The organism is Bradyrhizobium sp. AUGA SZCCT0283 (assembly GCF_018130385.1).
In the GTDB taxonomy this organism is placed as follows: Bacteria; Pseudomonadota; Alphaproteobacteria; order Rhizobiales; family Xanthobacteraceae; genus Bradyrhizobium.
The window spans coordinates 1-57,671 of record NZ_JAFCLU010000007.1; the positions used below are offsets into that span (position 1 = coordinate 1).

The following is a 57,671-nucleotide window of genomic DNA, read 5'->3' on the forward strand; positions in this document are numbered from 1 at the left end:
ACAAAAGTGCACACGAGCATACAGGGCAGCGGGAGCATTCCGGCCTTCCCTGCGCAATGGCTTTACGGCTTACTTCGAGCTCTCCCCGGTGAACGGCTTTCTTGCCACCGTCGTCCTCAAGAAGCTTGCTTCTCAAGAACTTGACGCCAGCACCGCGGCGTCAGGACCACACGACTTCGCCGTACGCTCGAGCCACACACGTCAGTCGCAGCTCTCGCGTCCATCGCATCTCACCGCACGTTCGTGACGATGGCCAACGCCCCTCATCTGCCGTGAGACAAGCGGAGTTATGCAAATGATTTGCCCGACAAGTTAAGCGGAATATTTTTGCAAAAGGGGCTGGACAGGTTTTGACTGATTTGCCCATCGTGCCAATTTGTCGCGGGCCGCTGTGTGAAATTGCGGTTGCTCGGGAGGCAAATCAGTTCGCAGCGAGTAGATAAAATTGTAGCCCGCATGAGCGCAAGCGATATGCGGGTCTCCTCTCGACACAGTCCCGCGTGTCGCTGCACTCAGCCGGGTTACGCTCTTCGTCATTGCGAGCGCAGCGAAGCAATCTATAGCGCGGCTTGCGGAAACGTGGATTGCTTCGCTGCGCTCGCAATGACGGCATCGTGTGGCGTTGGACCGTTGCCACTACGCCTCCCGCGCATAGCGCGGCAAATCGGCTTTCAGCATCTCCAGCACGTCATCGCGCACGGGATCGCGCGTACCGCGGGTGAAGGCCGCCGCCAGCGGCAACTTGTTCATGTCCGTCGCCGCAAGGCGGATGAAGCGGACGCCGCGCGTGGCCATTCGCGAGGTCCAGCGCGGGACGATGGCGACGCCCAATCCTGCCGAGACCAGATTGACGATGGTCTGCTTCTCGTCGGCGATCTGGGCGACGCGGGCCTCACAGCCGGCTTCGGCGAACAGCTTCATGGTGAGATCATGGCTGTGCGGCCGCGAGCGGCGTTCGGGCACAATCAACGGCTCGTTCTCGAGATCGGCGATGGACACCCGCTTCCGCGACGCCAGCGGATGCCGCTCGGCGACCGCGACGACGGCGGTCTCGTGCAGCAGAAACAGAAACTCCAGCCGCTTGTCAGGCCGCTCCGGCGGACGCACGAAAGCGAGATCGAGCCGGCCGGACAGCAGGCGCGGCAGCAGGCGCACTGTCTTGTCCTCGACCAGTTGCACGGTGACGTCAGGCCGAAGCTGACGGAAATCGTGCAAGAGCCGCGGCAGCAGTCCTGCGGCGGCGCTGTCGATGGCGCCGACGCGAATGATCGCAGTCCGCTTCCGGCCACGCGTGCGAAACCGGCCGGCCAGCGCATCGGCCTGCGCCAATAGCGTCCGCGCTTCCTTCAGCAGCACGGCGCCATCGTCCGTCAATGCGACGCTTCGCGTCGTGCGCGTCATCAGCCGCGTGCCGAGATCGTCTTCGAGCAACCGGATGAACCGGCCGAGCGCCGACGGCAGCATGTCGAGCCGCTGCGCCGCCCTGCCGAAATGCAACTCTTCGGCCGCCGCCACGAAGCAGCGCAGTTGATGCAGATCCATCTGGCCTCCCGGACGGGATTATATCAATTTTTTGTATAAACGCGAGGCAATTGCCCATCAACGGGAGGGGCCACAGGATGACCTGAGAGCAAGGCTGAAGTCGCCGTCATTGCCTGCGACAAACGCGAAGCGTTTGCGCAAGGGAGCGAAGCGACGAAGCAATCCATGTCTCGGCTTGCGGCACTATGGATTGCTTCGCTGCGCTCGCAATGACGGGCTTACGGACCAAGGCCGTTCCCAAGGAGATTTCAATGCGTGAATATTCAATCGCGGCAATTCCCGCCGATGGGATCGGCCCCGAGGTCATCGCCGCTGGCGTTCAGGCGCTCGAAAGCCTGCAGAAGCGCCTGGGCGACGTGAAGTTCAACGTTGAAACCTTCGATTGGGGCTCCGACTATTACCGCAAGCACGGCGTGATGATGCCCGCCGACGGTCTCGCCACGCTGAAGAAATTCGACGCGATCTATTTCGGCGCGGTCGGCGCGCCCGATGTTCCCGACCACATCACGCTGTGGGGCCTGCGCCTGCCGATCTGCCAGGGCTTTGACCAATACGCCAATGTCCGGCCGACCCGGATCCTGCCCGGCATCACCTCGCCGCTGCGCCATGTCGGTCCCGGCGACCTCGACTGGGTGATCGTGCGCGAAAACTCCGAAGGCGAATATGCCGGCTGCGGCGGGCGGGTGCATCGCGGGCTGCCGGAGGAAGTCGGCACGGAAGTCGCTATCTTCACCCGCGTCGGCGTCCAGCGCATCATGCGCTACGCGTTCAGGCTGGCGCAGTCGCGGCCGCGAAAATTCCTCACCGTGGTCACCAAATCGAATGCGCAGCGGCACGGCATGGTGATGTGGGACGAAATCGCCGACGAGGTCTCGAAGGAATTCCCTGATGTCACCTGGGACAAGATGCTGGTCGATGCGATGACGGTGCGGATGACGCTGAAGCCGCAGAGCCTCGATACCATCGTGGCAACCAACCTCCACGCCGATATCCTGTCCGACCTCGCCGGTGCGCTGGCCGGCAGCCTCGGCGTGGCCCCGACCGCGAACATCGATCCCGAGCGGCGCTTTCCCTCGATGTTCGAGCCGATCCATGGCTCGGCCTTCGATATCACCGGCAAGGGCATCGCCAACCCCGTCGCCAGCTTCTGGACCGCATCGCAGATGCTCGATCATCTCGGCGAAGCCGAGGCCTCGGCCCGGCTGATGCGCGCCGTGGAGAAGGTCACGGGTGCCGGCATCACGACGCCCGACGTCGGCGGCACCGCGACGACGAAGGACGTCACCGAGGCCGTCGTGGAGGCGATCCATAGCTCCAACGTGTGACGCCTGGTCACCGGCCACAACGGATCGATCGCTAGGCGAAAAGGCCCGCGAGACAAATCAGAACAAGACCCAGGAAAGCCCCAATGCAGATGAAGAAGACAGCCACCATTGCGCTCGCGTTCGCCATGGTCAGTTCAGGAGGCTTCGCGCAAAACTATCCGAACCGGCCGATCACGCTGCTGGTCCCCTTCGCCGCCGGCGGCGCGACCGACACGGTGGCGCGGGTGACCGCGCAGACGATGTCGAAACTGCTGGGCCAGACGATCGTGATCGAGAATGCAACGGGCGCCGGCGGCACGATCGCAGCCACGCGGGCCTCGCGCGCCGAGCCCGACGGCTACACGCTGCTGATCCACCATATCGGCATCTCCACGGCGGCCACGCTGTACCGCAAGCTGCCCTACGACACCAAGACAGCGTTCGCGCCGATCGGTCTCGTCACCAACGCGCCGATGACGATCATCGGCCGTCCCGATCTGCCGCCGAACACGCTGGCCGAGCTCGTCACCTACATCAAGGCCAATGGCGACAAGATGACCTTTGGCAATGCGGGCCTCGGCGCCGCGTCGCACCTCTGCGGCATGCTGTTCATGACCGCCGTCGGTAAGGAAATCCTCGCCGTGCCCTACAAGGGTAATGCCCCCGTGATGAACGATTTGATCGCCAAACAGATCGACCTTTCCTGCGACCAGACCACCAACACCACGGCGCCGATCGCCTCAAAGCTGATCAAGAGCTACGCCATCACGACCAAGAGTCGGCTTGGATCGATGCCTGATCTGCCGACCGCCGACGAAGCGGGATTGAAGGGTTTTGAGGTCGGCGCCTGGCACGGCATCTACGCGCCGAAGGGAACGCCCGAGGACATTATTCAGAAACTGTCCAAAACGTTGCAGGAGGCGCTGCGCGACCCGGACCTCGTGAAGCGCTTCAACGACATCAACACCGAACCCGTCCCACAGGACCAAGCCACGCCCGCAGCGCTGAAAGCACAATTGATCAGCGAGGTCGATCGCTGGGCGCCGATCATCAAGGCGGCCAACCAGTTCGCGGATTGAGGCTTCTCAGCGTTCGCTACCGAACAGCGCCCGCGCATTGCCATTGGCAATCTGCGCTGCGATCTTCGGCGGCAACTGCGCCAGCCAGGCGCGGTAGCCGGCCATGATGTCGCCGTAGCTCTGCCAGCGCTCGTTGATCCAGGTGTCGGAGCCGAGCAGGAAGCGATCGGGATAGCGCTCGAACAAGGCGCGCCATTCAGCCGTCAGCTTGCCGCTGCCGTCGACAATGCCGCCGCGGTAGGACAATTCGCCCCACAGCTTCGGATATTTCGACAGCATTACTGCAACGCGGTCGGTTGAGAGCCCGAAGCCGGTATGAGCCCAGATGATGCGGGCGCGCGGATTGTGCCGCATCAGGATTTCGACGGCGATGTCGTCGGCATGGGCATGCAGATAAAGGTCGTGCTCCACCGCAAAATCGACGGTCTTTTTCACCCACTCGGTATCGGCCGCCTTGCCCGAGATGTGGAATTCGCCAATGCCACGGTAGTAGCCGCGTTTGAATTCGTCCTGCACGAGGTCGAAGATGAAGGGATCGCCGAACCAGGTCTGGATGTCGGCGCGCACGCGATACGGCCGGATGAACGGGACGATCTGCAGGTCCTGCGGTTTGGCGTCCATCAGGGCGTGCGTGCCGGTGTTGGGGCGGCTGGTCGCGAGGATACCGGTGACGCGGTGTTTTTTGAACAGCGCCAGCACCTCGTCGACGCCGTAATAGGGCTTCGGCTCCCAATTGTAGTGCATATGGGCGTCGAAGATTTCGATCGGCTCGTCGGCGCGGGCCGGGCCGGCGATGATCGCCAGCGCGATCAGGACAGCGGCGCGACGCGCAGCCGACCGCATCACGCGCCCGAAGGCCGTCATTCGGCGGCGACCACGTGCGGCCGTTCGTCCTCGCCGGTCTCGGCCAGTTGCGGCTCGAGCTTGCGCCGCAGGCGGCGGTCAATGCGGTCGAGATAGATGTAGACGACCGGCGTGATGTAGAGCGTCAGCAGTTGCGACAGGCAGAGACCGCCGACCACGGCGATGCCGAGCGGCTGCCGCAATTCGGCGCCGGCACCCGCGCCGAGCGCAATCGGCAGTGTGCCGAAGATCGCGGCAAACGTCGTCATCATGATCGGGCGGAATCGCAGCAACGCCGCTTCCCGGATCGCGTGCTCGGCGCTCAAGCCCACGCGGCGGCGCTCCAGCGCGAAGTCGACCATCATGATCGCGTTCTTCTTGACGATGCCGACCAGCATCACGATGCCGATCATGGCGATGACAGACATTTCCATTCCGAACAGCATCAGGGTGAGGATCGCGCCGATGCCGGCCGACGGCAGGCCCGAGATGATGGTGATCGGGTGGATGAAGCTCTCGTAGAGAATGCCGAGAATGACGAAGGCGGCGAACACCGCGGCGAGGATCAGGACGCCCTGCCCGCGCAGCGAATCCTGGAACACCTGCGCCGTGCCCGAGAAGCCGGTGGCGATCGTCGCCGGCAGGTTCGAGGCCTGCTCGAGCTCGGTGATCTTGTCGACCGCATAGCCCAGCGAAAAACCCGGCGCGAGGTTGAAGGAGATCGTCACCGCCGGCTGCTGCGCCTGATGGTTGATCTGCAGCGGACCGACCGTCGGAACCAGTTTTGCCACCGCCGACAGCGGGATGGTCTGGTTGTTCTGGGTCTTCATGTAGAGCTTGGAGAGGTCAGACGGATCGACCCGGAACTGCGGCTGCACTTCCAGGATGATCTGGTAATCGTTCGACGGCATGTAGATGGTGCCGACCTGGCGCGAGCCATAGGCGTTGTAGAGCTGGTTGCGCACCTGATCGACGGTGATGCCGTAGACGGCAGCCTTCTCGCGGTCGATGTCGACCGTCATCTGCGGGTTCTTGATGTAGAGGTCGGTGGTGACGTCGAGCAGGCCCGGCAGCTTCTCGATCTTCTCGCGCATCTCCGGCGCCAAACGATACAGCGACTCGGTGTCGCCGCTCTGCATCACGTACTGATACTGACTCTTGGAAATCCGTCCGCCGATATTGAGGTTCTGGATCGGCTGGAAGAACGCCTGCATACCCGGGATCTGGCGCGCCTTGGTGCGCAGCCGGCCGATGATCAGGTTGAGGCTGTCGCGCTCCTTCTTCGGCTTCAGCGCGATGAACAGACGGCCGTAATTCGCCGTGGTGTTGGGTCCGCCGGCGCCGACGGTGGAGTTGATGTATTCGATCGCGGGGTCGGACTTCAGAACGTCGACCAGCGCCTGCTGCCGCTCCCTCATCGCCTCGAAGGAGGTATCGGTGGCGGCTTCCGTCACTCCGATCAGGAAGCCGGTGTCCTCCTGCGGGAAGAAGCCCTTCGGCACGATCATGTAGAGATAGACGGTGCCGCCCAGCGTCGCCAGCGTCACGAGCAGCATCAGCGCCTTGCGCGCCAGCACCCAATCGAGCGTCCATTCATAGGCGCGCAGCCAGGACTCGAACATCGCCTCGAAGACGCGAAGCACGACATTCGGCTTTTTGGTCGCATCGTGGGCCCGCAGCACGCGCGCGCATAGCATCGGCGTCAGCGTCAGCGAAACGAATCCGGACACGATGATCGCGACCGATACCGTGACCGCGAATTCGCGGAACACGCGGCCGACGATGCCGCCCATCAACAGCACCGGAATGAACACGGCGATCAGCGAAAACGTGATCGAGATGATGGTAAAGCCGATCTCGCGGGCGCCCTTCAGCGCCGCCTCGAACGGCCGCATGCCGTGCTCGATGTGGCGGACGATATTTTCCAGCATGACGATAGCGTCGTCGACCACGAAGCCGACCGACAGCGTCAGCGCCAGCAGCGTCATGTTGTTGATGGAATAGTCGAGCGCGTACATCACCGCGCAGGTGCCGAACAGCGAGATCGGAACCGCCAGCGCCGGAATGAAGGTGGCGGAGGCCGAACGCAGGAACAGGAAGATCACCAGGATCACCAGCCCGATCGCGATCAGCAGCGTCTCCTCGACGTCGGCCACCGCCTGGCGGATCGAGATCGAGCGGTCCATCAGCACGTTGATCGAGACCGATGGCGGAATCTGCGCCCGCAGCGTCGGCAGCTTGGCTAGAATGGAATCGACCACGGCCACCGTGTTGGCGTCGGGCTGCTTCTGGATGCCGAGCACGATGGAACGATCGCCATTCAGCCAGCTTGCGATCTTGTCGTTCTCGACGCTGTCGTAGATGCGCGCGACTTCGTCGAGCTTGACCGGGGAGCCATTGCGCCAGGCCACCACGATCTGGCGATAATCCATCGCCTTGTCCATCTGGCCCGAGGCCTGCAACGCGACGTCCTGCTTCGGCCCGTTCAGCGTGCCGACCGGCGTCGAGGAATTGGCAGCCGAAACCGCATTGCGGATATCCTCCAGCGACAGTCCGCGGGCCGCGGCGGCTTCGGGATCGGCCTGGACGCGAATGGCGAATTTCTGCGCGCCGTAGACGCTGACCTGGGCGACGCCCGGAATCTGCGACACCGTCTGGCCGATGGTGATCTCGGCATATTCGTTGACGGTCGACAGCGGCAAGGTGGACGAACCCAGCACCACGAACAGCACCGGAAACTCGGCCGGGTTCACCTTGCGGAAACTCGGCGGAATCTTCATCTCGATCGGCAACCGGCGCTGCGCGATCGTCAGCGCGGTCTGCACGTCCAGCGCTGCGGCGTCGATGCTGCGGTTGAGATCGAACTGAATGGTGATGACGCTGGTGCCCTGGGACGAGTTCGACGACATCGACGAGATGCCGGCAATCGTCGAGAGCTGACGTTCGATCACGCCGGCGACCGAGGCCGCCATGGTGTCGGCGCTGGCGCCCGGCAGGGTCGCGGTGACGGCTATGGTCGGGAAATCGACCCGCGGCAGCGCCGAAACCGGCAGCAGGCGGAAGCCGAAGATGCCGAACGCGATGATCGACGCCGTGATCAGCGTCGTCATGACCGGCCGGCGGATGCAGAGTTCGGACAGCGTCATCGGCTATGCCCCGGCCTTCTTGGCCCGTGGCTCGACCCGCGATCCGTCCGACAGCAGCAATTGCCCGTCGGTCACCACGGTTTCGCCGCCGGCGAGCCCTTCCGAAATCACCGACATGCCCTGCGAGGTGCGGTCGACCTTGACCGGCTGGACCTTGGCAACGCCGTCCTTGACGACGAAGACGAAATTGCCGCTCTGGCTGCGCTGCACGGCAATCGTTGGCACGACGATCGAATCCTCGCTGCGGATGATCAGCTTGGTCGCGACCAGCGTCCCCGGCCATAAGCTCTCGTTCTCGTTATTCATGATGCCGCGCACGGTGACCATCCCGGTGGCCATATCCACGGTGTTTTCGACCATCGCGACCTTGCCGCTCTCGGAGCGCTGGTGGCCCGGGATGGTGGCGGTGACGCCGGAGACGCCCTTGGCCATGGCCTCGCGCAGATCGACCAGCACGCGCTGCGGAACCGAAAATGTCACGTAGACCGGGGCCATCTGGTTGATGACCGCGAGCGGGGCGGTATCGGCCGGGCGGACGAAATTGCCGACCTTCACATTGGCGACGCCGATGCGCCCCGAGAACGGCGCGCGAATCGTGGTGTAGCTTTTCTGGACCTTCAGATTGTCGAGCGCGGCCTGATCGGCCTTGATGGCGCCGGTCAGGATGTCGGACTGGGTCCTCGCGTTGTCGACATTGACCTGCGTGGTCGCGCCTTTGCCGACGAGATCGTTGTAGCGGCGCAGGTCGCGCTGCGCGCCCTCGAGCTGCGCCTGGTCCTTGGCGAGCACGCCCTCGGCCTGCTCGATCTGGGCGTCGATCTGGCGGCTGTCCAGCGTGAACAGCAGATCGCCCTCGCTGACCTTGGCGCCGTCCTCGAAATGAACCGCGATGATGGTGGTCTCCAGCCGCGACTTCAGCGCCACGCTGGAGATCGGCGTCACCATTCCGATTGCATCGACATCGACGGGCATGGCTTTGCGCTCCGCCTTTGCCAGCTCGACGGACACCATCCGCGGCCGCTGCGGTCCCTGAGCGTTGCTGCTGCCCCCCATCCACGAGGAGCGGGTGATAACGCCGGCCGCCGTGGCAATGGCGACGGCGCCGACAAGAAATATCAAGGTACGCTTTTTCATAATTTTTCACGCCCGCCAGTCCTAAAGGACGGGACGGTTCTTCTTGTGCCCCTTGACGGCGATTGTTGCGCCTTATTTCTAAACGGTTATCACAGCCTTCCTGCACATGGTATGCCACTGCCGAAAAATGTGTAGTTACTACTTCCTGATCGAGCACGAAAAACCGGGATTTCCCGGATATGCTCCAGCCCGGACCCCCTTCATGCGTATTGCCACGTGGAACGTCAATTCGATCCGGCAGCGGCTCGACCATCTCCTGACCTGGCTCAAGGAGTGCTCGCCGGACATCGTCTGCCTGCAGGAAATCAAATGCGTCGACGAGGCGTTCCCGCGGCTGGAGATCGAGGCGCTCGGCTATAACGTCGTCACCCACGGCCAGAAGACGTTCAATGGGGTCGCGCTCTTGTCGAAGCTGCCGTTCGACGAGACCAAATCGGGCCTGGCCGGCGATGACGAGGACGCCCACGCCCGGTTCCTGGAAGGCGTGGTGACGCTGAAGACCGGCGTGATGCGGATCGCCTGCCTCTATCTGCCCAACGGCAACCCGCCGGATACGGACAAATACCCCTATAAACTCAAATGGATGTCCCGACTTCTTGAGTATTCGAGGGAGCGGCTCAAGGCGGAAGAGCCGCTGGTGCTCGCAGGCGACTTCAACGTCATTCCGGCGGCGGCGGATGTCTATAACCCGGCAGCCTGGACCAACGACGCGCTGTTCCGCCCCCAAACCCGCGAGGCCTTCCAGTCCCTGCTCGGTCTCGGGCTGACGGATGCGCTGCGCGCGGTAACCGACGAACCGGGCCTCTACACCTTCTGGGACTACCAGGCGGGCGCCTGGCAGAAGAACTGGGGCCTTCGAATCGACCACCTCCTGCTGTCGCCACAGGCCAGCGACCGCCTGACCAATGTCGGCATCGACAGCTATGTGCGCGCCTGGGAGAAGCCGTCCGACCATGTGCCGGTATGGGCGGATTTCGACCTGGCGACGGCTTGAGCGCGACCGGCGCGGCGAACGTGGCGATTCGGGATGCTGCGCCCGACGATGCCGTCGCGGCCTGCCGCGTCCTGAGGGAATCGATCTCCTGCTTATGCGTTGCCGATCACCGCAACGATCCGGCGATCCTGAATGCGTGGCTGGCCAACAAGACGCCGGAAATTGTGGCCGCATGGGCTGCGCAGAAGGGAAACTCGCTGCTGCTCGCCGTCGGGGGCGATGCCGTCCTCGCGGTGGGATCCGTGACGGACGCGGGCGAAATCACGCTGAACTACGTGGCGCCCGCTGCACGATTTCGCGGCGTCAGCCGGGCCTTGCTGAGGGCGCTCGAAGCCAGAGCGGTGGAGCGAGGCAACAAGCGTTGCACGCTCACCAGCACCGAGACGGCGCATCGCTTCTATCAGTCGGCTGGTTATGTTGACGACGGAGTGCCGACAGGCAAGTTCGGCACGAGCTCTGGCTATCCGATGTCGAAGCAGGTTGTCGCTTCGCGGTAGTTTGTCGTCCGTAGAGAGGGCAAAGCGCAGCGTGCCCACCATTTGACGCCAACGAATTCAGAGAGATGGTGGGCATGGCGCAAGAGCGCTTTGCCCACCCTACGGCAGTTCGACAAAACCGCGACGGCTCAGTCCTTCTTGCCCTGCACCCAGTGCTCGAGCATCTGCAACGCCACGGCGCGGTCCTCGTCGGAGGCCTTGGTGAAAGCGCGGTTATAGCTTTCCCGGATCCAGCTCTCGTCGGGGGCGGCGTTGTCGCGCGCCAGCGTCAGCCACATCAGGCCGCGGGCGGCCTGCCGCGGCAACCGGTCGCCGTTGAACAGCATCTGGCCGAGCATGGCCTGGGCCTGATGCTGGCCCTTCTGGGCCGCCAGACCAAGCCAGCGCGCGCCATAGCGGAAATCGTCCCGCGAGGCATCCGGCGTCTTCAGGTAAAGCCGCGCCAGATCGTATTGCGCGTCGGCGTTGCCGAAATAGGACGCGGCATAGGAGAACATCTCCCGGGCGCGATCGGTGTCCGGCTTGATCTTAGAATTCGGGATGCCGTTGAGGTAGTAGCGCCCCAGCGCCACGAAGGCGTTGGCGACGATCGTCGCCTGCGGCGCCGACGGGCTGTCCTCGGCATGCGCGTTAGCGATGCGGCTGAAATATTCGAAGGCGCGCAGGTCGTCCTGGATGACGCCATCGCCATCGGCATACATCCGGCCGAGCTTCCACTGCGCGACGGGATGGCCGCCCTCGGCGGCGTATTGCAGCGAGTTCAGGGACGGCGCGGCAACCGTAGTCGCCGTCGGCGCTGCGGGCGGGGCCTTCTTCAGGGCCTGGGCCGTGACCGCTTGCGCAGCGGCGGGCTGGCCCTCCACGGACAGCGTGGCGTCCGGCTTCACCGGCGCGCCATCAAATGCGAATCCGGGAGCCGCCACCGGCGTGGCCCCTAGCATCAACGCAAGAATGATACGCCTAGATGTCCGCATAACACTGTTTCTCGTGCGCACCGCCAGGATGGGTTACAGCCCCGTCCACCGCCGGCCCAACCTGTTGGGCATATTTCCACAGCGCACCCGACGTATGGTTAGTCTGTCGAGGCGCCCATTTGGTTTTACGATCGGCGAGTTCGGCGTCGGTCAATTTTACGTTAAGGATTCCGGCCTCGGCGTCGATCTCGATAATGTCACCATTCTGCAACAGGGCGATCGGACCGCCCACGGCTGCCTCCGGCCCGACATGGCCAATGCAGAACCCACGGGTGGCGCCGGAAAACCGGCCGTCGGTGATCAAGGCGACCTTGCCGCCCATCCCCTGCCCGGTCAGCGCCGCCGTGGTCGAGAGCATCTCCCGCATGCCGGGACCGCCACGCGGGCCCTCGTAGCGGATCACGATGACCTCGCCCTCCTTGTAGGTCTTCTTCTGGACTGACTCGAAAGCGTCCTCTTCGCGATCGAAGCAGCGCGCCGGACCGGTAAATTTCAGCTTCGACATGCCCGCGACCTTCACGATCGCACCCTCCGGCGCGAGATTACCCTTCAGGCCGACCACGCCGCCCGTGACGGTGATCGGCTTGTCGGCTGACCGCACGACATCCTGGTGCGGATTCCATTTCACGCTCTTGAGGTTTTCGGCGATCGTCCGGCCCGTGACGGTGAGGCAATCTCCGTGCAGGTGGCCATTGTCGAGCAGCGTCTTCATCAGAAGCGGTATGCCGCCAACCTCGAACATGTCTTTGGCAACATAACGGCCCCCCGGCTTCAAATCCGCGACATACGGTGTCTTTTTGAAGATTTCGGCGACGTCGAATAAGTCAAACTTAATCCCGCACTCATGCGCGATGGCCGGCAGGTGCAGCGCAGCATTGGTCGACCCGCCGGAGGCGGCGACGACCGCCGCGGCGTTTTCCAGCGAGCGGCGGGTGACAATGTCGCGCGGCCGGATATTGGCTGCGATCAGCTCCATAACCTTCTCGCCGGCGGCGGAGCAAAACGCGTCGCGAATTTCGTAAGGCGCTGGCGCCCCGGCCGAATACGGCAGCGCCAGGCCGATCGCCTCGGATACCGTCGCCATGGTGTTGGCGGTGAATTGTGCGCCGCACGCCCCTGCCGAGGGGCAGGCCACCCGCTCGATTTCATCGAGGTCAGCGTCCGACATTTCGCCGACGGAATGCTTGCCGACGGCCTCGAACATGTCCTGCACCGTGACCTGCTGGCCACGGAAATTGCCCGGCAGAATCGAGCCGCCATAGATGAAGATCGAGGGCACGTTGAGCCGGACCATCGCCATCATCATGCCCGGCAGCGACTTGTCGCAGCCGGCAAGCCCGACCAGGGCGTCATAGGCATGGCCGCGGACGGTCAGTTCGACCGAGTCGGCGATGCATTCGCGGGACGGCAGCGACGAGCGCATGCCGTCATGGCCCATGGCGATGCCGTCGGTCACGGTGATGGTGCAGAATTCGCGCGGGGTGCCGCCGGCGGCGGCGACGCCCTTCTTGACCGCCTGCGCCTGGCGCATCAGCGAGATATTGCAGGGCGCGGCCTCGTTCCAGCAGGACGCGACGCCGACGAAGGGCTGGTGGATCTGCTGGGTGGTCAGCCCCATCGCGTAGAGATAGGACCGATGGGGGGCGCGCTCCGGCCCCTCCGTCACGTGACGGCTCGGCAACCTCTTCTTGATGTCGGTCTTGGCGTCCATCCGCGAAACCTGCTTCCCCAGCCATCTCCTTGTCGGTCTCGGGAGCAATTTCCCGTCGCCTTCGCCGGCCCTGTGGCTAACCAGCTTATGAAAGAAATGGTTTCATGGAGGGGTGTGGCTAAAAAGCGGCGCAAGCAAGAGACAGGCGGGACGGTTAACCAAATGTTCGATCACTGTTGCGGTCACGCAACAATCGTGGCCCGGCGGCAACCTTTATTTGGGTGTATCGAATCCGTCCCGGCCGCCCGCTCCGACAGGCCTCATCTCGAGAGCCCGCGCCGCGCGCGGGTCACAACCTGAAGGCGATCGATAGAGAAGTTTCTCCAACGCGAAATTGGCCGCGCGCCATCACGCGACCAACCCGGATTTGGCGACCGCCCACGCGTCGCCGAGAATCGCAAAGCGCAATTCGAACCATTCGATCTCGCTGCGCGCGATGCGAGCGCCGAAAGTTACAGCGCCTGACATCAATCGTGTTCGAAGCGATCGCGTCATTTTTGTGCGGCCGGCACTTTTTGCACCTGTTTTCGTCACGCGGGGACGCGGTCCACCACGCGCGCGCAGTCGGCGGAGCAATCGTTCAGACGCCAGACGAAACAACGTCGTGCGCAATTTGTCGCAGAGGTTTGATCGCCGGTCGAATCGACGGATGCGCTGAAGCAGCCGTCGCAGAGATGCCTTTCGCGTCACCATATTGCCCCTACCGAGCGCAAATCCGCCGCGTGCAGGTCCAGTCACGGGCCCGTTTTGCTGTTTCTCCTTCGATGCGGGTGAGGAGTCACGCCTCACGTCTTGCCCGCGCGCATCACTTCACGATTCCCAACATCCGTGGTGGTCGTTTGTAGTTCGTGAGGCCTCTGAGTAAGAGGTTTGAATAATGGCACGCTTCAATCTGAACGGCTTCCTCGACAACAGCCGATTCGAGGATTTCTTTGCTAGGTTTACGGGCGGCAGTGCCGGCCATGATCATCTGAACGGGACGACGAGCAACAACACCCTGTTCGGCGGCGCCAGCGCCGACACGCTCGCCGGCATGGCCGGCAACGACATACTCAACGCTGGCTCCGGCGACGACAAGGTGTGGGGCGGCTCGGGTAACGATAACCTGGCCGGCGGCTCCGGCGCCGATCTTCTGGTCGGCGGCTTCGGCGCCGACCGGATGGACGGCGGCAGCGGCAACGACGTCCTGCTCAGCCGGTCGGATGCGGGCGAGATGGTCGCGGCCCAGGACGGCACGACGCAGATCTTCGCTGAAGAAACCGCGGCGTTCAAGGCGGTCAACGATACGCTGACCGGCGGCGCCGGCGGCGACACCTTCCGCTTCGAAGGTAATGTCAATGCCAAGGACGAGATCGTTGCCAAGCACGTCAATGCCGACGGCACCATCGACTGGGTCGGCGTCACCGGCGAGAACGGCGCGGTTCACGATCACTGGGTCGACGGCTTCGGCAACGACGTGATCCGCGACTTCAATCGCGCCCAGGGCGACAAGATCGAAATCTCGGCGCACACCGCCGAGGTCAAATCAATCGAGTACAAGGACAGCAATGGCGACGGCAAGAACGACTACAGCGTGATCACCGTCATCAGCCAGCAAGGCAACGCCGGCGCGCATGACGAGGATCTCCTCGGCACCATCACCGTCTATGGCAACCTGGTGAAGCAAAGCGATATCACCGTTACCCAGACGGTGTATGGCGCTTACGAGAAGGTCGGCGAACTTGGCGGCGCGCACTTCGAACTGGAGGACGACGGCGTGCTGGCCAATGGCGGCACCGACGGCGGCCACCACAACGAAGCGACGGCGATGGCCAACATGTACATGTAACCCAGAACAATAAGACACGATCACGGACAAGGGCCGCCTCCCGGCCCTTGTCCTCCAGCGTCCGGCCTCGATTCACTCGTCACCGGGCGCTGGAGTTCGTGGATGGGTCTCCCTGCTCGCGCTCTGCTTCGCTCATCCGGGCTGCGGTTGCTCTGCAGTCAATCCACCTCCACATTGGCGGCCTTGATCATCGGCCACCATTTTGCAATTTCGGCCTTCTGCCCGGCGCCCAGCGCTTCCGGAGCATCTGCAAACTACGATTTTCGAGCTGCTTGCGCGCCGCCGGATCGTTCAGCGCGTCAACCGCGGCGGCATTGAACCCGGCAGGGCCGCTTCGTCCGCCGTCGAAGCGATGCTACGCGTGCACAGAAACTCTTTGGGTTCCATTCGCCTCATTTACGCGCGTTTGTTGCGCTGATGTGACAATTGCGCTCGGGCGTTGTGGTAACCTTCGAACAGGTCAGGGCCACGCGCATCATGCGATCTCTTGGTTTTGACGGCGTTTGTGACGTGGGTTTCGCAGGGGGACCATGGAATGAACCGGTGCTTACGCTCGTTGTCTTGTTTTTTCACGGTAGCTGGGCTCGCTTTCTTCTCGACGGCTGCGATCGCGGGAGCCGGCCATAAACCCCATGCCCAGAAGGCGCACGAAACGGCCAAGAAGTCGCACGTGGCAAAGGAAGCCCGCTCCCACCGCAACGCTGCGTCCGGAAAAAATCGGCACGCCAAGCACGCCTCCGCACAACGCAAGGCGAAGCGGTCGAAGGCTTCGCCTGCTCCCAAGGAGGCGGTCAAGGTGACCGTCGCTCCGCTGACGGGCGATCTTGCACTGGTGAAGGAAGCCATCGAGCTCGCGCGCAAGGTAAAGACCCAGGAGGCGACGGACGTCAGGAACAGGATCGCGGATCCGACGGCGCAGAAGCTCGTCGAGTGGTACATCCTGCGCCACCCGGAGACGATAGCACCTTTCAGCCGCTACGCAGCGTTCATCGCCGCTAATTCGCAATGGCCGAGCGCGCCGTTGCTGCGCCGGCGCGCCGAGGCGCGGCTGTGGGAGCAGCGCAGCGATGCGGCGACGGTTCGCAGCTTCATTGGCGATCGGCCCGCCAGCGCCAAGGGCAAGCTGACACTGGCGCGCGTGCTGCTCGCAGAGGGGGATCGGGACGGCGCGGCCAGGCTGGCGCGCGACGCATGGCGATCGGACGAATTGTCGGAGCGCCTGGAGACCGACGCGTTCGAGACGTTCCGCGACCTTCTCACTCGCGACGACCACCGTGCACGCATGGACAAGCGCATCGGGGCCAAGGATCTCGCCGGCGCGAAGCGCGCCGCGCAGCGCCTCGGCAGCGACGAGCTTGCGATCGTGAAAGCCTGTGCCGCGGTCAGGGGAAAAGCGAACAAGGCGATGGATGCGCTCGACGATGTCGCCGTCGAGGCGCGGCAGAATCTCGGCTACACCCTGTGCCGTATCCAGTGGATGCTCGCCAAGGACCGGATCGACGACGCAGCCCGCCTGATGGTGGCGGCCTCGCCGGAGACGATGGCGCTGCAGGACACCGACCAATGGTGGCGCGAGCGGCGCTCGCTCGCCCGCAAGCTGCTCGACCAGGGCAAGTTTCAGACGGCCTATGATGTGATCCGCCCCGCCGCAGCGCCGGCCAACGAATATTACCGGGCCGACGTCCACTTCATGTGCGGCTGGATCGCGCTGCGCTACCTCGACAATCCCAAAACCGCGGCCATGCATTTTGCCCGCATCGACGACGGCGCGACCAATCCGATCGTGCTGGCGCGGGCGAATTACTGGCGCGGACGCGCGGCCGAAGCCCTTGGCCAGGCGGATGCGATGCGTGCGAGCTATGAAGCGGCCGCCCGCTACCCGACCGCCTATTACGGCCAGCTCGCGCGCGCCCGGCTTGGCCGTAACCAGATCGAACTGCGCGCCCCCCTGCCCGATCTCGCCTCCGCCGATGCGCCGGCCGCCGACGAACGCGTGCGCGCCGCCGACATGCTCTACGAGATCGGCGAGCACGATGTCGCGCTCTATTTTGCCGCCGATCTCGGCGAACAAAGCGCCAATGTTGTCCTGCTCGAAGCGCTCGGCGAGCTCGCCGGCCGTCGCAACGACGCTCGCGCGATGCTGCAGGTCGGAAAGCCCTCGCTCGGCCGCGGGCTGCCGCTCGACCATTACGCCTTTCCCACCATCGGGATTCCACCGCACCGGCAGTTCGCCCCCGAAATCGAGCACAGCATGATCTATTCGGTGGCGCGCACCGAGAGCGCCTTCGACCAGCGCGACAAGTCCGCGGCAAATGCGGTCGGCCTGATGCAGGTGACGCCGGAAGCGGGACGCGATACCGCGAAGCGCTTCAAGGTCGACTTCGACTGGGACCGGATGGTTTCCGACCCGGTCTACAACACGCAAATCGGCGCCGCCGAGCTCAGCGCGCTGCTCTCGGAATACAAAGGCAATCACATCATGACCTTTGCCGGCTACAATGCCGGCAGGGGCCGTGTGCGGGACTGGGTTAAGGCGTATGGCGATCCGCGCGATCCCAAAGTCGACCCGGTCGACTGGGTCGAGCGCATTCCGTTTTCCGAAACGCGGAACTACGTCCAGCGGGTGATCGAAAATCTGGCGGTCTACCGCGTCCGTTTCAACAGCAGTACGGCGGTGGCGGCGAAGACCGGCGGGCGCGTTGTTGCGCAGGAGACCAACGCGGCGCCGGGCCCGTCAGCGAGCGCGGACTTCACCGCATCGACAGGCCATGTGCAGCCTGCCGAATAGCCGATGCGCCGGCCTATGCGAACCGGTATCCACTTCATCTAGCGGACTGCAACCTCACGCATCCCGGTTTCCTTTATCGTTGGCATCCACAATCTTGCCAACACCGGGATGACCAGCAGGCTGCAGATCGGGGAAAGCAGCATCCCGCCGACGATGACGCACGCCAGTGGCTGCTGAACCTGCGAACCGATCCCTGTCGAGATGGCCGCCGGGACCAGGCCGATACACGCCGACAGCCCGGTCATGAAGATTTGCCGCATCCTGGTTTCGGAAGCGCGGATGATGGCGTCCTCCGTCCCCATGCCCTCCTCGATGTCGCGGCGGATATAGGACATCAGCAGGATGCCATCCATCGCCGAGACGCCGAACAGCGAGATGAAGCCAACCGCGGCCGAGACGCTGAAATTCAGGCCGCCGATATAGAGTCCGAGAATTCCGCCGGCCACCGCGAACGGAATGCCCGACAGCGCCAGCAGGCTGTCCCGTATCGAATTGAAAAGGCTGTAAAGCAGCATCAGGATCAGAAGCAGGCTCAACGGCACAATCAGCGCGAGCCGATTCTTTGCGTCGACCAGAGCGCCATATTCGCCCGACCATTCGAGCGAATAGCCCTGGGGGAGCGGAACGTTCTTCTGAACCCGCTCCTGGGCCTCGACCACGGTCGAACCGAGATCGCGGTCGCGGACGCTGTACTTCAGCGGGATAAAACGCTGGCTGTTCTCGCGGTAGATATAGGCCGCGCCGCTGACGAGCTTGATCACGCCAAGATCGCCGAGCCGGATATAGGCGGTCGGCATCTTGGGATCCGAGTTTGGAAGCGCTACCGGAATCGCGCGAATGGCGTCGACATCCCTGCGGTATTCGGGTGCCAGGCGGACCGTCAGCGCGAAGATCATCTCTCCTTCATAGACCTTGGAAACTTCCTGGCCGCCGATCGCGGCCTGGACCACGGAATTAATGTCGCTGATCGAGAAGCCGTAGCGCGCGGCCTTGGCGCGATCGATCTGGACGATCAAATTCGGCTGGCCGAGCAGGTTGAAACTGGCGGGGTCGGCGACGCCGCGGACGCCCGAGAGTTCGGTCTTCACCGATTTGGACAGCCGCTCCAATTCATTGAGGTCCCTGCCGAAGATCTTGATCGAGTTCTCGCCTTTCACGCCGGAGACGGCCTCCTCGATATTGTCCTGGATGTACTGCGAGAAATTGAAATCGACGCCGACGAATTCGCGATTGAGCTTCTCGCTCATCTGCTTGACCATCTGCTCCTTGGTCAGCCCAGATGGCCACGTGCCGGCCGGCTTGAGCGGAACGAAGAACTCGGCGAGAAACGAGCCGTCGGGATCGGTGCCTTCGTCACCGCGTCCCTGCTCGGAAAACACAGTCTGGACCGGCGGATAGCTCGATATGATGGCGCGGATCTTGGCCACCGTTTCCATCCCGGCCTCGAGCGTGATGGTGGGCGGCATCACGGCGCGGATCCAGAGGTTGCCCTCTTCCAGCTTGGGCAGGAACTCGGTGCCGAGTCGGAACCCCAGACTGAGGCACAGCACGAGAAACACCGCTGCGATAACAGCGGCGCGGCGATAGTTGCGGACCGCGCGCACCAGAACGGCCTGATAGAGCTTGCGGATATGGCGGACCACGAAGGTTTCGACTTCCTGGACATCGGCCGGCAGCAGCAATGAGGCCAGCACCGGTGTTACCGTGAAGGTCGCGATCACGGCGCCGAGCAATGCATAGGCGTAGGTCCGCGCCATCGGCCCGAAGATCTGGCCTTCCACACCCTGCATCGTGAAAAGCGGCAGAAACGCTGCGATGGTGATGATGACCGAAAAGAAGATCGCCTTGTCGACCTCGACCGCGCCGGTCAGGATCCAGCCAAGTTTGTCGCTGAGCCTGGCGCTGCGTCCCGGCGGCAGCCGTGGCGCGTGATGGGCGATCTGGCGGAAGATATTTTCCACCATGATGACGGTGCCGTCGACGATGATGCCGAGATCGATAGCACCGACCGACAACAGGTTCGCGGACTCGCCCCGCATCACCGTGATCATCACTGCAAGCAATAGCGCCACCGGAATTGTGGCAGCGACGATCAACGCGCAGCGGAGGTCGCCCAGAAACACCCACTGGATAAGAAAGATGAGCGCTACTCCGAACAGCAAATTATGCAGAACGGTCTGCACCGTGATCGCAACGAGATCGCCGCGGTCATAGAATGGCACGATCTTGACGCCGGCCGGCAGCGATCCGTCGGAGTTGATACGCTCCACCGCAGCGCGTACGCGCTTGACCACGTCCATGGTGCGTTCGAGTTTCTGCATCAGGACGATGCCGGTGACGACGTCGGTCCTGTCGTCACGGCCGGCGAGACCGAGCCGGGGCGCGTAGCCGATCTGGACCTTGGCTACGTCGGACACCAGGACCGGCACGCCGCCCTGTTGGGTCAACACGATATTGCCGATATCGTCCAGCGAGGTGACGACGCCGATGCTGCGGACATTGACCGATTGTTCGCCGATCGCGATGGTGCGGCCGCCCACATTGGAATTGCTGGCCGAAATCGCGGTCATGATCTGCGGCAGCGTCAGCCCATAGGCCATCATGCGGTCGAGATTGATCTCGGCCTGGAACTCCCTGGTCTTTCCGCCGAGCACGGCGACGTCGGCGACACCGGGCACAATGCGCAGCTTGCGTTCGACCACCCAGTCCTGCAGCGTCTTGAGCTTCATGACGTCCATGCCCGGTGGCCCGGTAAGCTCGTAGCGAAAGATTTCGCTGATGCCTCCGGCGGGCGAGATCACCGGCAGGACGCCGGCCGGCAGAACCGCATCCTTCAGCCGGTTGATGGTCTGCTGACGAACGAAATGATAGTCGCGGCCGTATTCGAACTGCAGACGGATAAAACCGAGCCCGTAGACGGTGTTGGAGCGGATGAACTTCAGGCCGGGCGTGCTGGCGACCGCGATCTCGATCGGAATCGTGATGTAGCGCTCCACTTCCTCCGGCGACTGGCCTGCCTGCTGGGCGATGATCTCGATGATCGGCGGCGCCGGATCGGGATAGGCCTCGATGTTCAGGGCCAGGAAAGCAACGCTGCCGAGACCGAGAAAGGCCACGTACGCGACCATCACCAGGAGCCGCCGCGAGAGGCAGAATGCGATCAGACTACGCAGCATCGATGGCCCCATACCGCCTGGTCACTGGCGCCACTCGTTGTCAACGAAGATCGCTCCCCGCGCGACCACCATTTCTCCGAAATCGAGACCGCTGCGAATCTGCGTCAAACCGTCCTGCTGGATACCGATGTCGACCACGCGGCGTTTGAACAGCCTCGGCTCGGTCTCGACCCAGACGGTGGCAACATTCCCCTCGCGGATCACCGCGTCCGTCGGCACCGCCGGGCTCGTCGATCCATCGTCGATACTGATCTTGAACATCGCGAACATCTCGGCCTTGAGCAATCCATCGGCATTCTCGATTTCGGATCGGACGACAACACGGCGCGTCGTCAGGTCCGACGCCGAGTTGATGGCGTTGATGCGGGCCTTGAAGATCCGGTCCGGCACCGCGGAAACCCTGGCCTCGATCTCCTGTCCGATACGCACCTGGGCGATATCCTGCTCGAAGATCTGGGCCTTCAACCACATCGTCGAGAGATCGGCGATCGTATACAGCGCGTCCCCTGAATCGGCTTTGACATGTTGCCCGGGCCCTACCTTGCGTGAAACGACGGTGCCGCCGATCGGCGCCGTGATCGTGGTCACGCGGCTGAGCATACCGGTCTGCTCGAGTTTCTGGATTTCCGCATCGGTACGGCCGAGAATCCGCAGCCGGACGCGCGCAGCTTCGAACGCCGTGTCAGCCGACCGCAGGTCATTTTCGGCGCTGGCGAGTTGCGCCTCGGCCTGCTGCAAATCCTTGGACGGCGCAGCCTTGCCCTCATGAAGATCGCGAACGCGCTTCTCGACGATCTGTGCCAGATTGTATTGGGAGGCTGCTTTTCTTTTTGCAGCCTGTGCCGCGATGAAATCGTTCTGTGGGACCAATTGCTCGGGGCTGTCGATTTCCAGCAGCGGATCGCCTCTCTTGACCTCGTCACCGGGCTTGGCAATCAGGCGGGTAACCCGGCCGGAGAATGGCGTCAGAACGATCGTGCTGGCATCTTCATTGTATCCGATCAGACCGATTGCCGACCTTTGCGCGCGGAACGAATAGGTCCCGACCTTCACGATCTGCAGCTGATGCATTTGATCCGGGACGACACGCAAAAAGTCCGCCCCCTTCATGGGGCCTTCCGCCACGGCGAACGATGCCATCAACGTCCCACCGAACAGCGGGGCAAGCAGTCCAAGCAAAAGCGCTTTCGCGGTCATTGACATGTCCTAGAGCGCGATGACTTTTCTTCGAATCGTCATCCCGCTCCATCTCTTTGATTTGAGCATGATCTTTTCGGAAAACCGGTACCCACTTTTCCGGATCATGCTCTAGACGATACCTCTGCCGCGCAACCCAAGACAAAGAAAATCGCGCGGGCCGCGCCCCGCAGCTCTACGCGTTCGCCGGCCAAGAAGCCGCCTGCAAGCCGGTGTCATGCAAGGGGGATCAAAACATGCGGTCGTCCGGTTTCCGCCGGTCAATCCACCTTGACGTTGGCGGCCTTGATCATCGGCCACCATTTTGCAATTTCGGCCTTCTGCCAGGTGCCGAGCGCTTCGGGCGTGAGCTTGTCCCTGGGCGGCATCTGCAAGCCGAGATTTTCGAGCTGCTTGCGTACCGCCGGATCGTTCAGGGCGTCAACCGCCGCGGCATTCAGCTTTGCGACGACATCCTTTGGCGTGTCCTTGGGCACCCAAAGGCCGGACCACAGCGTCATGTGGAATCCGGGCAACCCCGCCTCGTCGACGGTCGGAATGTCGGAAGCCGATTCCACACGCTTACTATCGGTGATGGCATAGGCGCGGATGTTGCCGGCGCGCACCTGTCCGATCGAGTTCGAAGTCTGGTCGACGATCAGATCGATCTGGCCGGCGACGAGATCGTTCATCGCGGGGCCGGTGCCGCGATACGGCACGTATTGCAGCTTGACGCCGGCGAGGTTCTCAAAATAGAGCCCGGCGATGTGGCTTCCGGAGCCCGCGCCTGCGGTCCCGGCCGTCGGCGGCGACGGCTGCGCCTTCAGCCACGCCAGAAATTCCTTCAGCGACGTTGCCGGGACCGCCTTCTTGCTGACGATGATCATCGGATTGCTCGGCAGCAAGGCAACCGGTTCAAGATCGGTGACGAGGTCGTAGCCGAGCTTGTAGATCGCGCCGTTGGCGACGTGGGTACCGAGATGGCCGAAGCTGACCGTGTAGCCGTCGGGCGGCGAACGCACCGCGCGGCCGACGCCGACCGAACCGCCCGCCCCCGTCACGTTCTCGACCAACACCGTTTCGCCGAGCGTGACCTTCATGCGCTCGGCGAGGATTCGCGCCATCGCATCCGACGGTCCGCCGGCGGCGAACGGCACGATGATGGTGACGGGACGCGTGGGAAAGTTCTGGGCCAACGCCTGACCGCCCAACGTCAGCACGGCCAACGCGGCCCAAATTGCCTTGCGCATCACACCCTCCCTGAAGCAACTCGCCTCGTCATTGCCTGCAACAAACGCATAGCGTTTGTGCAAGGGAGCGAAGCGACGAGGCAATCCATGCTTCCGATGCCGCCCTTATGGATTGCTTCGCTTCGCTCGCAATGACGGCCTAGAGTTTTGCATAGTCGATCGGCTGATGTCGATCGAGTGTACGCGTGACTGGCGGCAGCGGATATTTAAGCCCTGTGGCGCAATTGAACAGCATCACGCGATCGTTTTTCGTCACGCGCCCGTCGGCAAGGCTTTGCTGGTAGGCAGCATAGGTCGCAGCCCCTTCCGGACAAAGCAACAGCCCCTCCTCGCGCGCCACTTCGTTGAGCGCGGCAGAAATCCTCTCATCCGGCACCGCGATCGCAAATCCCTTGCTCTCGCGGACCGCGCGCAGGATCAGAAAATCTCCGACCGCCTGCGGCACGCGGATGCCGGACGCGATGGTGTGGGCGTCTTCCCAGCGCGGCGCGTGCTCGGTGCCGTTCTCGAAGGCTCGCACCATCGGCGCGCAGCCGGAGGCCTGCACCGCCACCATCCGCGGGCGCTTCGCGCCGATGAAGCCGATGGCTTCCAGTTCGGCAAACGCCTTCCACATCCCGATCAGGCCGGTGCCGCCGCCGGTCGGATAGAAGATCACGTCAGGCACCTCCCAGCCGAGCTGTTCGGCGAGCTCCAGCCCCATCGTCTTCTTGCCCTCGATCCGGTACGGCTCCTTCAGCGTCGAGGTGTCGAACCAGCCGGCTTTTGCCTTACCCTCGCCGACGATCTTGCCGCAATCGTCGATCAGGCCATTGACGCGATAGACGGTGGCGCCCTGCAGCTCGATCTCGCTGACGTTCACCTCCGGCGTATCGGCGGGGCAGAAGATCGTGGTCCTGATGCCGCAGGAGGTGGCGTAGGCCGCGAGCGCCGCGCCGGCATTGCCGTTGGTCGGCATCGCCATGTGCTTGATGCCGAGCGCCTTGCCCATCGACACCGCCATCACGAGGCCGCGGGCCTTGAACGAGCCGGTGGGAAGGCGGCCTTCGTCCTTGACGACGATCTCGCCGCCGCCGAGTTTTTTCGCTAGCTTCGGCAACCGGATCAGCGGCGTCGTGACTTCGCCGAGGCTGACGATGTCGGAGACCTTTCGGACCGGCAGCAATTCGCGGTAGCGCCACATGTCGGCGGGACGCCCCGCCAGCGCGTCCTTGGTCAGCGCCTTCTTCACGCCGGCGAGGTCGTAGCGCACCAATAGCGGCTTGCCGGCCTTGGAGAGGTTGTGGATCTGGTCGGCAGGATAATGATCGCCCTCCATCGCGCATTCGAGATGGGTCACGAACGTCGGACGTTCGATGGTCAGATTATCGTTGTCTTTCACTGATTGCTCTTTCGTTTCTTGTTGGGCGCGACCGGTGGGACACGCCTTACATATTCAGCACACGCCCATAAGCATCCAGCACGGCTTCCTTCATCATCTCCGACAGCGTCGGATGCGGGAATACCGTATGCATCAGTTCTTCTTCGGTGGTCTCCAGGTTCATAGCGACCACGTAGCCCTGGATCAGCTCGGTCACCTCGGCGCCGATCATGTGCGCGCCAAGCAGTTGTCCGGTCTTCTTGTCGAAGATCACCTTGATCAGGCCCTGGTCCTCGCCGAGCGCGATCGCCTTGCCGTTGCCGACGAAGGGGAAACGGCCGACGCGGATCTCGCGGCCCCCCTCTTTCGCCCTGGCTTCGGTCAGACCGACGGAGGCAATCTGCGGGTGGCAATAGGTGCAGCCGGGAATGAGGTTCTTGTCCATGGCATGCGGGTGCAGGCCCTTGATCGCCTCGATGCAGACCACGCCTTCATGCTCGGCCTTGTGGGCCAGCATCGGGGGACCCGCGACGTCGCCGATGGCGTAGATACCGGGCACGTTGGTCTTGCCGTAGCCGTCGATCACCACGCAGCCGCGGTCGGTCTTGACGCCAAGTTTTTCCAGCCCAAGGCCTTCGATGTTGCCGACCACGCCGACCGCCGAGATCACCCGCTCGAATTCGACCGTTTGCGGCTTCTTGCCGTCGTCGATGGTGGCAACGACGCTGTCGGCCTTCTTCTCGAGTTTTGTGACTTTGGTGTTGCTGAGGATCTTGATGCCCTGCTTTTCAAACTGCTTGCGCGCCAGGCCCGCGATTTCAGCGTCCTCGACGGGGAGAATCTGCGGCAGCACCTCGACCACGGTAACGTCGGCGCCCATGGTGTGGAAGAACGAGGCGAACTCGATGCCGATCGCGCCGGAACCCACCACCAGCAGCGATTTCGGCATCCGCTCCGGCACCATCGCCTCGAAATAGGTCCAGACCAGTTTCTTGTCGGGCTCGAGTCCCGGCAGCACGCGCGGCCGGGCGCCGGTCGCGATGATGATGTGCTTGGCCTGATAGGCGCCCTCGCCCAGCGCGCCCTTTGGCGCCTCGACGGCGGACTTCTTCACGGTGATCTTGCCGGGGGCGTCGATCGAGGCGTCACCCCAGATCACCGTGACCTTGTTCTTCTTCATCAGAAAACCGACGCCGTCATTGAGGCGTTTTGAAACCCCGCGCGAGCGCGCCACGACCGCCTTGGGGTCGAACGACACCTTCTCGGCAGAGAGCCCGTAATCCTTGGCGTGCTGCATGTAATGGTAGATCTCGGCGGAGCGTAAGAGCGCCTTGGTCGGGATGCAACCCCAGTTCAGGCAGATGCCGCCGAGATAGGACTTTTCGATGATCGCCGTCTTGAAGCCGAGCTGGGCTGAGCGGATCGCGGTGACATAGCCGCCCGGGCCGGAGCCGATGATGATGACGTCGAAGGATGTATCGGCCATGGCGGCTCCCGTTCAACTCAAGCAGTTGTTTCGCCGCGAGCGCGGCGATTGATAATAAGCACCCTGACCAGCCATTCGAGCGCGCCAATCAGACCAAGGATCGCCATCGCGGTCAGGACGATCGGTTGGGCGATGTTCCGCGCCAATTGCTCCCCGGCAAAGAACGCGGAGCGAAGAAATTCGAGCCCGACGGGGTTGAGCGCGACAACGGTGGCGAGCAGCATTGATATCCATGGCCAGCGTGTCCGGACATTCAACGTTGCCCCCTTTAATTGGCGCCGCTTACACCATCATCATCACGGGGTTTTCGATCAGCTGCTTGAAGGCGCCGATCAGCTCGGCCCCGAGCGCGCCGTCGATGGCGCGGTGATCGCAGGAAAGCGTGACGCTCATCATCTGCGCGATCTCGATCTTGCCGGCGCGCACCACGGGGCGCTCCTCGCTGGTGCCGACCGCCAGGATCGTGGCATGCGGCGGATTGATCACGGCGGTGAAGTGGTTGATGCCGTACATGCCGAGGTTCGACACCGCCGTGGTGCCGCCCTGATATTCTTCCGGCTTCAGCTTGCGTGCCCGCGCCCGCGCCGCATAATCCTTCATCTCGGCCGAAATCGCCGACAGCGTCTTGGTTTCGGCCTTGCGGATGATCGGCGTGATCAGACCGCCCGGCATCGCAACGGCCACGCCGATGTCGGAATGCTTGTGCTTGAGCATGCCGGCTTCGGTCCAGCTCACGTTGCAATTGGGAATCTTCTGCAGCGCGATCGCCATCGCCTTGATGACGAAATCGTTGACCGAAAGCTTGTAGAGCGGCTTCTTTTCCTTGTCCTTGGGCGCGGCGGCGTTGATCTCCTCGCGGGCGACCAGCAGCTTGCCGATGTCGCAGTCCATGGTCAGGTAGAAGACCGGCACGGTCTGCACCGATGCGGTGAGGCGCTGCGCAATCGTGCGGCGCATGCCGTCATGCGGCACGACCTCGTAGGAGCCATCTTCGAACAGCGCCAGAATCTGCTTGTCGGACATCCCGGGCGCAAACGCGCCCATAGGCGCGAGGCCCGGACCTGCCGCAGGCGCGGCAGCCGGGGCTTTCAAGCCCTTGCCGGATTTCGCGCCCTCGACGTCGCGCGCGACGACGCGGCCATGCGGGCCCGAGCCGGTGATACGTCCAAGTTCGATGCCTGCTTCCTTGGCGAGGCGGCGGGCGAGCGGCGACGAGAAGATGCGAGCGTGACCGTTTGCTTGCGGAGCCGCGGTCGCTTGCGGCGCGGGCGCCGCTGCGGGCGCCGGTGTTGGAGCCGGTGCGGTTGCAGCGGCAGCAGCAGGCTTGGGCGCCTCGGCGGGCTTTGGTGCGGGCGCAGCCCCCGCTCCGGCGCTTGCTGCCTTCACGTCCTCGCCGTCGCCGGCCAAAACCGCGATGATGTCGTTGACGGGCACATCCTGGGTACCCTCGGGCACCAGAATCTTCGCAATCGTGCCCTCGTCGACCGCCTCGACCTCCATGGTCGCCTTGTCGGTCTCGATCTCCGCGATTACGTCGCCGGACTTGACCTTGTCGCCCTCTTTCTTGAGCCATTTGGCAAGGTTGCCCTTTTCCATCGTGGGCGACAGCGCGGGCATCAAAATGTTGATCGGCATTGTCAGTGACCCTGTTGCGACCGGGACGTGGTTGAGCCCACATCGGTCGGCCGATTGATTTCGGCTTCGAACATGTCGACGATACGCGTCAGCGCCTCGTCCTCGGTGTAGCCGCTCTCGCGCGCATAGGCGCGGGAAGCGTGGCGGGCGATATCGACCAGCAGCAGGCCCCACATGTCAGGCTCCTCGAACGCGCGCTGGAACGCGATCGAGAGCCCGCCGTCGACCACGAAGGCGCGCAGCACTTCGACGGCATCCTCGCGGCCGATGACGTCGGGCGGCAACGGCTGTTCGTTGGGACCGGCCATGACCTTACCGATAGGCAACGGCCTTGGCGGCCGCGACCACCTCGGCCACGTTGGGCAATGCGAGCTTTTCGAGATTGGCGGCATAGGGCATCGGCACGTCCTTGCCGGACACCCGCGCCACCGGGGCGTCGAGATAGTCGAAGGCGTGTTCCATGATGCGGGCGGCGATCTCGGCGCCGACGCCGGATTGCTGCCAGCCCTCTTCCACCGTCACCGCGCGGCCGGTCTTCTTCACGGAGGCAACGATGGTCTCGGTATCCATCGGGCGCAGCGTGCGCAGGTCGATCACCTCGGCCTCGATGCCTTCCTTGGCCAGTTCATCGGCGGCCTTCAGCGCGTAGGTCATGCCGTTCGACCACGAGATCAGCGTCACGTCCTTGCCCGACCGCACGATCCGCGCCTTGCCGATCGGGATCACGTAATCGTCGAGTTTCGGTACCTCGCCGGTGTGGCCGTACAAGACTTCGTTTTCGAGGAAGATGACCGGGTTGGGATCGCGGATCGCGGCCTTCAGCAGCCCCTTGTAATCGGCGGCCGAGAACGGCGCGATCACCTTGAGGCCGGGAATCTGCGAGTACCAGGCCGAGTAATCCTGGCTGTGCTGGGCGGCGACGCGGGCAGCGGCGCCGTTCGGGCCGCGGAACACGATCGAACAGCCCATCTGGCCGCCCGACATGTACAGCGTCTTGGCCGCGGAATTGATGATCTGGTCGATCGCCTGCATGGCGAAGTTGAAGGTCATGAATTCGACGATCGGCTTCAACCCCGACATCGCCGCACCAACGCCGACGCCGGCAAAGCCGTGCTCGGTGATCGGGGTATCGATCACGCGCCGGGCGCCGAATTCCTGCAGCAGGCCCTGCGTGACCTTGTAGGCGCCCTGATATTCCGCGACCTCTTCGCCCATCACGAACACATCGGCGTCGCGCCGCATCTCCTCGGCCATCGCATCGCGCAGCGCTTCGCGGATGGTCTGAGTGATCATCTCGGTGCCGGCAGGGACTTCCGGATCGGGTTCGACGACGGCTGCCGGCGGCGCCTTTGCCTCGGCCTTCGGCTGGGGCGCCTCCGCCTTGGCTTCGGCGGGCGGTGCTGATTCCGCGGCCTTCGCCGCTGGCGCGCTCACCTTGCCCAGATCGGCGGCGCTCTCGCCATCGGCCAGAATGGTCGCGATCGGCGTGTTGACGGCGACATCGGCGGTGCCTTCCGGAATCAGGATCTTGCCGAGCGTGCCCTCATCGGTCGCCTCGACTTCCATCGTCGCCTTGTCGGTCTCGATCTCGGCGATAACATCGCCCGACTTGATCGTCTCGCCTTCCTTCTTCAGCCACTTCGCAAGGTTGCCCTTTTCCATGGTGGGCGACAACGCAGGCATCAGCACTTGAATGGGCATATCGGCTCCCGGAAATCACTCGTCAGTTGGTTCTGCGCTGGTTTGGTCTGCACGTAGCCAGAATCGCAAAACCGGTCCCACTTTTGCGGAATAATTGTTGAATTACCTGTAGACGTCGGTCCAGAGTTCGGAAGGATCGGGCTCGGGATCGCGCTGGGCGAAATCCGCCGACGCATTGACGATCTCGCGCACCTCGGCGTCGATGGCCTTCAATTCCTGCTCGCTGACCTTGGCCGCCAGCAGGCGATTGCGAACCTGCTCGATCGGGTCCTGATCGGTGCGGATCTTCTCGACCTCTTCGCGGGTCCGGTATTTGGCCGGGTCCGACATCGAGTGGCCGCGGTAGCGATAGGTCTGCATTTCCAGGATGAACGGCCCCTTGCCGGCGCGGCACCAGGCGACCGCCTCGTCGCCCGCGGCCTTCACGGCGCGGACGTCCATGCCATCGACCTGCTGGCCCGGAATGTTGAAGGAAATGCCGCGCTTGGAAAAATCGGTCTGGGCGGAAGAGCGCGTCACCGACGTGCCCATGGCGTAGCGGTTGTTCTCGATCACATAGATCACCGGGAGCTTCCACAGCTCCGCCATGTTGAAGCTCTCGTAGACCTGGCCCTGGTTGGAGGCGCCGTCGCCGAAGTAAGCGACACTGACGAGATCATTGCCGCGGTAGCGGTTGGCGAAGGCAAGACCCGTTCCGAGCGAGACCTGGGCGCCGACGATGCCGTGACCGCCGTAGAAATTCTTTTCCATGCTGAACATGTGCATGGAGCCGCCCTTGCCCTTGGAATAGCCGCCGCGGCGTCCGGTGAGTTCGGCCATCACGCCGTTGGCTTCCATCCCGCAGGCCAGCATGTGGCCATGGTCGCGGTATCCGGTTATGACCTGATCGCCCTGCTTCAGCGCCATCTGCATTCCGACCACGACGGCTTCCTGGCCGATATAGAGATGGCAGAAACCGCCGATCGCGCCCATGCCGTAGAGCTGGCCGGCCTTTTCCTCGAAGCGGCGGATCAACAGCATGTCCCGCAGCGCCGCCAGCTCCTGCGCCTTGGTGAATTCCGGTGGGGATCCGTTTGCCTTCTCCTGCCCTGATTCCTTCGCGACGACGCTTTTCTTGGGTGCAGCCATGGCAATTCCGGATGAGAGAGACGATCAGCCCTCTCTAACCCAACTCAAACCGCCGTGAAAGGATTGCGTGTGCTGGAGAAAATAATGCTATGCCGCACTGCAGCGCAGCGCGACATTTTCGAAATCGATTTTGTGGTTTTTTGAAATTTGCGGACTGCCACTTCGACGTCAATTCGATGACGGCTGCGTTCGTGACGTCGGTTTGAAAATCAGTTCGGCTTGATGGTCCGGACCAGGTCGCGCGGATTGGCGTAGTCGAGCTGGAAGCGCGCGCGCTCGTCGAGCATATCAGGGTCGACCCGGTCGGACCGCAACAGCGACACCCGCTGCTCGCCCTGCGCCCGCTCCCGCTTCAGGCGCGCCAGTTCCGAGGTCAGCGCGATGATCTCCTGATCGAGTTCCTGGCGCGCGTTCAGCCCGTATTTGCCGGTATAGGCGTTGACGCCGAAATAGCCGACCATCAGCGCCGCCATCGTGTAGAGGGCGAGGCCGGTCAGAATAGACTTCAATCGGGTGCGGGAGACCATGGGCCCAAGATGCGACGGCCGGGTTAATGGAATCCTAAGACGGCGGACGCGAGGCAACCACAGCGCTCCGCCGCCGTCATTGCGAGGAGCGAAGCGACGAAGCAATCCATCTATCCGTTATGCCGCGGCATGGATTGCTTCGCTACGCTCGCAATGACGGGGATAGAGCGGTTACTTGTTCTGCTTCTCGATGAACGCCGCGAAGGCGTCGACATATTGCTGCAGCACCTTCTGCACCGCCTCCTTCGTGAGCTGGCCCTTGTCGTCGAAGGCCTCGCCGACGCCGTTCAGATAGATTTCGGGCTGGCCGAGGATCGGGCCGGCGATACCGGGCAGGATGTTCTGCAGATGCTTGGCCGCGCTGACGCCGCCGAGCGCGCCGGGGGAATTGCTGACGATGCCGACCGGCTTGCCAAGGAACGAGCTCTTGCCGTAGGGGCGCGAGGCGACGTCGATGGCGTTCTTCAACACGCCGGGAATCGAGCGGTTGTATTCCGGCGTGATGAACAGCACGCCGTTCGACTTCTGCAGCTTTTCGCGGAACGCCAGCCAGTCGGCCGGAGGATTGGCTTCCAGATCCTGGTTGAAGAAGGAAATGCTTTCGAGCGTCGTCACGTCGAGCTTCAGCGAGGCCGGCGCCAGTTTTGCGAGCGCATTGGCGATCTTGAGCGAAAAGCTCTCCTTGCGGAGCGAGCCGACGATCGTGACGATGGTATGGGTGGCCATTGGATATCCCTCTTGAAGCTGAAGCGCCTGCCCTCCCTTACGCCAGATCGACGGAAAGATGCAAGTGCATGAATTGGCGTTTGTGCCAGCTTTGCGAGAAAATTCTTATCCCTCCGCATCGTGGCTGACATCAAACGGAACAAGCCGCCTCTTTCGGGCGGCTTGTCGGGTTCGTGACGTAATAAACGTGGCTGCCGAACTTCTCAGCCCTTGTTCGGGTTGATCAGGAATTTCTCGCCGGTTGAGCGCTTGTTGTAGATCGCGATGTTGGAGAGCTGCAGCGTCTCCTGCAGCGACACCACCTGCGTGTAGTGGCTGGCAAACGTCGTCTTGAGTTCGGAAGCGACGCGTTGGCGTAAGCGGCCAATTTCGGCGGGGCCGATCTTCTGCAGGAACGGCGTCAAGAGCCAGCCGCCGACCCCCCAGGTCAGCCCGAACGCCCGGCTCAATTCGGTCGGACGGTTATCGAGGCTGCCGTAGATGTAGACCTGCTTATACACGTTGGAGCCGTAACGGCTGTATTCCTTGGCGGTCTTGTTGGCCGCGATTTCCATGCAGGTGAGGATCTGCCCTGCGAGCTTGCCGCCGCCGATGGCGTCGAACGCGATCGTTGCGCCGGTTTCCACCAGCGCGTTGGTCAGATCGTCCATGAAGCTGTCTGCGGTGGAATCGACGACATATTTGGCGCCGATCTTGTGCAGGATGTCCGCCTGCTCCTTGCTGCGCACGATGTTGACGAGGCCGATGCCATCCTTGATGCAGATCTTGTTGAGCATCTGGCCGAGGTTGGAGGCGGCCGCGGTATGCACCAGCGCCTTGTGATTTTCGCGCCGCATGGTCTCGGTCATGCCGAGCGCGGTCAGCGGATTGACGAACCACGACGCGCCGTCGGCAGGCGTGGTGCCTGATGGCAGCTCCATGACGTCCCTCACCTTCATGGTGCGATACTGCGAGTACATCGCGCCGCCGATCATCGAGACATTCTTGCCCATCAGCGCTTTCGCAGCGTCCGACGATCCGGTCCTGATCACGACGCCGGCGCCTTCATTGCCGACGGGCAACGACTGATCGAGCCGGCCCCCCATCATCCGCATGGCGGCTTCGGGCATCTTCGCCGTCACCACGGGAGCATCCTTGGTGCCGGAAACCTTAGCGGTCGACATGTCGGCCGGGCCGATCAGCAGCCCGAGATCGGACGGGTTGATCGGCGAGGCCTCGACCCGGACCACGACTTCGTCGTCGGCCGGTTCGGGCGTCGGGACATCCACCAGCGACAGTTCGAGTTCGCCGCTCTTCTTGAGCAGCGAACGCAGTTGAAGCCCGCTTTTGCCGTCGCTCATCGCACGTCTCCCCAATTGTGTTGGTTATATCTGGATAGGCCGAAGCGTTACGCCAGAGCCTTCAACGCCGATTTGCCGGCATATATTGCCTGCGCGCCGAGTTGCTGTTCGATACGCAGGAGCTGGTTGTACTTGGCGGTGCGGTCGGAGCGCGCCAGGGAGCCGGTTTTGATCTGGCCGCAATTGGTGGCGACCGCGAGGTCGGCGATGGTGGAATCCTCCGTCTCGCCGGAGCGGTGCGACATCACGGAGGTGTAGCCGTACTTGTGGGCCAGTTCGACCGCGGCGAGCGTTTCCGTCAGCGTGCCGATCTGGTTGACCTTGATCAGGATCGAGTTGGCACGGCCGTTCTTGATGCCGTCGGCGAGCCGTGTGACGTTGGTGACGAACAGATCGTCGCCGACGAGCTGGCACTTCTTGCCGATCAAATCGGTCAATTCCTTCCAGCCGTCCATGTCGTCTTCGGACATGCCGTCCTCGATGGTGACGATCGGATAACGCGAGACGAGATCGGCGAGATATTTTGCCTGCTCGGAGCGCGAGCGGGTCTTGTTCTCGCCGCCATAGACATAGGCGCCGTCCTTGAAGAACTCGGTCGCTGCGCAATCGAGGCCGAGCATCACATCACTGCCCGCCTTGTAGCCGGCCTTGCCGATCGCGCTCACCACGAAATCAAGGGCTGCGTCCGCCGACGGCAGGTTCGGCGCAAAGCCGCCCTCGTCGCCGACATTGGTATTGTGGCCGGCCTTTTTCAATTCGCCGCGCAGCGTGTGGAAGATTTCCGAGCCGCAACGCAGCGCCTCGGCAAAGCTCGCAGCACCCACTGGCAGGATCATGAATTCCTGGAAGTCGATCGGGTTGTCGGCATGCACGCCGCCATTGATGATGTTCATCATCGGCACCGGCAACGTCCGCGCCGAGGTGCCGCCGACATAGCGATAGAGCGGCATGTCGAAGGATTCGGCAGCCGCCTTGGCGCAGGCCAGCGAGACGCCGAGAATGGCGTTGGCGCCGAGCCGGCTCTTGTTCGGAGTGCCGTCGAGATCGATCATGATCTGGTCGATCTGGACCTGTTCCTCGACGGCCTGGTCGCTCAGCGCCTCGAAGATTTCGCCGTTGACGGCCTCGACCGCCTTCTGCACGCCCTTGCCGAGATAACGCTTCTTGTCGCCGTCGCGCAGTTCGACCGCCTCATGCGCGCCGGTGGAGGCACCCGATGGCACCGCAGCGCGGCCGATCGAGCCGTCTTCCAGCACCACATCCACTTCAACGGTGGGATTGCCCCGGCTATCGAGAATTTCGCGGCCAATGATGTCGACGATGGCGGTCATGTCTTAAACTTTCCTGGGAATGGTGGGTCAGGTTTCGGGGGCGTCTTACACGGCGCGCAAGCAAATGTGAACGCTTTGGATCCGGCCTTTTCCGGACGATGGAGCCGGGTCAGGATAGACTGCTCCAAGGTTGATATCAGCGTCCAAACCTTCACATTGATAAGACGGGGTAACGCAATGAATCGCCGCCAGTTTCTTGGAACCGCCGCCGCCGGGATCCTCGCCGCGCCCGCCCTGCTGCGCCAGGCGAACGCCCAGGAAGGCCCGTTCCGGGTCAAATATTATCCGCTCGACTCTGGTGTAGGCGTCCACGACGTCACGCCCGCTCCCGACGGCGCGATCTGGTTCACCGGACAGCGCAACGGAACACTGGGACGGCTCGAACCGCGGGATGGCTCGTTCAAACTGATCAGTCTCGGCAAAGGCGCGGCTCCCCATAACGTCACCATCGGCCCGGACGGCGCGCCCTGGGTGACCGAGGGCGGCCAGAACGCGATTGCGCGCGTCGACCCCGGCGATCACAAGGTGACGCTGTTTCGACTGCCCGAAAAGGCGGCTTATGCCAATTTGAACACCGGCGTGTTCGACAAAGCCGGCATCTACTGGTTCACGGGCCAGTCCGGCATCTATGGCCGGCTCGACCCGAAATCGGGTAACATGACCGTATTCAAGGCGCCCCGAGGCGTCGGACCCTACGGCATCACGGTCACCCCGAAGGACGAGGTCTGGTACGCCTCGCTCGCTGGAAATCACATTGCGCGGATCGATCTGACGAGCGGTCAGGCGACCGTGGTCGAACCGCCCACACCCAAGCAGGGCGCGCGCCGGGTGTGGTCGGACTCCAAGGGCCGGATCTGGGTCAGCGAATGGAACAGCGGCAATGTGTCGGTGCACGATCCCGCCGACGGCTCCTGGAAGGCATGGAAGCTGCCTGGCACAAGCCCCCGCGCCTATGCCGTCTATGTCGACGACAAGGACAAGGTCTGGCTCACCGACTTCGGCGCCAACGCGATCGTTCGCTTCGATCCCGTGACCGAAAAGTTCAACGCGTTCCCGAGCGACAAATCGGGCGCGAATGTGCGCCAGCTCGACGGCCGGCCCGGCGAAACCTGGGGCGGCGAATCCGGCAATGACCGTCTCGTCGTGATCCAGACGGTCGCGCCTGCGTGAGATTGTTCGCGGTCCTGCTGCCGTTGTCCCTTCTCCTGCCCGCTTTCGCCAATGCGGAGGAAAACGGCGTGCGGGCGTTCACCCCCTGCCGCGCCTGCCACAGCCTCGATCCGGCCGAACGCGGCCTGCCCGGCCCCAACCTCTCAGGCGTAATTGGGCGCGCGATCGGCAGCGCCGCGGATTTCGACTATTCGCCGGTGCTGCGCAAGGCGCGCGACGAGGGGCTGCGCTGGGACGCGCAACGCCTTGAGACCTTCCTGGTCGACCCCGCCGGCATGTTTCCGGGATTGTGGATGTCGGTGCGCGGGATCGACGACGCGGCCGAGCGGCAGGCGCTAGTGCGGTTTCTGTCCGATCCAGCATCGCGCTAGCTGGCGGTTGACGGCCACGCTGGTTGCGTCCATGTCAGCCCTCGCAACAGGACGATCATGATGGCCAAAAAATCATTGCAGAAATCATTACAGCTCGGCCGCGCCGTGGAATGGCCGGACAGCCCGGAAAAGGCGCAGCTCGACCGCGTGCCCAATCCGCAAGGCGATACCAATTATCTGGTGCGCTTCACCGCGCCGGAATTCACCTCGATCTGCCCGGTGACGAGCCAGCCTGATTTCGCGCATCTTGTGATCGACTATGTGCCGGGCCAGTGGCTCCTGGAATCCAAATCGCTAAAGCTCTATGTCGCGAGCTTTCGCAATCACGGCGCCTTTCACGAAGACTGCACCGTGATGATCGGCAAGCGGATTGCCGCCGAGATCAAGCCGAAATGGCTTCGCATCGGCGGCTACTGGTATCCGCGCGGCGGCATTCCGATCGACGTATTCTGGCAGACCGGCAGATTGCCGAAGGGCATGTGGATCCCCGACCAGGGCGTCGCGCCCTACCGCGGGCGGGGGTGAACTTCGGAGCGCAGCTCAATGCCCGCTCAGCACCAGCGTCTTGATCGGCAGCAGCAGCGCCTGAATCCGCAACAGCATCGCGTGCACAAGTCCGGTCGCATCGACGACATGCAACCCGAAGCTCTTGAGCGAACCAAGTTTCCCTGACGAGATCAGTTCGTGATTGCTGGTGTAGGCGTTGGCGACGCAACTGCTTCCCGGCGTCACGCCCTCCAGCCCGCCCTTGTAGATCGGCTCCATGAAAACGAGAATGGTGCCCGGACGCACGGCGCTCTGCGCCTCAACCAGTTGTTCGCCGCCCCTGAACTGGCCCGCCGCGATGTAGTCCTGCACGTTGGTAACGACCATCGGAATGATCGTCCACGGCTTGGAAATACAGGTGGCCTCGGCCACCATTCCGACCTTCATGACCTGAGCCTCGATCTGCCCAAACCCTGCCGCCAGAGTACGCCGTCCCGCACCCTCCGGAATCAGAACGCCGGCCGTCCGTATCATTGGATTGACGATATCGCCCGGCCTCAGTCCGAACTGTTCGACCCGCCCGTCGACACCGGCGCGAATGAAGGTCTTGTCGAGATCGACCTGCGCTTCGGCCAGCGCGGCTTCCGCGCTTGCCTTCTCCGCCGGCAGCAACGCGCTCAGTCGCGTCGTCGCGGATTGTTTGGAAGCGGTCGCGGCGTCGAGCGAACCTTGCCGGCCCGCTGCGGCCACCTCGAGCTTTTCGATGTCGCGTTGCGGCACGATTCCGGGATTGCGTTTCTGCAATTCGCGCTTGGTGTCGAGCTCATCCGTTGCCTGCTGCAGCGCGCCTTTTGCCTCCTGAAGCTGGCCTTCCGCCTTCATGATATCGGCCTGCGCCGCCAGCATGGCGGCATCGACTTCGGCGATCTTGCGCCTGGCTGTCAGTAGCGACGCTTCCTGCTTGGCGCTGTCCAGTCTGAAAAGTACGTCACCTTGCTTGACGGGCGCACTGATATCGACGTGAACCTCCGCCACCCGGCCGGTCACTTCGGGCATAATCGGAACTGTGCGATAGTACAGCGTCGCCGATGAAGTCGACGGATGATAGTAGAAGATCATTGTGATCAGCGCGACGGTGAGCATCAGGCAGGAGATGATGCCAAATCGCAGTTCGAACCACACGGAGTAGAGCGTGATCTCGTGACCGAGGCGTTTGCCCTGCCGGTAGCGCCGATAAAGATAGTCCGGGAATATGGTCAGCAGCGAACACAGGAGCAGCTCAAGCATGGCTGTGCACCTCGCTGTTGGCGCCGGCGGCCTTCTCGATGCGGGCCTTGGCCTCGTCGGTTGCGGCAGCGTGCGCAGCGTCTCCGGCTGGCGGCTCGGTCGGGTCCTGTTCAGGCGGAACGCCAGCCATCTTCTCGACTGATCCGGCGATCCTGCGCAGCGGCGTGCTGAAGTCCGGCAGGTCGATCATGGCGAGGAGCAAGCCGATCACCCAGAACAGGTGGTTGTGCGTAAACAGCGACAGCAGGCCCAGCACGGCCACGATTTCAAACTGGAACTTCTGCGACTTGTGGGCCATCCGCTCCGGCAGCGAGTGCAGGTGCAAATAGAAATTGCCGACCGCGAGAACGGCGACGATCAGAAAAATGCCGACGACGACCATCAGAACGTCGGTGTCGCCTGGCGCGGTGATGAAGGATGGGAGATGATGGGGCGCGCTGGGGTGAATCGGCTCGCTCAAGGCAATCCTCCGTTCACAACGGACCAACGCACGGGGTCGGTCGACCCGGCTCGATCTTTGCACAATGTGAGAACTTGGCAAGCGCTGAACGTGCGCCCTGCGACGCGAGAGGGGTTGATCTCGATCGTTCGCCTTGAACCAGACGGCGGGTGCGGCCGACCACCGCACATGCACAATGCCTTATCCGCCATTCTCGGGCTGATTGTCCCGTTCTGTCTCATTGCCACAATCTCGAACGCGACAGCCGCACCGCCGGCAAAAGCGGCCGAAGACCGCTACATCGCCGCGCGCGACGCCGCGATCGAGAAAATTTCGGCGATCTACGATGCCGGAAACGCCGACGATGCGGCGTGGAAGGCCGAGGAAGCGGCAAGCGCCGATCTCGCGGCGCAGATGCGCGCCATTCTCAATGAGGCCACCCGCGCAGGCTTTGGCCCGGCGAGACTCCACATCGATACTTTCAACAAGGGCGACGAAGGTTTCGGCATGCTCGACGGGCTGCGCTTCGACGCCGTGGTCGGGAAGAACGGCGAAAAGGCCGGCCAGGACGGCGCCGATGGAAAGTATGTCGAGCCGAAGGCGCATATCATCGTCACGACGCAAACGCTGTTCGAACGATGGCTGCGCGCCCACAAGGACTGGTGGGGCAAGGACATTAAGAACGTGCCGCAACAGATCGGCGCGGCGCTGAAGGATGAGAGTTTTTATACCCAGGCGGTATCGAGCGGCGCTGCGGTGGTGAATTTCAATTCGCTGCCAATCGCAAGGCCTGCCGGCGCGACCTTCGTGCATGGGATGCTGGCGGGCCGGACCCAGTCGGACATTCCCGACGCAGCCGACACCGTATTCGTCTCTGCGATCGCCAATGGCAAGGTGTACGTCGCCTACGGATCGATCGATCCCAAGGTGCAAATTCCGGCCTGTATCGCCATCCGGGTCAGTTACAACAAGAAAGCCGAGCAGGCCGAGGACGACCTGCGGTTCGAGAAGATCGACAGGAAGACCTACGACAAACTGGGAAATCTGCGCCAGAAGGGCGAGGACGAATACAAGCGCTGCTTCACGCAGAATGCGCCAAAGCAGGCTTCGTTTGCGGAAGCAACCCGGCAGGCGCAAAAATTGCTTTCCGCGGCACTCAATATGCGCTGAGCAAGTCGACCTTGGCGTTGGCGAGGATCAGGGCAAGGATCAGGCGCCGGGCCAGCCGTGATCGTGCCGGCTTCCTGCTTGCCGTGCGCCCTGTCGCGGGCGGGCGACTATTTCTCGATGTGCCATGACCCGTCCCAGTCCTGGGGCGGCGGGTTTGCTTTGAAGCCTTCGATGCGGCTGATCAGCGTGGTCGACGGACCGTCATCGGGTGCCACCTCGAGCAAGGCGCCGAGCGCGCGAAGCGCATCGTCAAATCTCCGTTCGCGGTAGGCGGCAAGTCCTTCAAGATACTTGTCCCGAGACGCCAGTTGTTGCGATGCGAGTTCGCCTTTGCGTCCAAGGATTTCGAAGATCCGTTCCGAACGGGTCTGGCCCGCCACCACCACCCGATCGATCTCCCGAACCTCGATCGCGGCTTCCGCCGCAGTGAAGACCCGCTCTGAAATCAGATTGCGGGTGCCATACGCCTTGTTAGCACCCTCCAGCCGTGAGGCGAGGTTCACCACGTCGCCCATCACGGTGTAACTCATCATGACGTCCGAGCCGATGCTGCCGACCAGCGCGTCGCCGGTCGCGATGCCGATCCGCAAATCGCAAGTCTCCATGGGGGTGCCAAGCACGCCAAGCAACTCTGGAATTTCGCGACGCAGCGTCGAAATACGCTCGATCATTTCCACGGCTGCGAGACAGGCAAAGCGGGCGTGATCAGCTTCGTCGACAAACGGAGGGCCCCAATAGGCCATGATGCCGTCACCGATATATTTGTCGATGATGCCGCGGTTGCTCCGGATCGGTTCGGACATGATGGACAGATAGCGGTTCATGACCTTGACCAGTCCCTGGGGCGTCATGCCCTCGCTCAGGCTGGTGAAACCCTTCAGGTCGCAGAACATGACGGTCATCACCCGCCGCTGGCCTTCCGCCGCGGTTAGGTTCGGCCGGTCGATCAATCCCTCCACGACGCGTGGATCGATATACTTGCCAAAAGTTTCCCGAACCCGCTGGTTGTCGCGCAGTTGCAGGACCATCCGGTTGAATGCTGCAGCCAGTTGTCCGATTTCGTCGCCCGTCGTCACATCGATGGATTGATCGAGGTGGCCGGCCTCGACCGCCCGCGTACCCTCCAACAACCGCTTCACAGAACGGATGATCCCGCCGCTGACGAGATTGGCGAAGGTGAATCCGACAATCGCAGCGAGCAACGTCACTATCGCCGAGGTCAGCACCGCCTGAGTCTGCTCCGATCGGATTTTTGCTATGGCGGCATAACTCACTTTCACCATCTCCCCGCGAACGGCATCTACGCCTTGATTGAGTTCATCGCGGAGCGCATCTGTTCGCGCCAAGCTGCGTCTCACGGCTGGGAAATCCCGCGCGTCAAGGTCGGCAAGCAGTTGCGACTGCTCTTGCCCCAGGTGACGGCGGGTCTGGTTCATCAGACTTTCGATTCGGCTCTCAATGCGCGCCAGCGCGGCGTTGTCCGAGGGCGTACTGGTGTCTGCTACGATCGCATCAATGGTCTTGCGAGCAGCCTGCGCCTCGCTCTCGACCTCGGCGCTCTTCGCCTCGTAGATCTGCTTTCGCAGCTTGTACCCGATCTCATCGGGCGGATCCTGCATTTTTGCGATCACCATACGGCGAAGCGCGAGAGCCCGCTCAAGCGATGACACACTGAGCCGTGTCAAATGCGCATTGACCGGAGCGTACCTGTCCGTTAGCTCATCGAGTAGATGGCCGACCCGCCCGACCATCACCATCGAGAGAATAGATATCGCCACCATCAGGATGATCAATCCGACGGCGATGGCAACGATTCGCCTTCTGATCGACTGCCTGATCACCGATCCGGACAGTTTCCGCAGGTTCTGGGTGAGCGTAATGGAAATGGCTGCGCTCCCGCCTGGGCTCGCGGATTTCGCCGAGGTACCCAGCATGACTGGAACCGTACCCATCATCGGTTATTGCGGGTTGGGTCGACGACCTTGATCTGGATCAAGGCCTATCTGCTTTAGTACGCGCTGAGGAGATCGACCTTGGCGTTGGCGAGGATCAGCCGCCGCGCCAGCAGCGCGGAAAGATTCCGCATGATCTTCATCGCGATCTGCGGGTGGAGCCGGCGATAATCGGCAAAGCTGTCGAGCGGCAGTTCGAGGCATTTCACGGCCGTGTCGGCCCAGACATCGGCGCTGCGGTGCGTTTCGATGATGGCCATCTCGCCGAATTCCATGCCCGGTCCAAGTGAAGCCAGCCGCACGCCGCTCGGCAGCTTCACGCTGACCATGCCGCTTTGCAGGAAGAACAGCGAATTGGCCGGCTCGCCTGCGCTGATGATACGCTGGCCAGCCTCGTAACGCCGCGCCGTCGACAAATCAGCCAGCGCGGCGATTTCGTCGGCGGCCAAATCGGCCAGCAACGCCTGTTCGCCGAGATGGCTGGTTTCCTTCGACGCGGTAAAGCCGCCATAGCGATAGATGATCTGGTCCTCCGCCCATTCGATGGCTTCGTCGAGCAGCGCAAAGCGCCGCAGCCTCCCCGGATCGGAGATGCGCGCGAAAATCGCCTGCCATACCGGCGATGTCGCCTCGAGGCCGGTCAGGATCGCCGTGACGCCGGTATTACCCAGGATCGTCAGGTTCTCGGCGAGAAGCTGAGCGCCCGCCGCGGTCAGATCGGGCACCCGGCGAAAATCGAGGATCAGCAGCGGCGCATTCGGCGGCTCACCGGCGAGCCGGCGCGTCACATGGTCGATTGTGGCAAAGTTGAGCGCGCCGACCAGTTCGACCACCCTGATATCGCTGTGGCGATCGTCCAGGATCTGCTGCTCATGCGGCTGGCGGCTGCGGCGCGACGAAATGCCGAAGATGTCGTAGTCGGCAATGATGCAGGTGCGGACATCGGCGCTGCGGTTCAGCATGTGCAGGTCGAAGCGCGATGACAGCGCCTCGCATACTTTCAGGCCGCGCACGCTGTTGCCGTGGCTGTCGAGGTTCGGCGAGAACGTGCCGAGCCCCATCTGGGACGGAAGCGCTGCGACAATGCCGCCGCCGACGCCGCTCTTTGCGGGGATGCCGACACGATAGATCCATTCGCCGGCATAGTCATACATGCCCGAACTGGTCATGACGGACAGCGTGCGGGCGACGACGTTGGGCGGAATGACGGAAACGCCGGTGACCGGATTGACGCCGCGATTGGCAAGCGTCGCCGCCATGACCGCAAGGTCGCGCGCCGTGACCAGGATGGCGCATTGCCGGAAATAGGTGTCCAGCACGGCATCGACGTCGTCCTGAAGCACGAGATAATTTCTCAAGAGCCAGGCGATCGCACGATTGCGGTTGCCGGTCAGCGCTTCGGAAGCGTGGACCGCGTCGTCGACGCCGAGTTCGCGCCCGGCGAACTGGCTGAGTTTCTCGCGAATGCGCTCGAAGGCGAAAGCGCCGTCGACCTGATGGATCAGACCGGAACAGGCGATTGCGCCGGCATTGACCATCGGGTTGAACGGCCGGTTGTCGCTGGTCAGGCGGATCGAATTGAACGCCTCGCCGCTCGGCTCGACGCCGATCGCAGCGGATACGCGCTCCTCGCCGACCATGTCGAGCGCAAGCGCAAACACGAAGGCTTTCGAGACCGATTGAATGGTGAAAGGCACGGCGCTATCGCCGACCTCGTAGACGTGGCCGTCGATGGTGACGAGACCGACGCCGAAATGTGCCGGATTGGCGCGCTTCAGCTCGGGAATGTAATCGGCGACCGCGCCGGAATGGTCCGACCTGAATTCCTCGTGGCAGGCGGCCAAAAACCGTTGAAGCGGCGGCTCGTTGGCGTAACCGGTATTTCTGGCGTCGAAATTGCTCTTGGCCGAACGGGTAATCTGGGCGTCCACATCATCACCTTAAATGGCAATAAATGAAGCAATCCCCGTGCCATGGCCGGCTACCTGACTTCGGCACCTGAACCCGTGCACACGCGGCAGATGTGCGTCATCCTGCCGCTAGCCCACCATTTCCTGCCATTCGAGCCGGATTTACGCCATGGTCGATCGGCCGGGGGAAACCAGCGCTGCCAAGGAGGCGGCGCGTAGCGGCATGAGCCATCAACATGACCAAGGAAACGACACCCTTATGGGTGTGGCTGTCGGTTGGCCTGTTGGCCATCGGCACCCTCGCCTATTTCACGACGGTCTATTTGGTCGAATACATCATCGGATTCTTGTGAGGGCGCCAGTTACGCCGCCGCAGCGTCCGCCGGCCGGGTCTGGCGCAGCAGCTTCGCGCAGACAAAGCCGAGCGCGATCATCACGGCCGCTGCGGTAAGCAAGGTCGGGACCTTGCCGGCGTGCTGGATGCCGAAACCATAGGCGATCGGGCCGATGGTCTGGCCCATGAAGAAGAAGAACGCGTGCAGCGACAGCGCGGTGGCGCGCGCTTCCGCCGATAATTCGCTGGCGAAGACCTGCAGGCTGCCGTGGATCATGTAGAATCCCCAGCCCATGAAGATCAGGCTGAGCGTTTGCAGTTTCCATTCCGGACCCATGGCCACCGCGATGAGCTGCACACCGACCAACGCCGCGCCGCCGATCATCATCCCGTTGACGCCGATCGTCGGCAGAAACCGCGATACCGTCAAGGTGTAGAACAGCCCGCCGACGGCGAAGCCCGCGATGACAATGCCCGCGATCGACAACGAGGTTTCGCCGAGTTCGAACAGGAAGGCCGCGATAAAGGGAAACAGCCCGAGCACGCAGCAGCCCTCGATGAACACGGCCCCGTAGCAAATGCGCGCATTCGGGTTGCTGAAGATGGTGCGATAGCCTTGCTTGAGGGCCGACAGGCTGGTCCGCGGCGGACGCGTCAACGCCGCGCCGCGAAATCCAACGGCCACCACAATCGAGGCCACCACGACAATCAGACCCAGCACGGCGAGCACGCCGCGCCAGCCGAGAAAGTCTCCGATCAGGCCGGACACCGAGGCACCCAGCAGATTGCCGGTCATGGCGCCGGCCAGCGTGCGCCCGATCGCGATCTGCCGCTTCTCAGCCCCGACGAGATCGCTGGTCAGCCCCAGCGCGATCGGAAACACGCCGCCCGAGCCGATACCGGCCAGAATGCGGGACGCAAACAACAGCGGGAACGACGTCGCCACCGCGCCGAGAATGTTGGCGAGGCCCAGCAGCGCCAGGCAAACCCCCATCAGGCGGGCCTTGCCGAACATGTCGGCAACGGCGCCGAGCACCGGCTGGATGATGGCAAAAGTGAAGGCGAAGGCCGCGGCGAAACTGGCGGCGGTGGCGATGCTGACGGAAAAATCCTCGGCCACGTGCGGCAACACCGGATCCAGCGCACGGGCGGACAGGGCTGCCGAAAAGGTCGCGAGCGCAATGATATTGAGCGCCGGCGGCGTTCGGCTGGATGCGGTCACTGCGAAGCGTTCTTGGCAAGCGCGTCGAACGCCATCAGCCTCTTCACCAACGCCTCGAACTCGCGCAGCGGCACCATGTTGGGCCCGTCCGACGGCGCGTGGTCGGGATCGGGATGGGTCTCGATGAAGACGCCGGCGACGCCGACCGCGACCGCCGCGCGCGCCAGCACGGGCACGAATTCGCGCTCGCCACCCGACGACGTCCCTTTCCCGCCCGGCTGCTGCACCGAATGGGTGGCGTCGAAAATGACGGGCGCGCCTGTGCGCGCCATGATCGGCAGCGCACGCATGTCCGACACCAGCGTGTTGTAACCGAACGAGGCGCCGCGTTCGGTGACCAGCACGTTCGGGTTACCGCCGCCGGTGATCTTGGCGACGACATTGGCCATGTCCCACGGCGCGAGGAACTGGCCCTTCTTGACGTTGACGGCTTTGCCGGTCGCGGCGGCCGCCAGCAGGAGATCGGTTTGCCGGCACAGATATGCCGGGATCTGCAGCACGTCCACCGCTTGCGCAACTTCGGCGCATTGCGGAGGTTCATGCACGTCGGTGAGGACAGATAATCCCAGCGACGAGCGAATCTCTGCAAAAATCGGCAGCGCCTGCGCCAGGCCAATGCCGCGCGGAGCCGATCCACTGCTGCGGTTAGCCTTGTCGAACGAGGTCTTGTAGACGAGGCCGATCTTGAGCCGACCGGCGATCTCCTTCAGCGCGCTCGCCACTTCGAGCGCGTGCGCGCGGCTCTCGAGCTGGCACGGCCCGGCGATAATCGAAATCGGCAGATCGTTGCCGAATTTGACCGATCCAACGGTGACGACCGGAGCTGCGTCGAGTTTCGCGTTCAAGGGATTTTCCTTCGTATCTGCCGCGGACCATGCCGGTCCGCATCATCAGGATCAACCCCAATCAGTCCCTGAATATCAGGGTTGCGCCGCCGGTTATTTTACCGCCGAAAACGCCGTCGGCACCAGCAACTGGCTGACGATGTTGTCGATGATCTGGCCGTCCTCCTCGCTCTTGGCGCGGCCGGCGATCCAGTCGGGATCGGACTGGAATGCGGTCCATTTCTTCTCGCGATCGGCCAGCGAGTCCCACGCGACGAAGTAGGTCAGCTCCTGATTGGAGGTGCCGATCAGCGTGGTGTAGAAACCGGCCTGCTTGATGCCGTGCTTGTCCCACAGTTTCAGCGTCAGCGTATCGAACCGCTTCATCAGCGCCGGCAGGCGGCCCGGCAGACAGCGATAGACGCGCATTTCCATGATCATCGGCTTCACTCCTTCAATTATTGTTCTTGCAGTTCACGGGAGGAATTTGTCGCAACAATTCAATCGTTCGTCAAAGGCGGAGCCGCAGGGTGGGCAAAGGCGCGCTCTTCGCGCCGTGCCCACCATCTATCCAGACTGTTCGTCTCGAAATGGTGGGCACGCATCGGGCGCGCGTTCGCGCGACCCGGTGGCTTTGCCCAACCTGCGATTCCGCAAACGTCTACACCAACCGGCTCTGCACCACCGCCGCCTGAATGAACGACGCAAACAGCGGGTGTGGCTCGAACGGCCGCGACTTCAGTTCGGGGTGAAACTGCACGCCGATGAACCAGGGATGGTCCTCGTATTCGACGATCTCCGGCAGCACGCCGTCGGGCGATAACCCAGAGAAGCGCAGGCCGTGCTGTTCGAGCCGGTCCTTGTAGGCGGTGTTGACCTCGTAGCGGTGGCGGTGGCGTTCCGAAATCTCGGTCGCTCCGCCGTAGACTTCCGAGACGCGGCTGCCGCGTTTGAGCGCCGCGGGATAGGCGCCGAGCCGCATGGTGCCGCCGAGGTCGCCGGTCTTGGACCGCTTCTCCAGCTCGTTGCCGCGCAGCCATTCCGTCATCAGGCCGACCAGCGGCTCCTTGGTCGGGCCGAACTCGGTGGAGTTGGCCTCCTCGATGCCGACGAGATTGCGCGCGGCCTCAATGACCGCCATCTGCATGCCGAAGCAGATGCCGAAATACGGCACGTCGCGGACGCGGGCGAACTGCGCCGCGCGGATCTTGCCCTCGGCGCCGCGCTGGCCGAAGCCGCCGGGCACCAGAATGCCGTTGACGTGTTCGAGGAACGGCGCCGGGTCCTCGTTCTCGAACACTTCGCTCTCGATCCAGTCGAGATTGACCTTCACCTTGTTGGCGATGCCGCCATGGGAGAGCGCCTCGATCAGCGATTTATAGGCGTCCTTCATGCCGGTGTATTTGCCGACGATGGCAATGGTCACCGCGCCTTCGGGGTTGCGCACGCGCTCGTTGATGAGATGCCAGCTCTGCAGCGCTGGTGGAATTTTCGGCGAGATGCCGAACGCGGCCAGCACCTCGTCGTCGAGGCCGGCGGCGTGGTAGGCCTCAGGGACCGCGTAGATATTGTCGACGTCCCTCGCTTCGATCACGGCGCTTTCGCGCACGTTGCAGAACAGGCCGAGCTTGCGCCGCTCTTCCTTCGGGATTTCACGATCGGTGCGACACAAAAGGATATCCGGCTGGATGCCGATCGAGCGCAGTTCCTTCACCGAGTGCTGGGTCGGCTTGGTCTTGAGTTCGCCCGCGCTCGGAATGAACGGCAGCAGCGTCAGATGAATGTAGACGGCATGATCCCGCGGCAGTTCGTTCTTGAGCTGGCGGATCGCCTCGAAGAACGGCAGGCCTTCGATGTCGCCGACGGTGCCGCCGATCTCGACCAGCACGAAATCATATTCGTCATTGCCCGAGAGCACGAATTCCTTGATCGCGTTGGTGACGTGCGGGACGACCTGGATGGTCGCGCCGAGATAATCGCCGCGGCGTTCCTTGGTGATGATGTCCTGATAGATGCGTCCTGTGGTGATGTTGTCGGCCTTGGTGGCCGGACGCCCGGTGAAGCGCTCGTAATGGCCGAGATCGAGATCGGTCTCGGCGCCATCGTCGGTCACGAACACTTCGCCGTGCTGATACGGCGACATCGTTCCGGGATCGAGGTTGAGATAGGGGTCGAGTTTGCGGAGACGGACCTTGTACCCGCGGGCCTGCAGCAGGGCACCGAGTGCCGCCGATGCCAGACCCTTTCCGAGCGAAGAAACCACGCCGCCGGTGATGAATATGTACCGCGCCATGGGACTCAACCTTTAAGGCCACTGGCCCGATTCGCCAAAACGAATCGCATGCACGGGCGAACATTCTGCCGGGCTGTGGGTGACGTGAATTTTAAAGCGATATCAGAGCATTGATGGGAAGTTCTGATACAGGACGGTAGAGGCCGTCCTGCATAGCCACCCTGCTTTATTGCGAACGCGGGGCCTGCGGACCCGACTGGCCCTGCTGTTCATCCACCTTCTTGAGCGTATCGAGCACGCCGCCGGAGGTCGGCGGGGCGACCGGCGTCGCGCCACCCGGCTGGGACTGCGTCGCCGGCGCGGTGCCGAGGATTGAGGCCGGCTTGCGGTCGATGCCCGCGATCCAGGCCAGCGCCATGCTGGTCAGGAAGAAAAGCCCCGCCAGGATCGCCGTCGTCCGCGTCAACAGATTGGCGGTGCCGCGGCTCGACATGAAGCCGGCGCCGCCGCCCATGCCAAGGCCGCCGCCTTCGGATTTCTGCAGCAGCACGGCGCCGATCAGCACCGAGACGATCATGAGGTGAACGACGATAATGACGGTCTGCATCTCAAAACCTTCCGTCACAAGCTGACAGCGCCGGGCTTCGGCTGCACCAAGAGCTTGCGGGTTTTCCTGAAGTTGCGCGGTGTTACACGATCGGACGGGGCATTGTCACCCCCAACAGCAGACCGGGAGATAATTGCCGCAGGCGCTACGGCAAGGCTGTCCCCAGCTTTCGCCGACGCTCGAATCCGCACTTGAGGTCGCGCCTATTTCTCTTATAATAGACAAATGGGCACTATAGTAGACGACCTCAGCACCCGCCTCGCCCAGCGCCTGCGGCTTGAGCGCGACAGCCGCGGCTGGTCGCTGGCTGATCTCGCCGAGCGCTCCGGGGTTTCCAAGGCCACCATCAGCAAGATCGAGCGCGCCGAGGTCAGCCCGACCGCGGTGGTGCTGGTTCGGCTCGCCAGCGCCTTCGACCTCACCCTCGCCGGCCTGATGCTGCGCGCCGAAGGCCAGGGCGAACGTCTTTCGCGGGCCGCCGAGCAGCCGGTGTGGCGCGATCCCGAAACCGGCTATCTGCGCACGCAGGTATTCAACCGCCCCGATCATCCCGTCGAGATCATCAAGGTCGAGATGCCGGCAAAGCAGCGCGTGACGCTGCCCGCCTCATCCTACGCACACATCCGCCAGGTCCTCTGGGTGTTGTCGGGCGCGCTCGTCCTGATCGATGGCGGCGAACGCCACGAACTCCGCACCGGCGACTGCCTCGGATTCGGCCCGCCCGCGGAAGTGACGTTTGCCAACGAGAGCGCCGCACCCTGCACTTACGTCGTTGCCCTCGCCCGGAGCTAGCTCGCAATGTCGGAGATCGACATCAGGCGTTCTCCGGCCGGGCCAGCGGGTCAGGCAACCCCCGCTCCCGCCGGCCACAATGGCGGTCCGCCGCTCGACCAAGAGCACACGCCGGAATGGGGCAACGACGGAATTGGAAATTACTTTTACTGGAAGGCGGCGCATCGCGCGGCCTGGAAAAACCCCTCGCCCGGCATCGTCGCGTTCCGCATCCGAAAAGCCGAGCGGCTGGGCCTCACTTACGAAGAATACACGCTGGAAATTCTCGAACGCGGCCGTCACCTTCAGATCGAGGATGTCGAGCGGATAGCAGAGATCAAGCGGGCGCGCGCCGCCCGTGCCGTCAATCATCGAACCTGAACTTCACGGAAATTCATCCTGATGTCGGATATTGAGATCAAAGCCTTGAGCGCTTCGCCCGAAATTCGCGCGACGCTCAGTGAAATCCTGATCGAAACCGTGGCGAATGGCGGCTCGGTCAGCTTCATGCATCCGCTGTCGCAGGAGGCGGCGGAGGCGTTCTGGTCGAACTCGCTCAGCGCGGCGGGCCGCGGCGAGCGGATCATTCTCGGCGCCTTTGACGGCGATAGGCTGATCGGGACCGTCACGCTCTTGCTCGATCTTCCGCCGAACCAGCCGCACCGCGCCGAGATCGCGAAGATGATGACCCGCGTCAGTCACCGCCACCGCGGGATCGCCACGGCGCTGCTGCGCGAGGCCGAGCGGATCGCGATCGCGCGCGGGCGCTGGCTATTGGTGCTCGATACCGCCGAGGACGAGGGCGCGGCGGGCCTCTACGAGCGGATGGGATTCAAGCTGACCGGCGTCATTCCGGACTACGCGCTCAAACCCCATGGCGGCCTCACCGGCACGCTGATCTACTGGAAGCGGCTACAGGAAAGCGTACCCGCCTTGAGCTAACAGGCCTCCGCGATCGCCAAAAAGTCCGTCGCCTTCAGGCTGGCGCCGCCAACCAGCGCGCCGTTGACATCGGCGACCGCCATCAGTTCCGCCGCGTTGGAGGGTTTCACCGAGCCGCCGTAGAGAATCCGGACCCTGCTACCTTCCGCCTTGAACCGGCTGGTGAGAACACCGCGAATAAAGCGATGAACTTGCTCGACATCTCCGGGTGTCGGCGTCAGCCCGGTACCGATCGCCCAGACCGGCTCATAGGCCACCACCAGATTGGCCGCCGTCGCGCCATCCGGCAACGAGCCCGCAAGCTGCGTGCCGCAGACATCCAGCGTCTGGCCGGCATCGCGCTGCTTCTGGGTCTCGCCGATGCAGACGATTGCCAAAAGCCCCGCCCGCCAGGCTGCTTCCGCCTTCTGGCGAACCAGCGCGTCGGTTTCGCCATGGTCGGCACGGCGCTCGGAATGGCCGACAATAATGGCGCTGGCGCCGGCATCCGCCAGCATTTCCGCCGAGAGATCGCCGGTATGGGCGCCCGAGGCCTTTGGGTGGCAATCCTGGGCCCCAACGGCGAGTTTTGAATCGAGTGCCTTGTCGGCGAAACCGGCGATCAGGGTGGCCGGGGGGCAAACCAGCAGGTCGGCCTTGCCGGCCAGCGCGCCTGCGCCGGCGATCATGGCTTCGAACTCGGCCAGGGAGGATTTCAGGCCGTTCATTTTCCAGTTGCCGGCGATCAGCGGCCGGATGGCGTCGGTCATGTCAATTATCCCGCAAATGTAAGCGTTACAGATGCGCTAGCAGAGGCAGGCCGCCAGTTCCAGATACCGGTCGGGCGATCCCTTAACTCATCCCTTGGCCGTTAACCGCTTTAAATGGCCCACGCTGCGGAGGTTGCGAGGGGGGCGCTGCCACTTTATGATGCGTTATCAACTCGGTGACGCCCTGTTGCGGAAGTCGATCCTGAACGGAATCGAATTTTCGTTGGGCATGACCCGGTTCCCCCTCTCCTGCAAAACAAGTTGGACCCATGCTTCGAGGAATTCGGAAAGCCTCATCAAACTGGCTCGGCAAGGTTGTCATGGCCACCGTGATGGGCGTTTTGATTGTCAGTTTCGCAGTCTGGGGCATCGCCGACATCTTCAAGGGGTTCGGCCAGTCGTCGCTCGCCAAGATCGGCAAGACCGAGATTTCGACCGAGCAATTCCGCCAGATCTACACGGAAAGGCTGCAGCAGCTCGGCCGCAGTTTCGGCCGTCCGCTGACCTCGGAACAGGCCCGCGCCTTCGGGCTCGACCGGCAGGTGCTGCAACAGACCATCGCCGACGCGGCGCTGGATGAGGAAGCACGGCGCATGGGGCTTGCCCAGTCCCAGGAAGAAACCATGCGGCTGATCTACGGCGACCCGAATTTCAAGGGATTGGGCGGCAAGTTCGACCCGGCACGCTTCCAGGCCACGATCCGCCAGTTCGGCTACACCGAGCAACGCTATCTTGCCGAACAGCGGCGTCTCGGGCTGCGGCGCCAGATCGCCGGCACCGTCACGGCCGGGGTGGAGCCGCCGAAGGTCCTGATCGACGCCATGACCCGATTCCAGAACGAGCAGCGCGCGATCGAGTACGTCAAACTCGACGCCGCGCAGGCCGGGACGATCGATCCGCCCTCGCCCGAGGCGCTGGCCGCCTATTTCGAGGACCGCAAGACCCAGTTCCGCGCACCCGAATATCGCAAACTGTCCTTTGTCGTGATCAGCCCCGAAGAGATCGGCAAATGGACCGAGGTCTCCGACGAGGACGCCAAGAAGATCTTCGAGCAGCGCCGCGACCAGATCGGCACGCCGGAAAAGCGCGAAGTGTCGCAGATGGTGTTTCCCAACGAAGGCGAAGCGCAGGCCGCGCGCAGCCGCATCACGTCGGGAATGTCGTTCGACGACCTCGCCAAGGAGCGCAATCTCAATCTGGCCGACGTCGACCTCGGCATGATCGCAAAGAGCGCGATCATCGATCCGGCGATTGCGGATGCGGCGTTTGCGCTGCCATCGGGCGAAGTCAGCCAGCCCGTGCAGGGGCGCTTCGGCGTGGCGCTGGTCAAGATCGGCAAGATCGAGCCGGGCGTGACGCCGACCTATGAAAGCGTTGCAGCCCAGGTGAAAAAGGAACTGGCGACCGAACGCGCACGCGCCAAGGTCAACGAAATCCAGAACAAGATGGAAGACGAGCGCTCTGGCGGCGCCAATGTGGTGGAGGCTTCGCAGAAGCTTGGCCTGACCCCCGTCACGATCGAAGCCGTCGACCGCTCCGGCCGCACGCCCGACGGCCAGCCCGTGGCCAACATTCCGCGCGGCCTCGACGTGGTCTCGCAGGCCTTCAACAGCGATGTCGGCGTCGATAACGAACCGCTCCAGTTTGCCGGCGGCTACGTCTGGTACGACGTGCTCGGCGTCACGCCCTCGCGCGAGCGCCCGCTCGACGAGGTTCGCAGCCAGGTCGAGGCGAAATGGCGCGAAGACCAGATTTCGAGCAAGCTGCGCGCGAAGGCGACCGAGATGGTGCAGAAGGTCGAGCAAGGCAGCACGCTCGCGGCCGAAGCGGCTGCGGTTGGATCAAAGGTCGAGACCGCGACCGGCTTCCGCCGCGACGCCCAGCTTTCAGGCGTACCCTCGGCCGCCATCACGGCCGCGTTCCGGACGGCCAAGGACGGCGTCGGGCAGACGCCGGGCGCCGGTGGCAGCGAGTGGATCGTGTTCCGTGTCACCGACGTGACCGTGCCACCGGTCGACACCGCCTCCGATGAGCTGAAGAAACTGAAGGACACGTTGCAGCGCGGCCTGACCGACGAACAGGTGGCGCAATACGTGACGAAGATCGAATCCGAGATCGGCACCTCCATCAACCAGGCCGCCTTCGCGCAGGTGACGGGCGCTAACAACTGAGCATGATCGGCCGGGAGCGCCGGTCATGCTTCATGACGACACCCAATCCTGAAAGCCCAAGCGATGGACGACCTCAAATCTATCATCGGAAAAGTCGCCACCGGCGCGACGCTGTCGCGTGAAGAGGCGGCCTCCGCCTTCGACAGCATGATGTCCGGCGAGGCCACGCCCTCGCAGATGGGCGGGCTGCTGATGGCGCTGCGGGTCCGCGGCGAGACCGTCGACGAGATCACCGGTGCGGTGTCGGCAATGCGCAGCAAGATGCTGCGGGTTAAGGCGCCCGCGGACGCCGTCGATGTTGTCGGTACCGGCGGCGACGGCTCCGGTTCGGTCAACGTCTCGACCTGCGCGGCCTTCATCGTCGCGGGCGCCGGCGTGCCCGTCGCCAAGCATGGCAACCGCGCGCTGTCGTCGCGCTCGGGCGCGGCCGACGTGCTGGCTTCCCTCGGCGTCAAGATTGATCTCACGCCTGAGCAGGTCGGCCGCTGCGTGGCCGAGGCCGGCATCGGCTTCATGTTCGCGCCTGCGCATCATCCGGCCATGAAGAACGTCGGCCCGACCCGGGTCGAGCTTGCCACCCGCACGATCTTCAATTTGCTCGGACCGCTCTCCAATCCGGCCGGCGTGAAGCGGCAGATGGTCGGCGTGTTCTCCAGGCACTGGGTGCAGCCCTTGGCGCAGGTGCTGAAAAACCTCGGCTCCGAATCCGTCTGGGTCGTGCACGGCTCCGACGGGCTCGATGAAATCACCCTGACCGGCCCGAGCTTTGTCGCCAGCCTCGACAATGGCAAGATCACCACCTTCGAGGTGACGCCGGAGGATGCAGGCCTCACCTGCTGCAGCGGCGACGCGCTCAAGGGCGGCGATGCCGACGCCAACGCGGTGGCGCTGCAGGGCGTGCTCAACGGCAAGCCCAGCCCCTATCGCGACGTCGCGCTGTTGAACGCCGCGGCCGCGTTGATCGTGGCGGGCCGCGCCAAGGACTTGAAGGAAGGCGTCGCGATCGGCGTCAAATCGCTCGACAGCGGCGCTGCAGCGGCCCGGCTGAAACACCTGATCGCGGTTTCGCGCGGCTGATCCGAGGGGCGCCAGAGATGTCCGATATCCTGACGAAGATCGAAGCCTACAAGCGCGAGGAAATCGCTGCGGCCAAGCGGGCGCATCCGCTGTCCGAGGTCGAAGCCCGCGCCAAAGCGGCTTCGCCGCCGCGCGGCTTTCTGCGCGCGATCCGGGACAAGCTTTCGCGCGGCGACTACGCGCTGATTGCCGAGGTGAAGAAGGCCTCGCCGTCCAAGGGGCTCATCCGCGCCGATTTCGACCCGCCGGCGCTGGCAAAGGCCTATGAGGCCGGCGGCGCAGCGTGCCTGTCGGTGTTGACGGATACGCCCTCCTTCCAGGGCCATCTCGATTTCATGGTGGCGGCGCGCGCGGCCGTGAATCTACCGGTGCTGCGCAAGGACTTTTTGTTCGACACCTATCAGGTGGTGGAAGCCCGCGCCCATAACGCGGACTGCATCCTGATCATCATGGCCGCGCTCGACGACGCCACGGCCAAGGATCTCGAGGACGCGGCGATCGCGCTAGGCATGGATGTGCTGATCGAAATCCACGACCGCACCGAGCTCGATCGCGCGCTAAAGCTTCGTTCGCCGATGATCGGCGTCAACAACCGCAACTTGAGGACCTTCGAGACCACGCTGGCGACCAGCGAGGCGCTGGCGCCGCTGATCCCGCGCGACCGCCTGATGGTCGGCGAAAGCGGCATCTTTGCGCCCGCGGATCTCGCCCGCCTCGAGCGCGTCGGCATGTCGACCTTCCTGGTCGGCGAAAGCCTGATGCGGCAGGCCGATGTGACCGCAGCGACCCGCGCGCTGCTGACGCGTGCCGATACCCCGCGCGCGACCGGGACCGGCTAGTAGATGGCGCGGAAGGCTCCCAAAGGCGGCTCCGCCCTCACCCATATCGATGCGTCGGGCGAAGCGCGGATGGTCGACGTCTCGGCCAAGGCAGCGACCGAGCGCACGGCGGTCGCCGAGGGGCGCGTCGTCATGGGCAAGGCGACGCTCGACCTGATCGTCTCCGGCAACGCCAAGAAGGGCGACGTGCTGGGCGCGGCCCGCATCGCCGGTATCATGGCGGCCAAGCGCACCTCGGAACTGATCCCGCTGTGCCACCCGCTGCCGCTGTCGAAGGTCACCCTCGACATCACGCCCGACAAAAAACTGCCCGGCTGCATCGTCCGCGCCACCGTCAAGGTCACCGGCCCCACGGGGGTCGAGATGGAAGCGCTGACGGCGGTGTCGGTCGCGTGTCTTACGATCTACGACATGATCAAGGCGGTCGAACGCGGCGTTCGCATCGAAGATATCCATCTCGTCGAGAAGATCGGCGGCAAGTCCGGGCATTATCGCGCCGAGCGCTGAGCTCGGCGACCGGCGTCGCCGTCGTCACCCGTGGGTGTGGCCGGTTCCATCTTCGAACGATGCTCCCCTATGGTTGCCGGCGGAACCCGCTGCCACCGGCTAACGCTTCATTAACCAGGCTTGCTAACGTCAACTCCATTTCGGCGCGCTATCGAAGTCATGGGCCGGGGGTTGGGAGAACTCCGCTTCCGGAAGTTCATTTCTCGGCAGCGATCGCGTTCAATGGCATCGACCGGCACCACCTCATTCAGGATTGCGTCCGCCTTCCGCGGCGGCCCGATCCGCTGGTTGATCCTGGGCGGCACGCTCCTGATCGCCGCCATCGCCATCGGCGCGACCATCATGGCCGGCAATTCCCGCGAGCGCGCGCTGCGCAGCAGCGAACGCGAGCTGGAAAACACCGTGCTGCTGCTGGCCCGCCATTTCGACCAGCAGCTCGAAGACTTCCAGGTCGTGCAGAAGGACCTGATCGCGTTCATGCGTTCCAGCGGGATCGCGACCGTCGAGAACTACAAGCGCCGGATGTCCGGCCATGACATCCACCTGATGCTGAAATCCAAGATCGAGGCGCTGTCCTATGTCGGCGGCGTCAACGTCTTCGACGCCGAGGGCAACCTGATCAACGCATCGGCCGCCTGGCCGGCGCCGCCGGTCAACTCGGCGGACCGCGCCTACTTCAGGACCTTCAAGTCCGACCCGCAATCGCCGGAAATGCTGGTCGAGCCGGTCTACAGCCGCATCACCGGCGCCTGGACCACGGTGATCGCGCGCAAGATCACCGGGCCGAAAGGCGAATTCCTCGGCGTCATCGGCCGCGGCATCGAACCCGTCAACTTTGAAAAATTCTTCGCGACCGTAGCGCTCGGACCCAACGCCTCCATCGCCATGCATCACAGCGACGGCACGCTGCTCGCCCGTTACCCGCATGTGGCGGAGCTGGTCGGCAAGAACTTCAAGACCGGTCCGGCCGCCCAGCGACAAGTATTCGAGCTGGCCCAAAGCACTTCGCGCCTCACCAGCCCGATCGACGGCCAGGACCGGCTGATCTCGTCGCGCGCGCTGACGAATTTTCCGCTTGTGATCATCGCTTCGACCACGACATCGGCCGCACTGGCCGACTGGCGCGAGCAGATCGGAATTCTGATCACGATCACCGGACTTTCCGTGCTGGCGATCGCCGCCCTGCTGTTTCTTGTCGTCCGCAAGCTTTCGCACCAGCACCGCGCGTCCAAGCAGCAGTTGTCGCTGGAGAAGCAGCGTCTCGACACCGCCGTCAACAACATGACGCAGGGCCTCTTGCTGTTCGATTCGAAGCAGCAGCTCATCATCTGCAACAGGCGATATCTCGAGATGTACGGCCTCTCGGCCGACGTCGTGAAGCCGGGTTGCAGCTTCCGCGAGGTGATCGCCCACCGCAAGGAATCCGGCTCGTTCGTCGGCGATATCGATCATTACGTCGAGGTGGTGCTGCGCGACATCTCGCACCGCAACGTCATGGTGATATCGACGCCCGACGGACGCTCGATCCAGGTCGTCAACGAGCCGGTGCCGGACGGCGGATGGCTGGCGACCCATGAAGACATCACCGAGCGCCGCCGCGCCGAGGAGCGCATCACCCACCTCGCCCATTACGACGCGCTGACCGACCTGCCGAACCGCGCGCTGTTCCACGAACGGCTCAAGCGCGAACTGTCCCACGTCGCGCCGGACCGGCAGCTGGCGGTGCTCTATATCGACATCGACGAATTCAAGAGCGTCAACGATTCGCTCGGCCACATGATCGGCGACGAGCTCTTGAAATCGGTCGCGTCGAGCCTTGCCGGCTGCGCGCGCAAGACCGATTTCGTGGCCCGGCTCGGCGGCGACGAGTTCGCCATCGTCCAGACCGGGATCGAGGATACCGACGACGTGATGAAGCTCGTCAGCCGTATCTT

48 protein-coding genes and 1 pseudogene (1 of these 49 running past the window's edge) are annotated in these 57,671 nt (G+C 63.3%); 18 read left to right on the plus strand and 31 right to left on the minus strand.

The window, feature by feature from the left end:
* Positions 1 to 636: 636 nt before the first annotated feature.
* A complete protein-coding gene (locus JQ624_RS11715) occupies positions 637 to 1,542 on the minus strand; it encodes a LysR family transcriptional regulator (protein ID WP_212419045.1) in 906 nt (301 codons plus the stop codon).
* A 251-nt stretch (positions 1,543 to 1,793) separates the two neighbouring features.
* Between JQ624_RS11715 and JQ624_RS11720 the strand changes: the two genes are divergently transcribed.
* Both JQ624_RS11720 and JQ624_RS11725 read left to right on the plus strand, forming a co-directional pair.
* Positions 1,794 to 2,867 carry a tartrate dehydrogenase gene (locus JQ624_RS11720; protein ID WP_212419046.1) on the plus strand — a complete coding sequence of 358 codons (1,074 nt, stop codon included), beginning with the start codon at positions 1,794 to 1,796 and terminating at the stop codon, positions 2,865 to 2,867.
* Positions 2,868 to 2,956: 89 nt separating this feature from the next.
* Positions 2,957 to 3,925 (plus strand): tripartite tricarboxylate transporter substrate binding protein BugD, encoded by a 969-nt coding sequence (locus JQ624_RS11725; RefSeq protein WP_212419279.1) that lies wholly within the window; start codon positions 2,957 to 2,959, stop codon positions 3,923 to 3,925.
* Between the two features lie 6 nt (positions 3,926 to 3,931).
* Here the strand turns inward: JQ624_RS11725 and JQ624_RS11730 are convergent, their stop codons facing one another.
* The 3 genes from JQ624_RS11730 to JQ624_RS11740 are packed head-to-tail and all read right to left on the minus strand — an operon-like array spanning position 3,932 to position 9,048.
* The gene (locus tag JQ624_RS11730; protein WP_249129748.1) at positions 3,932 to 4,789 is read right to left on the minus strand and encodes an amidohydrolase family protein; all 858 of its coding nucleotides are present in this window, start codon (positions 4,787 to 4,789) and stop codon (positions 3,932 to 3,934) included.
* Positions 4,786 to 7,914 (minus strand): efflux RND transporter permease subunit, encoded by a 3,129-nt coding sequence (locus tag JQ624_RS11735; protein WP_212419047.1) that lies wholly within the window; start codon positions 7,912 to 7,914, stop codon positions 4,786 to 4,788. Before JQ624_RS11735 ends, JQ624_RS11730 begins: the two co-directional genes overlap by 4 nt.
* A gap of 3 nt (positions 7,915 to 7,917) precedes the next feature.
* Positions 7,918 to 9,048 carry an efflux RND transporter periplasmic adaptor subunit gene (locus tag JQ624_RS11740; RefSeq protein WP_212419048.1) on the minus strand — a complete coding sequence of 377 codons (1,131 nt, stop codon included), beginning with the start codon at positions 9,046 to 9,048 and terminating at the stop codon, positions 7,918 to 7,920.
* 202 nt (positions 9,049 to 9,250) lie between these two features.
* On the opposite strand from JQ624_RS11740, the gene xth reads away from it, so the two are divergent.
* On the plus strand, positions 9,251 to 10,042 hold the full coding sequence (gene xth, locus JQ624_RS11745; RefSeq protein WP_212419049.1) for an exodeoxyribonuclease III: 792 nt from the start codon (positions 9,251 to 9,253) through the stop codon (positions 10,040 to 10,042).
* Positions 10,039 to 10,539, plus strand: coding sequence for a GNAT family N-acetyltransferase (locus JQ624_RS11750; protein ID WP_249129750.1), 501 nt, complete (start codon positions 10,039 to 10,041; stop codon positions 10,537 to 10,539). The genes xth and JQ624_RS11750 overlap by 4 nt, the downstream gene beginning before the upstream one ends.
* A 128-nt stretch (positions 10,540 to 10,667) precedes the next feature.
* Here the strand turns inward: JQ624_RS11750 and JQ624_RS11755 are convergent, their stop codons facing one another.
* Positions 10,668 to 11,513, minus strand: a complete 846-nt coding sequence (locus JQ624_RS11755; protein ID WP_212419050.1) for a tetratricopeptide repeat protein — start codon at positions 11,511 to 11,513, stop codon at positions 10,668 to 10,670.
* Complete coding sequence (gene ilvD / locus JQ624_RS11760; protein WP_212419051.1) at positions 11,500 to 13,224, minus strand: dihydroxy-acid dehydratase; 1,725 nt, start codon at positions 13,222 to 13,224, stop codon at positions 11,500 to 11,502. The genes JQ624_RS11755 and ilvD overlap by 14 nt, the downstream gene beginning before the upstream one ends.
* 877 nt (positions 13,225 to 14,101) lie before the next feature.
* Between ilvD and JQ624_RS11765 the strand changes: the two genes are divergently transcribed.
* Positions 14,102 to 15,052 (plus strand): calcium-binding protein, encoded by a 951-nt coding sequence (locus JQ624_RS11765; RefSeq protein WP_212419052.1) that lies wholly within the window; start codon positions 14,102 to 14,104, stop codon positions 15,050 to 15,052.
* Positions 15,053 to 15,210: 158 nt separating this feature from the next.
* Here JQ624_RS11765 and JQ624_RS38530 read toward each other — a convergent pair.
* Positions 15,211 to 15,368, minus strand: a pseudogene (locus JQ624_RS38530) (tripartite tricarboxylate transporter substrate binding protein BugD); the annotation flags it as partial.
* Positions 15,369 to 15,587: 219 nt separating this feature from the next.
* Between JQ624_RS38530 and JQ624_RS11770 the strand changes: the two are divergent.
* The gene (locus tag JQ624_RS11770) at positions 15,588 to 17,840 is read left to right on the plus strand and encodes a transglycosylase SLT domain-containing protein (RefSeq protein WP_212419053.1); all 2,253 of its coding nucleotides are present in this window, start codon (positions 15,588 to 15,590) and stop codon (positions 17,838 to 17,840) included.
* 38 nt (positions 17,841 to 17,878) lie between these two features.
* On the opposite strand, the gene JQ624_RS11775 is transcribed toward JQ624_RS11770, so the two are convergent.
* The 14 genes from JQ624_RS11775 to eno all read right to left on the minus strand — a co-directional run bounded on the left by JQ624_RS11775 (position 17,879) and on the right by eno (position 34,676).
* Complete coding sequence (locus tag JQ624_RS11775) at positions 17,879 to 21,016, minus strand: efflux RND transporter permease subunit (RefSeq protein ID WP_212419054.1); 3,138 nt, start codon at positions 21,014 to 21,016, stop codon at positions 17,879 to 17,881.
* Positions 21,017 to 21,037: 21 nt separating this feature from the next.
* On the minus strand, positions 21,038 to 22,213 hold the full coding sequence (locus JQ624_RS11780; RefSeq protein WP_212419055.1) for an efflux RND transporter periplasmic adaptor subunit: 1,176 nt from the start codon (positions 22,211 to 22,213) through the stop codon (positions 21,038 to 21,040).
* A 260-nt stretch (positions 22,214 to 22,473) separates the two neighbouring features.
* The gene (locus JQ624_RS11785) at positions 22,474 to 23,442 is read right to left on the minus strand and encodes a tripartite tricarboxylate transporter substrate binding protein BugD (RefSeq protein ID WP_212419056.1); all 969 of its coding nucleotides are present in this window, start codon (positions 23,440 to 23,442) and stop codon (positions 22,474 to 22,476) included.
* A 139-nt stretch (positions 23,443 to 23,581) separates the two neighbouring features.
* Positions 23,582 to 24,823, minus strand: a complete 1,242-nt coding sequence (locus tag JQ624_RS11790; RefSeq protein ID WP_212419057.1) for a threonine synthase — start codon at positions 24,821 to 24,823, stop codon at positions 23,582 to 23,584.
* A 46-nt stretch (positions 24,824 to 24,869) separates the two neighbouring features.
* Entirely contained in the window at positions 24,870 to 26,288 is a 1,419-nt protein-coding gene (lpdA, locus tag JQ624_RS11795; protein WP_212419058.1) for a dihydrolipoyl dehydrogenase, read from the minus strand.
* Between the two features lie 17 nt (positions 26,289 to 26,305).
* Complete coding sequence (locus JQ624_RS11800) at positions 26,306 to 26,512, minus strand: hypothetical protein (protein WP_212419059.1); 207 nt, start codon at positions 26,510 to 26,512, stop codon at positions 26,306 to 26,308.
* A gap of 58 nt (positions 26,513 to 26,570) precedes the next feature.
* Positions 26,571 to 27,923 carry a pyruvate dehydrogenase complex dihydrolipoamide acetyltransferase gene (locus JQ624_RS11805; RefSeq protein WP_212419060.1) on the minus strand — a complete coding sequence of 451 codons (1,353 nt, stop codon included), beginning with the start codon at positions 27,921 to 27,923 and terminating at the stop codon, positions 26,571 to 26,573.
* 2 nt (positions 27,924 to 27,925) lie between these two features.
* Complete coding sequence (locus JQ624_RS11810) at positions 27,926 to 28,231, minus strand: DUF5076 domain-containing protein (protein ID WP_212419061.1); 306 nt, start codon at positions 28,229 to 28,231, stop codon at positions 27,926 to 27,928.
* A 4-nt stretch (positions 28,232 to 28,235) separates the two neighbouring features.
* Entirely contained in the window at positions 28,236 to 29,624 is a 1,389-nt protein-coding gene (locus tag JQ624_RS11815; protein WP_212419062.1) for a pyruvate dehydrogenase complex E1 component subunit beta, read from the minus strand.
* Between the two features lie 102 nt (positions 29,625 to 29,726).
* Complete coding sequence (gene pdhA / locus JQ624_RS11820) at positions 29,727 to 30,752, minus strand: pyruvate dehydrogenase (acetyl-transferring) E1 component subunit alpha (RefSeq protein ID WP_212419063.1); 1,026 nt, start codon at positions 30,750 to 30,752, stop codon at positions 29,727 to 29,729.
* 209 nt (positions 30,753 to 30,961) lie between these two features.
* Complete coding sequence (locus tag JQ624_RS11825; RefSeq protein WP_108516042.1) at positions 30,962 to 31,279, minus strand: septum formation initiator family protein; 318 nt, start codon at positions 31,277 to 31,279, stop codon at positions 30,962 to 30,964.
* A 171-nt stretch (positions 31,280 to 31,450) separates the two neighbouring features.
* On the minus strand, positions 31,451 to 32,005 hold the full coding sequence (locus JQ624_RS11830) for an NADPH-dependent FMN reductase (RefSeq protein ID WP_212419064.1): 555 nt from the start codon (positions 32,003 to 32,005) through the stop codon (positions 31,451 to 31,453).
* Positions 32,006 to 32,208: 203 nt separating this feature from the next.
* The gene (locus tag JQ624_RS11835; RefSeq protein ID WP_212419065.1) at positions 32,209 to 33,345 is read right to left on the minus strand and encodes a zinc-binding dehydrogenase; all 1,137 of its coding nucleotides are present in this window, start codon (positions 33,343 to 33,345) and stop codon (positions 32,209 to 32,211) included.
* A gap of 47 nt (positions 33,346 to 33,392) precedes the next feature.
* Positions 33,393 to 34,676, minus strand: coding sequence for a phosphopyruvate hydratase (gene eno / locus JQ624_RS11840; protein WP_212419066.1), 1,284 nt, complete (start codon positions 34,674 to 34,676; stop codon positions 33,393 to 33,395).
* 177 nt (positions 34,677 to 34,853) lie between these two features.
* On the opposite strand from eno, the gene JQ624_RS11845 reads away from it, so the two are divergent.
* Genes JQ624_RS11845 through queF form a run of 3 tightly spaced genes read left to right on the plus strand, consistent with a single transcriptional unit; the run spans position 34,854 to position 36,742 of the window.
* The gene (locus JQ624_RS11845) at positions 34,854 to 35,846 is read left to right on the plus strand and encodes a lyase (protein ID WP_212419067.1); all 993 of its coding nucleotides are present in this window, start codon (positions 34,854 to 34,856) and stop codon (positions 35,844 to 35,846) included.
* Positions 35,843 to 36,217 (plus strand): c-type cytochrome, encoded by a 375-nt coding sequence (locus tag JQ624_RS11850; RefSeq protein ID WP_212419068.1) that lies wholly within the window; start codon positions 35,843 to 35,845, stop codon positions 36,215 to 36,217. The genes JQ624_RS11845 and JQ624_RS11850 overlap by 4 nt, the downstream gene beginning before the upstream one ends.
* Before the next feature lie 60 nt (positions 36,218 to 36,277).
* Complete coding sequence (gene queF / locus JQ624_RS11855) at positions 36,278 to 36,742, plus strand: preQ(1) synthase (RefSeq protein WP_212419069.1); 465 nt, start codon at positions 36,278 to 36,280, stop codon at positions 36,740 to 36,742.
* Positions 36,743 to 36,757: 15 nt separating this feature from the next.
* On the opposite strand, the gene JQ624_RS11860 is transcribed toward queF, so the two are convergent.
* Both JQ624_RS11860 and JQ624_RS11865 read right to left on the minus strand, forming a co-directional pair.
* Positions 36,758 to 37,990 (minus strand): HlyD family secretion protein, encoded by a 1,233-nt coding sequence (locus JQ624_RS11860; protein WP_212419070.1) that lies wholly within the window; start codon positions 37,988 to 37,990, stop codon positions 36,758 to 36,760.
* Positions 37,983 to 38,450 (minus strand): hypothetical protein, encoded by a 468-nt coding sequence (locus JQ624_RS11865; protein WP_212419071.1) that lies wholly within the window; start codon positions 38,448 to 38,450, stop codon positions 37,983 to 37,985. Before JQ624_RS11865 ends, JQ624_RS11860 begins: the two co-directional genes overlap by 8 nt.
* Positions 38,451 to 38,618: 168 nt before the next feature.
* On the opposite strand from JQ624_RS11865, the gene JQ624_RS11870 reads away from it, so the two are divergent.
* The gene (locus JQ624_RS11870) at positions 38,619 to 39,599 is read left to right on the plus strand and encodes a hypothetical protein (RefSeq protein WP_212419072.1); all 981 of its coding nucleotides are present in this window, start codon (positions 38,619 to 38,621) and stop codon (positions 39,597 to 39,599) included.
* A gap of 107 nt (positions 39,600 to 39,706) precedes the next feature.
* On the opposite strand, the gene JQ624_RS11875 is transcribed toward JQ624_RS11870, so the two are convergent.
* From JQ624_RS11875 to secG, 7 genes are all read right to left on the minus strand, one after another.
* Positions 39,707 to 41,380 carry an adenylate/guanylate cyclase domain-containing protein gene (locus tag JQ624_RS11875; protein WP_249129766.1) on the minus strand — a complete coding sequence of 558 codons (1,674 nt, stop codon included), beginning with the start codon at positions 41,378 to 41,380 and terminating at the stop codon, positions 39,707 to 39,709.
* Positions 41,381 to 41,607: 227 nt separating this feature from the next.
* Entirely contained in the window at positions 41,608 to 43,482 is a 1,875-nt protein-coding gene (gene glsA, locus JQ624_RS11880) for a glutaminase A (protein ID WP_212419073.1), read from the minus strand.
* Between the two features lie 341 nt (positions 43,483 to 43,823).
* A complete protein-coding gene (locus JQ624_RS11885; RefSeq protein WP_212419074.1) occupies positions 43,824 to 45,017 on the minus strand; it encodes an MFS transporter in 1,194 nt (397 codons plus the stop codon).
* On the minus strand, positions 45,014 to 45,862 hold the full coding sequence (gene kdsA / locus JQ624_RS11890; protein ID WP_212419075.1) for a 3-deoxy-8-phosphooctulonate synthase: 849 nt from the start codon (positions 45,860 to 45,862) through the stop codon (positions 45,014 to 45,016). Before kdsA ends, JQ624_RS11885 begins: the two co-directional genes overlap by 4 nt.
* A 93-nt stretch (positions 45,863 to 45,955) precedes the next feature.
* A complete protein-coding gene (locus JQ624_RS11895) occupies positions 45,956 to 46,282 on the minus strand; it encodes an NIPSNAP family protein (RefSeq protein ID WP_057834587.1) in 327 nt (108 codons plus the stop codon).
* 220 nt (positions 46,283 to 46,502) lie between these two features.
* Positions 46,503 to 48,134: a CTP synthase gene (locus JQ624_RS11900; RefSeq protein ID WP_212419076.1), complete on the minus strand. Its 1,632-nt coding sequence runs from the start codon at positions 48,132 to 48,134 to the stop codon at positions 46,503 to 46,505.
* Positions 48,135 to 48,300: 166 nt separating this feature from the next.
* Positions 48,301 to 48,681, minus strand: a complete 381-nt coding sequence (gene secG / locus JQ624_RS11905; protein WP_212419077.1) for a preprotein translocase subunit SecG — start codon at positions 48,679 to 48,681, stop codon at positions 48,301 to 48,303.
* A 225-nt stretch (positions 48,682 to 48,906) separates the two neighbouring features.
* Here secG and JQ624_RS11910 point away from each other — a divergent pair, with 225 nt between their 5' ends.
* From JQ624_RS11910 to JQ624_RS11920, 3 genes are read left to right on the plus strand one after another with little or no spacing between them, the layout of a single operon-like run.
* Positions 48,907 to 49,473 carry an XRE family transcriptional regulator gene (locus tag JQ624_RS11910; RefSeq protein WP_212419078.1) on the plus strand — a complete coding sequence of 189 codons (567 nt, stop codon included), beginning with the start codon at positions 48,907 to 48,909 and terminating at the stop codon, positions 49,471 to 49,473.
* A 6-nt stretch (positions 49,474 to 49,479) separates the two neighbouring features.
* Positions 49,480 to 49,833, plus strand: a complete 354-nt coding sequence (locus JQ624_RS11915; protein WP_249129751.1) for a hypothetical protein — start codon at positions 49,480 to 49,482, stop codon at positions 49,831 to 49,833.
* A 21-nt stretch (positions 49,834 to 49,854) separates the two neighbouring features.
* On the plus strand, positions 49,855 to 50,394 hold the full coding sequence (locus JQ624_RS11920; RefSeq protein ID WP_212419079.1) for a GNAT family N-acetyltransferase: 540 nt from the start codon (positions 49,855 to 49,857) through the stop codon (positions 50,392 to 50,394).
* Here the strand turns inward: JQ624_RS11920 and tpiA are convergent.
* Positions 50,391 to 51,143 (minus strand): triose-phosphate isomerase, encoded by a 753-nt coding sequence (gene tpiA, locus JQ624_RS11925; protein WP_212419080.1) that lies wholly within the window; start codon positions 51,141 to 51,143, stop codon positions 50,391 to 50,393. The two genes, JQ624_RS11920 and tpiA, sit on opposite strands and share 4 nt — an antisense overlap.
* A gap of 269 nt (positions 51,144 to 51,412) precedes the next feature.
* Here tpiA and JQ624_RS11930 point away from each other — a divergent pair, with 269 nt between their 5' ends.
* The 5 genes from JQ624_RS11930 to JQ624_RS11950 form a co-directional block, all read left to right on the plus strand.
* On the plus strand, positions 51,413 to 53,314 hold the full coding sequence (locus JQ624_RS11930) for a peptidylprolyl isomerase (protein WP_212419081.1): 1,902 nt from the start codon (positions 51,413 to 51,415) through the stop codon (positions 53,312 to 53,314).
* Positions 53,315 to 53,377: 63 nt separating this feature from the next.
* A complete protein-coding gene (gene trpD, locus JQ624_RS11935; RefSeq protein ID WP_212419082.1) occupies positions 53,378 to 54,391 on the plus strand; it encodes an anthranilate phosphoribosyltransferase in 1,014 nt (337 codons plus the stop codon).
* A gap of 17 nt (positions 54,392 to 54,408) precedes the next feature.
* The gene (gene trpC, locus JQ624_RS11940) at positions 54,409 to 55,230 is read left to right on the plus strand and encodes an indole-3-glycerol phosphate synthase TrpC (RefSeq protein WP_212419083.1); all 822 of its coding nucleotides are present in this window, start codon (positions 54,409 to 54,411) and stop codon (positions 55,228 to 55,230) included.
* A 3-nt stretch (positions 55,231 to 55,233) separates the two neighbouring features.
* Complete coding sequence (gene moaC / locus JQ624_RS11945; protein WP_212419084.1) at positions 55,234 to 55,737, plus strand: cyclic pyranopterin monophosphate synthase MoaC; 504 nt, start codon at positions 55,234 to 55,236, stop codon at positions 55,735 to 55,737.
* Between the two features lie 222 nt (positions 55,738 to 55,959).
* Positions 55,960 to 57,671, plus strand: the 5' portion of a protein-coding gene (locus JQ624_RS11950; protein WP_212419085.1) for an EAL domain-containing protein. The gene runs 1,021 nt beyond the window's last position; only the first 1,712 of its 2,733 coding nucleotides appear in the window; it begins with the start codon at positions 55,960 to 55,962; the stop codon falls past the right edge of the window.

Bases quoted from the DNA above. Each gene is read 5' to 3' on its own strand.
- JQ624_RS11715 (WP_212419045.1), bottom strand. From the start codon at position 1,542: ATGGATCTGCATCAACTGCGCTGCTTCGTGGCGGCGGCCGAAGAGTTG.
- JQ624_RS11720 (WP_212419046.1), top strand. From the start codon at position 1,794: ATGCGTGAATATTCAATCGCGGCAATTCCCGCCGATGGGATCGGCCCC.
- JQ624_RS11725 (WP_212419279.1), top strand. From the start codon at position 2,957: ATGAAGAAGACAGCCACCATTGCGCTCGCGTTCGCCATGGTCAGTTCA.
- JQ624_RS11730 (WP_249129748.1), bottom strand. From the start codon at position 4,789: ATGACGGCCTTCGGGCGCGTGATGCGGTCGGCTGCGCGTCGCGCCGCT.
- JQ624_RS11735 (WP_212419047.1), bottom strand. From the start codon at position 7,914: ATGACGCTGTCCGAACTCTGCATCCGCCGGCCGGTCATGACGACGCTG.
- JQ624_RS11740 (WP_212419048.1), bottom strand. From the start codon at position 9,048: ATGAAAAAGCGTACCTTGATATTTCTTGTCGGCGCCGTCGCCATTGCC.
- xth (WP_212419049.1), top strand. From the start codon at position 9,251: ATGCGTATTGCCACGTGGAACGTCAATTCGATCCGGCAGCGGCTCGAC.
- JQ624_RS11755 (WP_212419050.1), bottom strand. From the start codon at position 11,513: ATGCGGACATCTAGGCGTATCATTCTTGCGTTGATGCTAGGGGCCACG.
- ilvD (WP_212419051.1), bottom strand. From the start codon at position 13,224: ATGGACGCCAAGACCGACATCAAGAAGAGGTTGCCGAGCCGTCACGTG.
- JQ624_RS11765 (WP_212419052.1), top strand. From the start codon at position 14,102: ATGGCACGCTTCAATCTGAACGGCTTCCTCGACAACAGCCGATTCGAG.
- JQ624_RS11770 (WP_212419053.1), top strand. From the start codon at position 15,588: ATGAACCGGTGCTTACGCTCGTTGTCTTGTTTTTTCACGGTAGCTGGG.
- JQ624_RS11775 (WP_212419054.1), bottom strand. From the start codon at position 21,016: ATGCTGCGTAGTCTGATCGCATTCTGCCTCTCGCGGCGGCTCCTGGTG.
- JQ624_RS11780 (WP_212419055.1), bottom strand. From the start codon at position 22,213: ATGACCGCGAAAGCGCTTTTGCTTGGACTGCTTGCCCCGCTGTTCGGT.
- JQ624_RS11785 (WP_212419056.1), bottom strand. From the start codon at position 23,442: ATGCGCAAGGCAATTTGGGCCGCGTTGGCCGTGCTGACGTTGGGCGGT.
- lpdA (WP_212419058.1), bottom strand. From the start codon at position 26,288: ATGGCCGATACATCCTTCGACGTCATCATCATCGGCTCCGGCCCGGGC.
- JQ624_RS11800 (WP_212419059.1), bottom strand. From the start codon at position 26,512: ATGCTGCTCGCCACCGTTGTCGCGCTCAACCCCGTCGGGCTCGAATTT.
- JQ624_RS11805 (WP_212419060.1), bottom strand. From the start codon at position 27,923: ATGCCGATCAACATTTTGATGCCCGCGCTGTCGCCCACGATGGAAAAG.
- JQ624_RS11810 (WP_212419061.1), bottom strand. From the start codon at position 28,231: ATGGCCGGTCCCAACGAACAGCCGTTGCCGCCCGACGTCATCGGCCGC.
- JQ624_RS11815 (WP_212419062.1), bottom strand. From the start codon at position 29,624: ATGCCCATTCAAGTGCTGATGCCTGCGTTGTCGCCCACCATGGAAAAG.
- pdhA (WP_212419063.1), bottom strand. From the start codon at position 30,752: ATGGCTGCACCCAAGAAAAGCGTCGTCGCGAAGGAATCAGGGCAGGAG.
- JQ624_RS11825 (WP_108516042.1), bottom strand. From the start codon at position 31,279: ATGGTCTCCCGCACCCGATTGAAGTCTATTCTGACCGGCCTCGCCCTC.
- JQ624_RS11830 (WP_212419064.1), bottom strand. From the start codon at position 32,005: ATGGCCACCCATACCATCGTCACGATCGTCGGCTCGCTCCGCAAGGAG.
- JQ624_RS11835 (WP_212419065.1), bottom strand. From the start codon at position 33,345: ATGAGCGACGGCAAAAGCGGGCTTCAACTGCGTTCGCTGCTCAAGAAG.
- eno (WP_212419066.1), bottom strand. From the start codon at position 34,676: ATGACCGCCATCGTCGACATCATTGGCCGCGAAATTCTCGATAGCCGG.
- JQ624_RS11845 (WP_212419067.1), top strand. From the start codon at position 34,854: ATGAATCGCCGCCAGTTTCTTGGAACCGCCGCCGCCGGGATCCTCGCC.
- queF (WP_212419069.1), top strand. From the start codon at position 36,278: ATGGCCAAAAAATCATTGCAGAAATCATTACAGCTCGGCCGCGCCGTG.
- JQ624_RS11860 (WP_212419070.1), bottom strand. From the start codon at position 37,990: ATGCTTGAGCTGCTCCTGTGTTCGCTGCTGACCATATTCCCGGACTAT.
- JQ624_RS11870 (WP_212419072.1), top strand. From the start codon at position 38,619: ATGCACAATGCCTTATCCGCCATTCTCGGGCTGATTGTCCCGTTCTGT.
- JQ624_RS11875 (WP_249129766.1), bottom strand. From the start codon at position 41,380: ATGGTGGCGATATCTATTCTCTCGATGGTGATGGTCGGGCGGGTCGGC.
- JQ624_RS11895 (WP_057834587.1), bottom strand. From the start codon at position 46,282: ATGATCATGGAAATGCGCGTCTATCGCTGTCTGCCGGGCCGCCTGCCG.
- JQ624_RS11900 (WP_212419076.1), bottom strand. From the start codon at position 48,134: ATGGCGCGGTACATATTCATCACCGGCGGCGTGGTTTCTTCGCTCGGA.
- secG (WP_212419077.1), bottom strand. From the start codon at position 48,681: ATGCAGACCGTCATTATCGTCGTTCACCTCATGATCGTCTCGGTGCTG.
- JQ624_RS11910 (WP_212419078.1), top strand. From the start codon at position 48,907: ATGGGCACTATAGTAGACGACCTCAGCACCCGCCTCGCCCAGCGCCTG.
- JQ624_RS11915 (WP_249129751.1), top strand. From the start codon at position 49,480: ATGTCGGAGATCGACATCAGGCGTTCTCCGGCCGGGCCAGCGGGTCAG.
- JQ624_RS11920 (WP_212419079.1), top strand. From the start codon at position 49,855: ATGTCGGATATTGAGATCAAAGCCTTGAGCGCTTCGCCCGAAATTCGC.
- tpiA (WP_212419080.1), bottom strand. From the start codon at position 51,143: ATGACCGACGCCATCCGGCCGCTGATCGCCGGCAACTGGAAAATGAAC.
- JQ624_RS11930 (WP_212419081.1), top strand. From the start codon at position 51,413: ATGCTTCGAGGAATTCGGAAAGCCTCATCAAACTGGCTCGGCAAGGTT.
- trpD (WP_212419082.1), top strand. From the start codon at position 53,378: ATGGACGACCTCAAATCTATCATCGGAAAAGTCGCCACCGGCGCGACG.
- trpC (WP_212419083.1), top strand. From the start codon at position 54,409: ATGTCCGATATCCTGACGAAGATCGAAGCCTACAAGCGCGAGGAAATC.
- moaC (WP_212419084.1), top strand. From the start codon at position 55,234: ATGGCGCGGAAGGCTCCCAAAGGCGGCTCCGCCCTCACCCATATCGAT.